Origin of the sequence: Blastomonas ursincola, from assembly GCF_013607875.1 — a bacterium.
Taxonomy (GTDB): Bacteria; Pseudomonadota; Alphaproteobacteria; order Sphingomonadales; family Sphingomonadaceae; genus Blastomonas; species Blastomonas ursincola.
The window spans coordinates 451,678-507,547 of sequence record NZ_VDES01000001.1 but is presented as its reverse complement, the minus strand read 5'-3'; the positions used below and the strand labels follow the sequence as shown (position 1 = coordinate 507,547).

54 protein-coding genes, 1 tRNA gene and 1 pseudogene (2 of these 56 running past the window's edge) are annotated in these 55,870 nt (G+C 64.7%); 33 read left to right on the top strand and 23 right to left on the bottom strand.

Features of this window, described 5'->3' with window-relative positions:
* The 4 genes and pseudogenes from FG486_RS02430 to FG486_RS18385 form a co-directional block, all read left to right on the top strand.
* Nucleotides 1-3, top strand: partial view of a hypothetical protein gene (locus FG486_RS02430; RefSeq protein ID WP_181266299.1) — the final stretch only. It extends 279 nt beyond the left edge of the window; 3 of the gene's 282 nt are visible here — the last part of the coding sequence; its start codon lies off the left edge, out of view; it ends in the stop codon at nt 1-3.
* Complete coding sequence (locus FG486_RS02425) at nt 3-533, top strand: hypothetical protein (RefSeq protein ID WP_181266298.1); 531 nt, start codon at nt 3-5, stop codon at nt 531-533. The genes FG486_RS02430 and FG486_RS02425 overlap by 1 nt, the downstream gene beginning before the upstream one ends.
* A 2-nt stretch (nt 534-535) precedes the next feature.
* Nucleotides 536-1,234, top strand: a complete 699-nt coding sequence (locus tag FG486_RS02420) for a DNA methyltransferase (RefSeq protein ID WP_181266297.1) — start codon at nt 536-538, stop codon at nt 1,232-1,234.
* A 72-nt stretch (nt 1,235-1,306) separates the two neighbouring features.
* A pseudogene (locus tag FG486_RS18385) lies at nt 1,307-2,380 on the top strand (recombinase family protein); the annotation flags it as partial.
* 81 nt (nt 2,381-2,461) lie between these two features.
* Here FG486_RS18385 and FG486_RS18090 read toward each other — a convergent pair.
* Both FG486_RS18090 and FG486_RS02400 read right to left on the bottom strand, forming a co-directional pair.
* Entirely contained in the window at nt 2,462-2,737 is a 276-nt protein-coding gene (locus tag FG486_RS18090) for a hypothetical protein (protein ID WP_241695561.1), read from the bottom strand.
* Nucleotides 2,738-2,912: 175 nt separating this feature from the next.
* Nucleotides 2,913-2,989: transfer RNA gene (locus FG486_RS02400), tRNA-Met, on the bottom strand.
* A gap of 196 nt (nt 2,990-3,185) precedes the next feature.
* Between FG486_RS02400 and FG486_RS02395 the strand changes: the two genes are divergently transcribed.
* From FG486_RS02395 to FG486_RS02380, 4 genes are all read left to right on the top strand, one after another.
* Entirely contained in the window at nt 3,186-4,421 is a 1,236-nt protein-coding gene (locus FG486_RS02395; protein WP_181266295.1) for an FAD-dependent oxidoreductase, read from the top strand.
* A gap of 196 nt (nt 4,422-4,617) precedes the next feature.
* Nucleotides 4,618-5,739: an efflux RND transporter periplasmic adaptor subunit gene (locus FG486_RS02390; RefSeq protein WP_181266834.1), complete on the top strand. Its 1,122-nt coding sequence runs from the start codon at nt 4,618-4,620 to the stop codon at nt 5,737-5,739.
* A gap of 9 nt (nt 5,740-5,748) precedes the next feature.
* The gene (locus tag FG486_RS02385) at nt 5,749-8,955 is read left to right on the top strand and encodes a multidrug efflux RND transporter permease subunit (protein ID WP_181266294.1); all 3,207 of its coding nucleotides are present in this window, start codon (nt 5,749-5,751) and stop codon (nt 8,953-8,955) included.
* On the top strand, nt 8,952-10,406 hold the full coding sequence (locus tag FG486_RS02380; RefSeq protein ID WP_066274397.1) for an efflux transporter outer membrane subunit: 1,455 nt from the start codon (nt 8,952-8,954) through the stop codon (nt 10,404-10,406). The genes FG486_RS02385 and FG486_RS02380 overlap by 4 nt, the downstream gene beginning before the upstream one ends.
* Before the next feature lie 70 nt (nt 10,407-10,476).
* Here FG486_RS02380 and FG486_RS02375 read toward each other — a convergent pair whose 3' ends face one another.
* A complete protein-coding gene (locus FG486_RS02375) occupies nt 10,477-12,510 on the bottom strand; it encodes a DEAD/DEAH box helicase (protein ID WP_181266293.1) in 2,034 nt (677 codons plus the stop codon).
* A gap of 200 nt (nt 12,511-12,710) precedes the next feature.
* On the opposite strand from FG486_RS02375, the gene FG486_RS02370 reads away from it, so the two are divergent.
* Complete coding sequence (locus tag FG486_RS02370; protein ID WP_181266292.1) at nt 12,711-13,097, top strand: tudor domain-containing protein; 387 nt, start codon at nt 12,711-12,713, stop codon at nt 13,095-13,097.
* A 20-nt stretch (nt 13,098-13,117) separates the two neighbouring features.
* On the opposite strand, the gene FG486_RS02365 is transcribed toward FG486_RS02370, so the two are convergent.
* The 4 genes from FG486_RS02365 to radC all read right to left on the bottom strand — a co-directional run bounded on the left by FG486_RS02365 (nt 13,118) and on the right by radC (nt 17,246).
* Complete coding sequence (locus FG486_RS02365) at nt 13,118-14,650, bottom strand: methyl-accepting chemotaxis protein (RefSeq protein ID WP_181266291.1); 1,533 nt, start codon at nt 14,648-14,650, stop codon at nt 13,118-13,120.
* Between the two features lie 7 nt (nt 14,651-14,657).
* Nucleotides 14,658-14,930: a hypothetical protein gene (locus tag FG486_RS02360; RefSeq protein ID WP_066274387.1), complete on the bottom strand. Its 273-nt coding sequence runs from the start codon at nt 14,928-14,930 to the stop codon at nt 14,658-14,660.
* Nucleotides 14,931-15,149: 219 nt separating this feature from the next.
* On the bottom strand, nt 15,150-16,331 hold the full coding sequence (locus FG486_RS02355; protein ID WP_181266290.1) for a BaiN/RdsA family NAD(P)/FAD-dependent oxidoreductase: 1,182 nt from the start codon (nt 16,329-16,331) through the stop codon (nt 15,150-15,152).
* 186 nt (nt 16,332-16,517) lie between these two features.
* Nucleotides 16,518-17,246, bottom strand: a complete 729-nt coding sequence (gene radC / locus FG486_RS02350; protein ID WP_060977030.1) for a RadC family protein — start codon at nt 17,244-17,246, stop codon at nt 16,518-16,520.
* Between the two features lie 104 nt (nt 17,247-17,350).
* Here radC and FG486_RS02345 point away from each other — a divergent pair, with 104 nt between their 5' ends.
* The 13 genes from FG486_RS02345 (at nt 17,351) to leuB (ending at nt 29,000) form a co-directional block, all read left to right on the top strand.
* A complete protein-coding gene (locus FG486_RS02345) occupies nt 17,351-20,551 on the top strand; it encodes an intermembrane phospholipid transport protein YdbH family protein (protein WP_181266289.1) in 3,201 nt (1,066 codons plus the stop codon).
* A complete protein-coding gene (locus FG486_RS02340; RefSeq protein WP_060977032.1) occupies nt 20,548-20,763 on the top strand; it encodes a YnbE family lipoprotein in 216 nt (71 codons plus the stop codon). Before FG486_RS02345 ends, FG486_RS02340 begins: the two co-directional genes overlap by 4 nt.
* Complete coding sequence (locus FG486_RS02335; RefSeq protein ID WP_066274377.1) at nt 20,763-21,143, top strand: YdbL family probable chaperone protein; 381 nt, start codon at nt 20,763-20,765, stop codon at nt 21,141-21,143. The genes FG486_RS02340 and FG486_RS02335 overlap by 1 nt, the downstream gene beginning before the upstream one ends.
* A gap of 204 nt (nt 21,144-21,347) precedes the next feature.
* Nucleotides 21,348-21,707 (top strand): AtpZ/AtpI family protein, encoded by a 360-nt coding sequence (locus tag FG486_RS02330; protein WP_181266288.1) that lies wholly within the window; start codon nt 21,348-21,350, stop codon nt 21,705-21,707.
* A gap of 17 nt (nt 21,708-21,724) precedes the next feature.
* On the top strand, nt 21,725-22,510 hold the full coding sequence (locus FG486_RS02325; RefSeq protein ID WP_060977035.1) for a F0F1 ATP synthase subunit A: 786 nt from the start codon (nt 21,725-21,727) through the stop codon (nt 22,508-22,510).
* Between the two features lie 55 nt (nt 22,511-22,565).
* Nucleotides 22,566-22,793, top strand: a complete 228-nt coding sequence (locus FG486_RS02320; RefSeq protein ID WP_023839593.1) for a F0F1 ATP synthase subunit C — start codon at nt 22,566-22,568, stop codon at nt 22,791-22,793.
* Between the two features lie 75 nt (nt 22,794-22,868).
* Nucleotides 22,869-23,363, top strand: a complete 495-nt coding sequence (locus tag FG486_RS02315; protein WP_181266287.1) for a F0F1 ATP synthase subunit B family protein — start codon at nt 22,869-22,871, stop codon at nt 23,361-23,363.
* Complete coding sequence (locus FG486_RS02310; RefSeq protein WP_181266286.1) at nt 23,356-23,907, top strand: F0F1 ATP synthase subunit B family protein; 552 nt, start codon at nt 23,356-23,358, stop codon at nt 23,905-23,907. The genes FG486_RS02315 and FG486_RS02310 overlap by 8 nt, the downstream gene beginning before the upstream one ends.
* A 231-nt stretch (nt 23,908-24,138) precedes the next feature.
* Nucleotides 24,139-26,082: an excinuclease ABC subunit UvrC gene (gene uvrC, locus FG486_RS02305; RefSeq protein WP_181266285.1), complete on the top strand. Its 1,944-nt coding sequence runs from the start codon at nt 24,139-24,141 to the stop codon at nt 26,080-26,082.
* A 38-nt stretch (nt 26,083-26,120) separates the two neighbouring features.
* On the top strand, nt 26,121-26,843 hold the full coding sequence (locus tag FG486_RS02300) for a hypothetical protein (RefSeq protein WP_181266284.1): 723 nt from the start codon (nt 26,121-26,123) through the stop codon (nt 26,841-26,843).
* A gap of 114 nt (nt 26,844-26,957) precedes the next feature.
* Nucleotides 26,958-27,119: a hypothetical protein gene (locus tag FG486_RS02295; protein ID WP_181266283.1), complete on the top strand. Its 162-nt coding sequence runs from the start codon at nt 26,958-26,960 to the stop codon at nt 27,117-27,119.
* Nucleotides 27,120-27,127: 8 nt separating this feature from the next.
* Nucleotides 27,128-27,862, top strand: coding sequence for a DNA repair protein RecO (gene recO, locus FG486_RS02290; RefSeq protein WP_066274364.1), 735 nt, complete (start codon nt 27,128-27,130; stop codon nt 27,860-27,862).
* A gap of 79 nt (nt 27,863-27,941) precedes the next feature.
* A complete protein-coding gene (gene leuB, locus FG486_RS02285) occupies nt 27,942-29,000 on the top strand; it encodes a 3-isopropylmalate dehydrogenase (RefSeq protein WP_181266282.1) in 1,059 nt (352 codons plus the stop codon).
* On the opposite strand, the gene purD is transcribed toward leuB, so the two are convergent.
* Complete coding sequence (gene purD, locus FG486_RS02280; protein ID WP_181266281.1) at nt 28,997-30,265, bottom strand: phosphoribosylamine--glycine ligase; 1,269 nt, start codon at nt 30,263-30,265, stop codon at nt 28,997-28,999. The genes leuB and purD overlap by 4 nt on opposite strands.
* Between purD and xseA the strand changes: the two genes are divergently transcribed.
* The 4 genes from xseA (at nt 30,264) to FG486_RS02260 (ending at nt 36,318) form a co-directional block, all read left to right on the top strand.
* Complete coding sequence (gene xseA / locus FG486_RS02275) at nt 30,264-31,736, top strand: exodeoxyribonuclease VII large subunit (RefSeq protein WP_181266280.1); 1,473 nt, start codon at nt 30,264-30,266, stop codon at nt 31,734-31,736. The two genes, purD and xseA, sit on opposite strands and share 2 nt — an antisense overlap.
* A 98-nt stretch (nt 31,737-31,834) precedes the next feature.
* Nucleotides 31,835-32,038, top strand: coding sequence for a DUF2093 domain-containing protein (locus FG486_RS02270; RefSeq protein WP_181266279.1), 204 nt, complete (start codon nt 31,835-31,837; stop codon nt 32,036-32,038).
* A gap of 4 nt (nt 32,039-32,042) precedes the next feature.
* Nucleotides 32,043-32,981, top strand: coding sequence for a M23 family metallopeptidase (locus FG486_RS02265; protein WP_422125040.1), 939 nt, complete (start codon nt 32,043-32,045; stop codon nt 32,979-32,981).
* A gap of 229 nt (nt 32,982-33,210) precedes the next feature.
* On the top strand, nt 33,211-36,318 hold the full coding sequence (locus FG486_RS02260) for a TonB-dependent receptor domain-containing protein (protein WP_181266278.1): 3,108 nt from the start codon (nt 33,211-33,213) through the stop codon (nt 36,316-36,318).
* A 111-nt stretch (nt 36,319-36,429) separates the two neighbouring features.
* Here the strand turns inward: FG486_RS02260 and FG486_RS02255 are convergent, their stop codons facing one another.
* Nucleotides 36,430-36,972 carry a hypothetical protein gene (locus FG486_RS02255; protein ID WP_181266277.1) on the bottom strand — a complete coding sequence of 181 codons (543 nt, stop codon included), beginning with the start codon at nt 36,970-36,972 and terminating at the stop codon, nt 36,430-36,432.
* A 314-nt stretch (nt 36,973-37,286) separates the two neighbouring features.
* Between FG486_RS02255 and FG486_RS02250 the strand changes: the two genes are divergently transcribed.
* The 3 genes from FG486_RS02250 (at nt 37,287) to FG486_RS02240 (ending at nt 43,721) form a co-directional block, all read left to right on the top strand.
* Nucleotides 37,287-40,298: a TonB-dependent receptor domain-containing protein gene (locus tag FG486_RS02250; protein WP_181266276.1), complete on the top strand. Its 3,012-nt coding sequence runs from the start codon at nt 37,287-37,289 to the stop codon at nt 40,296-40,298.
* A gap of 166 nt (nt 40,299-40,464) precedes the next feature.
* The gene (locus FG486_RS02245) at nt 40,465-42,633 is read left to right on the top strand and encodes a TonB-dependent receptor (protein ID WP_241695560.1); all 2,169 of its coding nucleotides are present in this window, start codon (nt 40,465-40,467) and stop codon (nt 42,631-42,633) included.
* Nucleotides 42,633-43,721 carry a PepSY-associated TM helix domain-containing protein gene (locus FG486_RS02240; protein WP_181266275.1) on the top strand — a complete coding sequence of 363 codons (1,089 nt, stop codon included), beginning with the start codon at nt 42,633-42,635 and terminating at the stop codon, nt 43,719-43,721. The genes FG486_RS02245 and FG486_RS02240 overlap by 1 nt, the downstream gene beginning before the upstream one ends.
* Nucleotides 43,722-43,724: 3 nt before the next feature.
* On the opposite strand, the gene ruvB is transcribed toward FG486_RS02240, so the two are convergent.
* The 9 genes from ruvB to FG486_RS02195 all read right to left on the bottom strand — a co-directional run bounded on the left by ruvB (nt 43,725) and on the right by FG486_RS02195 (nt 48,473).
* Nucleotides 43,725-44,747, bottom strand: coding sequence for a Holliday junction branch migration DNA helicase RuvB (ruvB, locus tag FG486_RS02235; RefSeq protein WP_181266274.1), 1,023 nt, complete (start codon nt 44,745-44,747; stop codon nt 43,725-43,727).
* Complete coding sequence (locus tag FG486_RS02230) at nt 44,744-44,962, bottom strand: type II toxin-antitoxin system HicA family toxin (RefSeq protein WP_181266273.1); 219 nt, start codon at nt 44,960-44,962, stop codon at nt 44,744-44,746. Before FG486_RS02230 ends, ruvB begins: the two co-directional genes overlap by 4 nt.
* A complete protein-coding gene (locus FG486_RS02225) occupies nt 44,955-45,161 on the bottom strand; it encodes a type II toxin-antitoxin system HicB family antitoxin (protein ID WP_181266272.1) in 207 nt (68 codons plus the stop codon). Before FG486_RS02225 ends, FG486_RS02230 begins: the two co-directional genes overlap by 8 nt.
* Nucleotides 45,162-45,190: 29 nt before the next feature.
* The gene (gene ruvA, locus FG486_RS02220) at nt 45,191-45,790 is read right to left on the bottom strand and encodes a Holliday junction branch migration protein RuvA (RefSeq protein WP_066274335.1); all 600 of its coding nucleotides are present in this window, start codon (nt 45,788-45,790) and stop codon (nt 45,191-45,193) included.
* Nucleotides 45,791-45,939: 149 nt separating this feature from the next.
* Nucleotides 45,940-46,419: a crossover junction endodeoxyribonuclease RuvC gene (ruvC, locus tag FG486_RS02215; protein WP_181266271.1), complete on the bottom strand. Its 480-nt coding sequence runs from the start codon at nt 46,417-46,419 to the stop codon at nt 45,940-45,942.
* Between the two features lie 102 nt (nt 46,420-46,521).
* Complete coding sequence (locus tag FG486_RS02210) at nt 46,522-47,265, bottom strand: YebC/PmpR family DNA-binding transcriptional regulator (protein ID WP_060977054.1); 744 nt, start codon at nt 47,263-47,265, stop codon at nt 46,522-46,524.
* A 69-nt stretch (nt 47,266-47,334) separates the two neighbouring features.
* Nucleotides 47,335-47,829: an arsinothricin resistance N-acetyltransferase ArsN1 family B gene (locus FG486_RS02205; RefSeq protein WP_181266270.1), complete on the bottom strand. Its 495-nt coding sequence runs from the start codon at nt 47,827-47,829 to the stop codon at nt 47,335-47,337.
* Between the two features lie 7 nt (nt 47,830-47,836).
* Nucleotides 47,837-48,079 (bottom strand): DUF2312 domain-containing protein, encoded by a 243-nt coding sequence (locus tag FG486_RS02200; protein WP_060977056.1) that lies wholly within the window; start codon nt 48,077-48,079, stop codon nt 47,837-47,839.
* A 70-nt stretch (nt 48,080-48,149) separates the two neighbouring features.
* On the bottom strand, nt 48,150-48,473 hold the full coding sequence (locus tag FG486_RS02195; RefSeq protein ID WP_181266269.1) for a DUF1244 domain-containing protein: 324 nt from the start codon (nt 48,471-48,473) through the stop codon (nt 48,150-48,152).
* Nucleotides 48,474-48,586: 113 nt separating this feature from the next.
* On the opposite strand from FG486_RS02195, the gene pyk reads away from it, so the two are divergent.
* Nucleotides 48,587-50,044 carry a pyruvate kinase gene (gene pyk / locus FG486_RS02190; RefSeq protein WP_181266268.1) on the top strand — a complete coding sequence of 486 codons (1,458 nt, stop codon included), beginning with the start codon at nt 48,587-48,589 and terminating at the stop codon, nt 50,042-50,044.
* Between the two features lie 4 nt (nt 50,045-50,048).
* Here pyk and FG486_RS02185 read toward each other — a convergent pair whose 3' ends face one another.
* The 4 genes from FG486_RS02185 to ykgO form a co-directional block, all read right to left on the bottom strand.
* On the bottom strand, nt 50,049-50,447 hold the full coding sequence (locus FG486_RS02185; RefSeq protein WP_181266267.1) for a type II toxin-antitoxin system VapC family toxin: 399 nt from the start codon (nt 50,445-50,447) through the stop codon (nt 50,049-50,051).
* Complete coding sequence (locus FG486_RS02180; protein WP_181266266.1) at nt 50,444-50,701, bottom strand: type II toxin-antitoxin system Phd/YefM family antitoxin; 258 nt, start codon at nt 50,699-50,701, stop codon at nt 50,444-50,446. Before FG486_RS02180 ends, FG486_RS02185 begins: the two co-directional genes overlap by 4 nt.
* Nucleotides 50,702-50,729: 28 nt before the next feature.
* Nucleotides 50,730-51,353: an HAD family hydrolase gene (locus tag FG486_RS02175; RefSeq protein WP_181266265.1), complete on the bottom strand. Its 624-nt coding sequence runs from the start codon at nt 51,351-51,353 to the stop codon at nt 50,730-50,732.
* A 103-nt stretch (nt 51,354-51,456) separates the two neighbouring features.
* Nucleotides 51,457-51,582 (bottom strand): type B 50S ribosomal protein L36, encoded by a 126-nt coding sequence (gene ykgO / locus FG486_RS02170; protein WP_003046794.1) that lies wholly within the window; start codon nt 51,580-51,582, stop codon nt 51,457-51,459.
* 249 nt (nt 51,583-51,831) lie between these two features.
* On the opposite strand from ykgO, the gene FG486_RS02165 reads away from it, so the two are divergent.
* The 3 genes from FG486_RS02165 (at nt 51,832) to FG486_RS02155 (ending at nt 54,114) form a co-directional block, all read left to right on the top strand.
* Nucleotides 51,832-52,458 carry a DUF4136 domain-containing protein gene (locus tag FG486_RS02165; protein ID WP_181266264.1) on the top strand — a complete coding sequence of 209 codons (627 nt, stop codon included), beginning with the start codon at nt 51,832-51,834 and terminating at the stop codon, nt 52,456-52,458.
* Nucleotides 52,455-53,615, top strand: a complete 1,161-nt coding sequence (locus tag FG486_RS02160; RefSeq protein ID WP_181266263.1) for a M14 family metallopeptidase — start codon at nt 52,455-52,457, stop codon at nt 53,613-53,615. The genes FG486_RS02165 and FG486_RS02160 overlap by 4 nt, the downstream gene beginning before the upstream one ends.
* Before the next feature lie 70 nt (nt 53,616-53,685).
* Nucleotides 53,686-54,114 (top strand): hypothetical protein, encoded by a 429-nt coding sequence (locus FG486_RS02155; RefSeq protein ID WP_181266262.1) that lies wholly within the window; start codon nt 53,686-53,688, stop codon nt 54,112-54,114.
* Between the two features lie 7 nt (nt 54,115-54,121).
* Here FG486_RS02155 and FG486_RS02150 read toward each other — a convergent pair whose 3' ends face one another.
* Nucleotides 54,122-55,870 carry the 3' portion of an SLC13 family permease gene (locus FG486_RS02150; RefSeq protein ID WP_181266261.1) on the bottom strand. The gene runs 36 nt beyond the window's last position, so 1,749 of the gene's 1,785 nt are visible here — the last part of the coding sequence; its start codon lies beyond the right edge, outside the window; its stop codon occupies nt 54,122-54,124.

The following is a 55,870-nucleotide window of genomic DNA, read 5'->3' as shown; positions in this document are numbered from 1 at the left end:
TGATGAGCATGCGTTTTGGGAAGGTCATTGCTGCTGGTTTGCCTGACCGCCCCTTCATCTCGCGCGAGCTCGACCGCCGCATCGCCAGCGCCGAGGCCGCGATCGCCGCCGGCAGGATCGACCCGGAAACCGCCGAGGCAAACATTGCCCCCTGGGCGGCGGCAGAGGCCTGGCTGGCAGGGCACCCGGTGCCCGGCACCAGTCCGCGCAACGGCGACACCCGCGCCGCGGATATCTGCCCCATCGATCGCACGGTAGAAGCGGTCACCCGCGCGCGCGATGCGATCGAGACGGAGATCCTGCGCAAGGGCAGGGAAGACCTGGCCGAGCACTGGCGCCAGCTGTCCAAGGCAGTGCACCAGCTCGAACGGCAGCGGGATGGCATGGCCGCGTGGCAGGCGATGGCAGCCGGTCAACCCGCAAAGCCGCCGATCGGCAAGCCAGCCCTGCCGCCCATGGCCCCCAGCAAGCTCGCCGACATGTTCGACGCCAATGGCGATCCCATCCCCCTGCCGTCGCAGCAGGCTGCCTGACGATGAGCGCTATCCGTGATATGGTGCAGATCGGCCCGCACCGCCTCTACCTGGGCGATGCCTATGCCATCCGGCCCATCCTGGGCTGGATGGATGCCGACGTCATGGATCCGCCCTACAAGTTCAAGGCCAAGGGTGCCGGGAACATGCGCAAAGCGCGCGTCGCGACCCGCATGATCGTCGAACAGCAGCTCGACCAAGGCTTTGATCACCGCATCATCAACCCGCTGCTCTGCGGTGCGGCCGTCGTGTTCTGCCACAATGACCAGATCCCGGAAGTTGCAGCGCACCTGAAGGGGAATTTCCGTCGCTTCATCCTGGGCGGGTGGTCGAAGAACAACCCGATGCCGGTGGCCAACAAGCACTATCTCTACGACACCGAATACTATTTTCACGCATGGTCGCGCGGCTTTGAACCGCAGGGAAGCCTTGCCGAGAAGCGGCGCTTTGTCAGTGCCTCGGTCGCACCAGCAAAGAAGTTCAACCATGGCACGGTGAAGCCCGAACCGGTCATGGACAAGATCATGACCAACATCGCAGGCCGCACGGTCTGCGACCCCTTCATGGGCACAGGGTCGACCGGCGTGGCAGCGATCAAGGCCGGGCTGATCTTCACCGGGATCGAGCACAACCCCGACCATTTCGCAACGGCAGTGACTCGAGTCACCCAAGCCTATGAGGCCGCGCTCGCGAAAGCCTGATGCGCCGGTCACCCCCAATCGAGATCCGCGATATCACCATTGCGCTTGCCGAGGCACTGGCACAGCGCGACCATGCGCGCGAAACGGAGGAAGCGATTCGTGCGGACAGCCATCTATGCGCGCTACAGCAGCCAGCTTCAGAATGCCCGGTCGATCGAGGATCAGGTCAGGGTCTGCCAAGAGCACGCCGAGCGTGAAGGCTGGACGATAACGGCGGTCTTCACCGATTTCGCTATTTCCGGGGCGGTGCGCGACCGTCCAGGCCTCAACGGACTGGTTGAGCATATCAAGGCGGGCAAGGCCGACCAGGTGCTGACAGAGGCGCTCGATCGCCTCTCTCGCCACCAGGGCGACATGAGCTGGCTGCACGATCACATCATCCATGCCGGCGCGCGCATCTTCAGCCTCTCCGAGGGCGAGATCAACGAACTGCAGATCGGCTTCAAGGGCACCATGGCCGCGCTGTTCCGGAAGGACATGGCGGACAAGATCAGGCGCGGGCAGAGCGGCCGCGTCGCGGCAGGCCGGATCCCCGGCAATCTGGCCTATGGCTATCGCAAGGTGCATCGTCTCGATGCACGCGGCGAGCCGGAGCTTGGCCTACGCGAGATCGACCCCGATCAGGCCGAGATCATCAGGCGAATCGTCAGCGAATATCTGGAAGGCGATTCGGCGCGCACGATCGCACGCCGGTTGAACGCTGAAGGCGTGCCGTCGCCTACAGGTCGCAAATGGTCGGTATCCATGATCAACGGCGACGTGCGCCGACAGAACGGAATTCTCCGCAACGAAATCTATGGCGGAATTCTGGTCTACAATCGCACACATATGGTGCGTGACCCGGATACCCGTCGCCGCGTGTCGCGGCCCAACCCGCCGGAAAAGTGGCAGCGGACGCCGGTGCCCGAGCTCCAGATCATTCCGACGGAGCAATGGGAACGACTGCAGCTGGCGCTCGGCGCGCGCGCGCAGGTCGCGAAGGAAGTCAACCGCAGGCCCAAGCGCTTGCTCTCGGGGATGATCCGCTGCGGCGTCTGCAAGGGTTCGGTGGTGATTGTCGCCAACGGCCATTGGGGCTGCGCCAATACGCGCAGCACCGGCACCTGCACCAACCGTCGCCAGATCAGCAACGCGGTGCTCGAGCGCAAGGTGCTAGGCGGTCTGGAGGAGCACTTGCTCCACCCCGATGAGATCGCCGCTGCGGTGAAGCACTATCACCGCCGCCGGTCAGAGCTGCAGAAGCGCGACCGCCAGGCCGAGAGCGCCCAGCGCAAGAAGGTCGATCAGCTGAACGCCAAGATCGATCGCCTGGTGACGGTCATCGCCGACGATGGCGGAAAAATCCCCGAGCTGCTCGCCGCGCTCCATGCCGCCCGGGCCGAGCGAGAGCAGCTGCTCGCCCAGATTGGCGAACGCAAGGCCGAAAACACGATCATCCTGCACCCCGCGATCGTCGACAGCTACCGCGAGGCGGTGAAGAACATCACCGCCACCCTCGCTCATGACGCCGCCGCCGAGCGCACAGGGCGCAACATCCTGCGCAGTCTGATTGATTATGTTGTGCTCACCCCCGCGCCTGGCCGCACGGGTCTGGAGGTCGAATTGGTGGGCCGATTGCAGAACATCATGGCTCTGGCGGAAGGGGTGCCCCCAAAGGGGGGAGATTATACGTTAACGGTGGTAGCGGAGGAGGGACTTGAACCCCCGACCTACGGATTATGATTCCGCCGCTCTAACCAGCTGAGCTACTCCGCCATCCCGGCAGGCACGGGCCATTGGCCGGTGCAGGTCGCGCCCTATAATTGGCCGATGCGCCGCGGTCAAACCAAATTGCACTTTGTCTGCGCCAAGAATTGCCTGCGTCGCTTGCGGGCTTGTTTTCCGCGACCGCAACCGGCAGATGGCTGGCGATGCCGTAAGGGCAGGGGCCGGATCTTGAGGAGGGAGTGCCGTGCAGGACAGCTATGACATCGCGATCGTGGGGGCAGGCCATGCCGGAGCCCAGGCCGCGATCTGCCTGCGCCAGATGGGCTTTGAGGGCACGATCGGTCTGATCGGCGACGAATCCTTCCCTCCCTATGAGCGGCCGCCGCTCTCCAAGGAATATCTGGCGGGCGACAAGCCGTTCGACCGCATCCTGCTGCGCCCCGAAGCCTTCTGGACCGAGCGGAGAATTGACCTGCAGCTCGGCAAGCGCGTCACCGCGGTCGATCCGGTGGCGCACAGCCTGACGCTGAGCGGCGGTGCGAGCGTGGGCTATGGCAAGCTGATCTGGGCCACCGGCGGCACCCCGCGCATGCTCGATTGCCAGGGCAGCAATGCGCGCAACGTGTTCGCCGTGCGCACCCGCGCCGATGTCGACAAGATCATGGCGCGCATGGAGACGACCCAGAGCGTTGCCATCATCGGCGGGGGTTATATCGGGCTGGAAGCGGCCGCGGTGATGCGCAAGCTCGGCAAGCAGGTGACGCTGATCGAGGCGCTCGATCGGGTGCTGTCGCGCGTCGCCGGCCCCGCGCTGTCGGCGTTTTTCGAGGAAGAGCACCGCGCGCACGGTGTCGATCTGCGCACCGGCTATACCGTCGATCATATCGAAACCGATGATTCGGGTCATGCCGTTGCGGTGCAATGCGGCAATGGCGAGCGGATTGCGGCGGACATGATCATCGTCGGCATCGGCATTATCGCGCAGACGGGACCGCTGATCAGCGCCGGAGCGGCCGGTGGCAACGGCGTCGATGTCGATGAATTCTGCCGCACCAGCCTGCCGCATGTCTATGCGATCGGCGATTGCGCCGCGCATGCCAATGCATTTGCGAACGATCGGGTCATTCGGCTGGAGTCGGTGCAGAATGCCAATGACCAGGCGAAGGTTGCTGCAGCGCACATCCTCGATCAGGCGCAGGCCTATAACGCGATTCCCTGGTTCTGGTCGAACCAGTATGACCTCCGGCTGCAGACCGTGGGCCTTTCGGTCGATTACGATCAGGAGCTGGTGCGCGGCGATCCGGCGAGCCGCAGCTTCTCGGTCGTGTATCTGCGCGGCGGCAAGGTCATCGCGCTCGATTGCGTCAATGCCACCAAGGATTATGTGCAAGGCCGCAAGGCCATTCTCGACGCGATCCCGCTCGATCTTGAACAACTCGCCGATGCCAGCGTGCCGATCAAGGAGGTTGGCCACGCCTGAGCCTGTGTTTTTAGCGAAATCCGGCAAAAAATGTGCGAACCAGGAAACAATCTTGCCCTATCATGGGTTAACCAGCTAGATACGAAGTAACCATCGTATACGGTGTCCCCCAGGTTTCTGCGAGTTAGCCATTCCGCTTTCCGTTCGCCCCACACGAACGTTTCTTGCGCGCTATGCCGTTACCGGCCTGGCGGCGCTGGCGCTCGCCGGTTGTTCTGCGGGCGATGAGGGCAAGGGGCGGCAGCGCCCGACGCCAGAGGTCGGCTTTGTTGTCGCGAAAACCAGTTCGGTGCCGGTCGCGGTCGAGCTTGCAGGCCGCATCGCCGCGTTCGAGATGTCCGAGGTGCGTCCGCAGGTCACCGGCCTGATCCGGCGGCGTTTCTTCACCGAAGGCGCCTATGTCCGCGCCGGGCAGACGCTGTATGAGATCGACCAGCGGCTCTATCGCGCGGCGACCGCCGAGGCCAGCGCCAACCTCAACAGCGCTATCGCCAATGCCGAGGCCACGCGCATCCGTGCCGAGCGTCTGAAGCCACTGGCCGAAGCGCAGGCGGTCGCGATGCAGGACTATGTCGATGCGCAGGCCGCCGCGCGCCAGGCCGCCGCCGCGGTGCAGCAGGGCCGGGCGCAGGTGCAGACCGCCAATGTGAACCTGCAGTTCACCCGCGTGCCTGCGCCGATCAGCGGTCGCATCGGTCGTTCGCTCTTGACCGTGGGTGCGCTGGTCACGGGCAACCAGGCCGAGCCGCTGGCGGTGATCCAGGGCGTCGATCCGGTGTTCGTCGATATCCAGCAGTCGAGCGCCGATCTGCTCGCGCTGCGCCGCTCGCTGGCGCAGGGTGGGGCAGTGCCTGCGAGCGCCGAGGTGTCGCTGATCCTCGAGGATGGCAGCGAATATGGGCCGCGCGGGGTCGTGCAATTCTCCGAAGTGATGGTCAACGCCGCCACCGGAACGGTCACACTGCGCGCCCGCTTTGCCAATCCGCAGGGGCTGCTGCTGCCGGGGATGTTCGTGCGCGCGCGCTTCGACCAGGCGATCAACACCAACGCCATCCTGGTGCCGCAGGCCGCGGTCACCCACAATGCGCGCGGCGAGGCCAGCGTGTTTGTTGTCGATACCGGCAACAAGGCAACCGAGCGCAAGGTCAAGGCCGAGCGCGCGGTCGGCAATGACTGGGTCGTGACCCAGGGTCTCAAGCCCGGCGACAAGGTGATCGTGCAGGGTCTGGGCAAGGTGAAGCCCGGCGCGCCCGTCCGTCCCGTCCCCGCCAGCAAGCCGCAGGTGATCGCGGCACCCCGACCCGACAAGAAAAGCTGAGGCGCGGCGATGTCGCGCATCTTCATCGAACGGCCGATCTTTGCCTGGGTGCTGGCGATCATCACGATGCTCGCCGGGATCGGCGCGATCTATCTGCTCCCGGTCGAGCAATATCCCGATGTTGCCCCGCCACAGGTCAATATACGTGCGACCTTTCCCGGCGCTTCGGCCGAGACGCTGGAAAACAGCGTCACCCAGATCATCGAGCAGCAGCTGACCGGCATCGACGGGCTGCTGTATTTCAACTCGAGCTCGACCTCGCGCGGGCAGGTGACGATCAGCGCGACGTTCGAAAAGGGCACCGATCCCGATATCGCGCAGGTCCAGGTACAGAACCAGGTGCAGCAGGCGCTCGCCCGGTTGCCGCAACAGGTGCAGCAGCAGGGGTTGCGCGTCACCAAGTCCAACCCGGACTTCCTGTTCATCGTCGGCGTCTACGACGAGACCGACCGCAGCACCAATATCGACGTTTCCGACTTTCTCGTCTCCAACTTGCAGGACACGCTGTCGCGCATCGAAGGCGTGGGCGAGACCAACGTGTTCGGCTCGCAATATGCGATGCGCATCTGGCTCGATCCGGACCGGCTCGCGTCGGTCGGGCTGATGCCTGGCGACATCATCACTGCGATCCGCAACCAGAATACCGAGGTCGCGGCAGGCGAGGTCGGTGGCCTTCCCCAACCCGAGAGCAACCGGCTGAACGCGACCGTGACCTCGCAATCGCGGCTGCGCACCGTTGACGAGTTCAAGGCGATCATCCTCAAGTCGGAGCAGACCGGCGCGATCGTCACGCTGGGCGATGTCGCTCGGGTCGAGCTGGGCGCGGAAAACTATTCGGCGTCGAGCCGCATCAACGGTCATCCGGGCGCGGGCCTTGCGATTTCGCTGGCGCCCGGTGCCGACGCGCTCGCCACCGCAGATCTGGTCAAACAGGCGGTTGCGGACGCCAAGGCGAGCTTCCCCCCCGGTTACAATGTCGCCTATGCCAATGATTCGACGGCCTTTATCCGCCTTTCGATCGAGGAGGTGGTGCAGACGCTGATCGAGGCGGTGATCCTGGTCGTCATCGTCATGTTCGTGTTCCTGCAAAGCTGGCGTGCGACACTGATCCCGACCATCGCGGTGCCGGTGGTGCTGCTCGGAACCTTCGCGATCTTCTATCTCGCCGATTTCTCGATCAACACGCTGACCCTGTTCGGGCTGGTGCTGGCGATCGGCCTGCTGGTCGACGACGCGATCGTCGTGGTGGAAAATGTCGAGCGCCTGCTCGAGGAAAATCCCGAGATGACGCCCAAGGAAGCGACGATCAAGTCGATGGGCGAGATCCAGGTCGCGCTGGTCGCCATCGCCGTGGTGCTGTCCGCCGTGTTCCTGCCGATGGCGTTTTTCGGCGGGTCGACCGGGGTGATCTATCGCCAGTTTTCGATCACCATCGTTTCGGCCATGGTGCTGTCTGCGCTCGTCGCATTGATCCTCAGCCCCGCACTCACCGCGACGCTGCTCAAGCAGAAAAGGCATGACGGCACCGATCCGGAGAGCCGCATGCACCGCTTCTGGCCGTGGGGCGCGGAAAAGCTGGAACGCGCGCAGCACTGGTTCAACCATGGCTTTGCGCGCGGGACCGATCGCTATGTCGCCGCGGTCGAAAAGGTGGTCGATCGCAAATGGCTGTTCCTGGCGATCTACGCGATCGTGCTGGTGCTGCTGGTGGCGCTGTTCGTGCGGCTGCCCACCGGCTTCCTGCCGATCGAGGACCAGGGCGCGGCGCGGCTGCAATTCCGTCTTCCCGCTGGTGCCACGCAGGGCCGCACGCGCGAGGTGCAACTGGCGATCGAGAAATATATGCTGAACGACGAGCGCAAGAACATTGCGGTGATGTTCAGCGTCGCCGGCGGCGGGCAGGGCGCGGCGGGGCAGAATACCGGCCAGGGCTTCGTCAATTTCGTCGACTGGTCCGAGCGTACCGGCAAGGACGACAGTGCAGATGCGATTACCGAGCGCGCCAACAAGGCGTTTTCGGCTTTTCGCGACGCGCAGGTCAACGTGCTGGTGCCTGCGGCGATCCGCGGCCTGGGCCAGACCAACGGCTTCAGCCTGCAATTGCAGAACACCAGCGGCATGAGCCGGGAAGAGTTCGCAGAAGCGCGCGACAAGCTGCTGGAATTGGCCGAGAACGATCCCGTCCTGGCAGGGGTTCGGCTCGGCGAGCTGCCCGATGTGCAGACGCTGCAGGTCGATATCGACCAGCCCAAGCTGGCGTCACTGGGGCTGAACCAGAACGACGTGAACACCACCTTGTCCGCTGCCTGGGGCGGACAATATGTCAACGATTTCATCGACCGCGGACGGGTCAAGCGCGTGTTCGTGCAGGCCGATGCGCCCTATCGCGCGACGCCCGACGATATCGGCCGATGGTTCGTGCGCGGCAGTGACGGCCAGATGGCGCCGTTCAGCGCCTTTGCCCGCACCCGCTGGTCGACCACCCCGACGACGCTGTCGCGCTTCCAGGGCTATCCCAGCTTCCAGTACGAGGGCCAGGCGGCTCCGGGGCAGAGCTCGGGCGCGGCGATGGACCGCATTGAGGAACTCGCCAAGCAGATTCCGGGCGTGAGCGTTGCCTGGTCGGGCCTGTCGTTCCAGGAGCGGCTGTCCTCGGGCCAGGCTCCCTTGCTCTATTCGCTGTCGCTGCTCGTCGTCTTCCTGTGCCTTGCTGCGCTTTATGAGAGCTGGACGATTCCCGTCGCGGTGATGCTGGTAATCCCGCTCGGGCTTGTCGGAGCAATCTTCGCGGTGACGCTGCGCGGGCTGGAAAACGACGTGTACCTCCAGATCGGCCTGCTCACGACGATGGGGCTTGCGGCGAAGAACGCCATTCTGGTGATCGAATTTGCCGAACAGGCGGAAAAGCGCGGCGCGCGGGTGATCGATGCGGCGCTCGAAGCGGCGCGCCTGCGTCTCCGCCCGATCCTGATGACCAGCCTTGCCTTCATCTTCGGCGTGCTGCCGCTGGCCTTGTCGAGCGGGGCAGGCGCAAACAGCCGCATCGCCATCGGCACCTCGGTGATCGGCGGCATGCTGACCGCGACGGTGCTGGCGATCTTCTTCATCCCGCTGTTCTTCGTGCTCGTCCGCCGGACGACGCGCGACACGCTGAAGAAGCTGCATATCGGCGAGCCGAAGCCCGCCGGAATCAGCTCGGGTGAGGGCACTGCATGAAACGTGCTGGTCCCCTGATCGCGCTGGCGCTGCTCGCGGGCTGTTCGATGGCACCCAAATATGTCCAGCCGGACCTGCCGGTACCCGCCTCCTGGCCGGCGGGCGATGCCTATCTCGCGCAAAGCGAAGCCGCGCTGCCGGTGATGAGCTATCGCGAGGTCTTTGCCGATCCGCGGCTGGTGCAGGTGATCGAGCGGGCGCTGGCCAACAATCGCAACCTGCGGGTGGCAGCTGCGAATATCGAGGCGGCGCGCGCGCAGTTCCGCATCCAGCGCGCGGCGCAGCTGCCGCAGATCAGCGCGCAGGCCAACCGTACGCAGTTCGATAATGGCACCGCCAATCAGAACCGCAATCAGGATATCGATATCGGCAACAACCCGTCGGCGAGCCGCTCGACCGCGGGCACGCGCTATACCGCCGATCTCAGCACCACCGCGTTCGAACTCGACCTGTTCGGGCGGTTGCAGTCGCTGTCGGATGCGTCGCTCAACCGCTATTTCGGCACCGAAGCGGCGGCGCGCGCGACCCGGCTGACGCTCATCGGCGATATTGCCGATGCCTGGCTGACCTATGCCGCCGACAGGTCGCTGCTCAAGCTCGCCGAGGACACCGCCGCCAACGCACGCGAGCGGGTGAAGCTGACCCGGCTGCGGCTCGATGGTGGCATCGCCCCGCGCACCGATTTGCGCCAGGCCGAGCAGATCCTCGCGACGGCCGAGGCCGATATCGCGCAGCAGCGCACGGCATTGGCGCAGGACATCAATGCGCTGCAACTGCTGGTGGGCGCGCCACTCGACGAGGCGCTGCTGCCGCAATCGATCGCCGATGCAGGCGACGCGGTGCGGGTGCTGCCCGCCGGGCTCGATTCGACCATATTGCTGCGTCGCCCCGATGTGCTGCAGGCCGAATATGAACTGCGCGCCGCCAACGCGGAGATCGGTGCAGCGCGCGCCGCGCTGTTCCCGCGCATCACGCTGACCGGGCTGGCGGGCCTGGCGAGCAACGCGCTCTCCACCCTGTTTACCGGTGCGGCGTTCAACTATTCTGTGGGTGAGACGGTGCGCTATTCGATCTTCGCCGGGGGGGCGGCGCGCGCAGGCGTCGCGCAGACCCAGGCGCAGCGCGATGCGGCGCTGGCGGGCTATGAAGGCGCGATCCAGGCGGCATTCCGTGATGTTGCCGATGCGCTGGCGCGGCGCGGCACGATTTCCGAGCAGTTGCGCGCCAACCGCTCGTTCGTCGATGCGGCGGAGGACAGCTTCCGCCTGACCGACATGCGCTATCGCGGCGGGCTCGACAGCTTTCTCACCAGCCTCGATGCGCAACGCTCACTTTATCAGGCGCAGCGCACGCTGCTGACGACGCAGCTGGTCGAGGCGAGCAATCGCGTGACGCTCTACCGCGCGCTGGGCGGCGAGACGGTGGAGCGTCCCGACGTCTCAAGGCCCTGATGTCGCGCGCGCCCCCTGCCTGAGAGGGAGGGGCGCAGGTCGGCAGAGCCCGCTAACCCTGTAGAATCCCTCAGCCCTTGGGGCGCTTGGCAAAGGGCTTTGCGCCTGGCTTGCCCGCCGGACGCGGTTTGCCATCGAAGCGGGGCTTGCCGCCAGGGCCGCCGGCGCGTGGCGCATCGCTGCGCGGACCGCGTGCAGGACGATCGGCATAGGAGGCGCGATCGGCCTGGGTCTTCTTGTCGCCAAAGGTCTTGCGGTCACCAAAGGGCTTCTTGTCCCCGAACGGCTTCTTGTCGCCGAAAGGCTTGCGATCGCCCGCAGGCTTGCGGTCGCCATAGGGCTTGCGCTCGCCATCCTCGCGCGGCGGGCGGCGGTCGCCATCGGTGCGCGCTTCGTAGCGCGGCCTCAGCGGCGCATTGCTGCGACCCGTTTTGCCCGATCCCGATCCGCCACGGCGATCGCCACGCGGCGGCGGACCCGAGCGCGGGCGATAGGCGGGAGGACCATCGGCGGCGGTGATCATCACGCTGCCCTCGTCGCCATCCTCGCCGCCCGAGGTGCGCTTGACCGCCTCGGCGAAGCGATCCGCAACCGCACGCGGGATTTCGAAATGGGTGCTTTCATCGCCCAGGCGGATCGCGCCGATCTCGCCGCGGGTGATGTGCCCCCGGCGGCAGAGCAGCGGCAGCAGCCAGCGCGGATCGGCATTCTGGCGGCGGCCGATGTTCATCTCGAACCAGATCGTGTCCTCGAAGCCGGGGCGGGGGCCACGCTCGCGCTGCGGCGGCGGGGCCGAGGCATCGAGCAACTCTTCGGGCGCGGGCATCTGTGCCCGGTGCGCCTGGACCAGCATCACGGCGAGGTCCTCGGCGCTGCGTTCTGCCAGCAGCGCCTGGGCGAGTTCGCGGTCGGCCTCCTCGGCCTCGACGGGCGCACGGAGCCGCTCGAGCAGGCGCTCGCGATCGGCCTGGCGGATGTCTTCGGCCGAAGGCGGATTGATCCATTGCGCGGGGATGTTCGCGCCGCGCAGCATCTGTTCGAGGCGACGACGGCGCGGATAGGGCACGATCATCAGCGCGGTGCCCTTCTTGCCCGCACGGCCCGTGCGGCCCGAACGATGCTTGAGCGTATCAGCATCGCGCGGCAGCTCGACATGGATGACCAGCGACAGGCCGGGCAGATCGATGCCGCGTGCGGCGACGTCGGTCGCCACGCAGACGCGCGCGCGCCGGTCGCGCAGGGCCTGCAACGCCTGGTTGCGCTCGTTCTGGCTGTGCTCGCCCGACAGCGCGACGGCGGAGAAGCCGCGCTCGATCAGGCTCGAATGCAGATGGCGGACATTGTCGCGCGTCGCGCAGAACAGGATTGCGGTCTCTGCCTCGTACAGGCGCAGCAGGTTGACCACGGCATTTTCGGTGTCCGATGGCGCGACTGTGCAGGCGATATAGTCGATATCGCCATGGCCGCGCTCTTCACTGACCGTCGAGATACGGTGCGCATCGTGCTGATAACGCTTGGCCAGAGCCACGATCGGCTTGGGCATGGTGGCCGAGAATAGCAGCGTCCGGCGACCTTCGGGCGTTGCGTCGAGAATTTCTTCGAGGTCTTCGCGAAAACCCATGTCGAGCATCTCGTCGGCCTCGTCGAGCACCGCGACCTTGAGCGCCGAGAGATCGAGTGCGCCGCGCTCGAGGTGATCGCGCAGGCGCCCAGGCGTGCCGACGACGATCTGCGCGCCATAGCCGAGGTTGCGCCGCTCGCGCGAGGCGTCCATGCCGCCGACACAAGTCGCGATGCGCGCACCGGCAGGGCCATAGAGCCACATGAACTCGCGGCTGACTTGCAGCGCCAGTTCGCGCGTCGGCGCGATGATCAGCGCCAGCGGCGCCGTGCCCTGGCGAACGCGGCCATCCTCGCCGATCAGCTCTGGCGCCATCGAAAGCCCGAAGGCGACGGTCTTGCCCGATCCGGTCTGCGCCGAGACGATCAGGTCGCGGCCCTGCGCTTCGGATTCCAGCACGGCCTGCTGGACGGGGGTGAGCGTGTCATAGCCGTGCGCATCAAGCGCGTCCGACAGAACGGCGGGAACGGTATCAAAAGGCATGGGATTTCAATTCGTGTGATGATGCGAAGGTTCCGCATCATCGGCGAAACCGCGCGCGAGGCCCAAAATCCGGCTTCGCTGCAAGGCTGCGCCCCTAGCGGATTTGCGGCGCGGGCACAATCATATTCGCCCGAGACCCGAGCCGCTCATTTGTATTGCCTCCGATTTGGGTGTATCGTTCTGCCACAAGGAGAGGTGGTATGGGGATCAAGGGGGCATTAGCTGTTGCAGCGGCGTTCATGGGGGCGCTGGTCCTGCCGGGCGTGGCGCAGGCGCAGGAAGTGGGCGATTGGGTGCTTTCGCCATGGCGCGGCAGCAGCGTTCTCTATCCGGGCGTGATTGAATCGCGGACCGGCACTCTAGTTACCATCCGCTTCGACGATGGCGATGTCGAGACGCGGCCGGCCAGCACGGTCCGGCGGTTCGACTGGCAGCCCGGCAGCCGGATTGCCTGTCTGTGGAGCGACAACAAATGGTATGCTGCGACCATCCGCTCGATCGCAGCGGACGGCTTCACGATGCAAATCCGCTACGATGACGATGGCACGATCGAGAACACCAACACCGGACGCTGCCGCACCCGCTGATTGGGCCTAACAGGTCGCCATCAGGCCGCGCGCGCCAGCGCTGGCGCCGCGTGATACGAGCCGGTTTGCTGCAGCCGGAAGCGGCTGATTTCCTGCGCCAGGGTGCGCGACTGTTCGGCGAGCGACCGGGCGGCGGCGCTGGTTTCCTCGACCATCGCGGCATTCTGCTGGGTGATGCCGTCGAGCGCGCCCACGGTGCCGTTGACCTCGCGCAGCCTGGCCGCCTGGCTTTCCACCGATCCGGCAATGGTCGCCACGAATTCGCTGATCTGCAGGATGCGCGTGGTGATCCGCTCGAGCGTCTCGCTGGTTTCGCTGACCACCGACACGCCCAGCGCAATCTGCTCGTTCGACGCGCCGATCTTGGTCTTGATGTCCTGCGCGGCATCGGCCGAGCGCTGTGCAAGCGCGCGCACCTCGGATGCCACTACGGCAAAGCCCTTGCCCGCCTCGCCGACGCGTGCTGCCTCGACGCCGGCATTGAGCGCGAGCAGGTTGGTCTGGAACGACAGCCCTTCGATGACTTCGATGATCTGGTCGATCTCGCGCGCCGAATGCTCGATATTGGTCATCGCCACGCGAGCGCGCTCGACGATACCGGCCGATTTTTCTGCCTCGCCCTGCGCTGCGTCGAGGACATGCCGCGCCTCGACCGCGCGATTGGCGGTGTCTGAAATGGAGTCGCTGACCGTGCGGATGGTCGCCACGGTGTCGTGCAGCGTGGCGCTCTGCCGTTCTGTGCGATCGGCCATGTCGTTCGACGCATGGCTGACATCGCCCGCGCTCTCGTCGATGCGCGTCGCCACGCCCGAAATCTTCTCGAGCGACTGGCGCATTCCCTCGAGCGCATCGTGATAATCGGCGCGAAGCTGTTCATATTCTTCCGGGAAGGCCTGGTCGATCCGCGCGGTCAGGTCGTTGCGCGCCATCGCCTTGAGCCCCTGGCCGAGCGCGCCGATGACCTGATTCTGCTTGGCGGCGATGGCGTCGCGGGTGCTGGCGGCTTCCTGCTCCAGCCGTTCGGCCTCGCGCCTGGCTTCGGCCTGCCGCTCGATCATCTGTTCCAGCTGCAGCGAGATCTGTATGAGCACCGCTGCCTCGATCAGCACAATGACGGCATGCAGCAGGACGCGCGGCAAGTCGGCGCCATCGGGAAAGACCCAAGCGGGGATCAGCAGGTTCGCGCCCAGATGATGCACCGCGATCACGGCCGTGCCGGCGACGATCGCGCGCCAGTCGCACATCACCACCAATGTGGCCAGCAGTGCGAAGAACACCATATGGACGTCCATCTGCAGGCTGGATCCGGCTGCCTGATAGAGCATGATCGCGGGATAGACGGGCATGGTGCCGCCGAGAATGATGCGTGCGGTGCTGTCGGCACGGCCGCTGCGCACGATCACGCTCGGAATGAGGGTGACGGCGACTGCGATAGCAACCGGAGCCCAGCCACTGGCGGTGTACAGGCTGATGCCGGCGATCACGGCCACACACAGCCATGCGATGACGATCAGCGCGAAGGCGCCATTCTTGCGAATACCTGTCAGTTCCATGCGACGCTCAACTCTTCCTGGGTGTAGAGGACAAACTGCCGCAGAAAATTGCGGGTGCCTTGATGACAAGGCCGTTATGATGCCAGGCGGCTTCCGTGACCTGCTTGCGCTTGCCATAGACCAGGATCGAACCGGGCAGGGGGCCTGTGCCGATCAAGGCGGCCCCGTTACCCGATGCCCAGCTTATCGTCTGGCCCATGCCTTCACCGTCCAGCGGAATGACCATCATCGGCCCTTCCTCGGGTGGCGCCAGCATGGCAGCCAGCAGCGCGAGCGTCACCACCGCCCCCTGAACGAGCACGGCAAGGCTGATCCCGCTATCAGCTGGCCGTGCAGGGCCTTGTAAGGGAGGCAAAGACGCCGACATCGCCGATACCCATCGGCCGAATTGGTAAATTTTCGCTTATGCAAAGCGATCGCACAAAGAAATATCCATTATGGATGTTTGTGCAATCGGTTGAAGAGCGGGCAGATGGGGTAAGTTACCACCAAATTGGGTTTAAATTGCCGCTGCTGTGGCATGCCCGCTCGCCCATGCCCATTGGAAGTTATAGCCGCCCAGCCAGCCGGTGACATCGACCGCTTCGCCAATCGCATAGAGGCCCGGCACCTTGCGTGCCTCCATGGTCTGCGAAGACAGACCGTCGGTGCTGATGCCGCCCGCGGTAACTTCGGCCTTGGCATAGCCCTCGGTACCGTTGGGGTGGAAGGTCCAGCTGGAGAGCCGCCTCTCTGCTTCGCCCAGCACCCGGTCGGGTGTATCCGCGAGCCGCGCATCGCCGCCGATTCGGTCGCTCAGCGTCGCGGCTAGCCGGTCGGGCAGCATGGCGCCGAGCGTGCTGCGCAGCGTCGCCCGGGGTTGCTGGCGCTTGGCCTGGGTCAACCAGCCGGGGGCGGCATCGGGCAGGAAATTGATCGCTACCGGATCGCCATGCCGCCAATAGCTCGACACCTGCAGGATCGCAGGGCCCGACAGCCCCTTGTGCGTGAACAGCGCCGCCTCGCGGAACAGCGCCTTGCCCGCGCGCGCGACGACGTCGGTCGCGACGCCCGAGAGCGATCGGAACAGCGTCTCGTCTCCTCCCAGCGTCAGCGGCACCAAGGCCGGGCGCGGCTCGACAACCTTTAGGCCGAACTGCCGCGCGAGATCATAGGCAAAGCCCGTCGCGCCCATTTTCGGGATCGAGGGCCCGCCGGTGGCGATGACCAGGGCGGGGGCCTCGACGCTGCGATCGCCCCAGCTAACGCGATAGCGCCCATCGGCATGCTCGACCGCGCGGATGGCATGGCCGAGCGCGATGGTCACTCCGCCCTTGTCGCATTCATCGAGCAGCATCGCCACGATCTGCTTGGCCGAACCGTCGCAGAACAGCTGGCCCAGCGTCTTTTCATGCCAGGCGATGCCGTGCGCATCGACCAGATTGATGAAATCCTGCGGGCTGTAGCGGCCCAGTGCCGATTTGGCGAAATGCGGGTTGGCGCTGAGATAGCGGTCGGCCTGGGTGTGGATATTGGTGAAGTTGCAGCGTCCGCCGCCCGAGATCAGGATCTTCTTCCCCGGCGCATCGGCATGGTCGATCACCAGCACCCGCTTGCCCCGCTGCCCGGCGATCGCCGCGCAGAACAGCCCGGCTGCGCCAGCGCCGAGGATGATCGCGTCAAAGGGGGAGGGGGAGAGCATGGCGCGGGTCTATGGCGCGAGGGTTGCGCTTAGTCGAGGCAAAATCCTCCCCGAGCTCGTCTCGGGGAGGGGGACCGCGGCGCGCAGCGGCGCGGTGGAGGGGGAAAGCGGAATGCACTGCAATTGCCCCTCCGTCAACGCTGCGCACTGCCACCTCCCCGAGACAAGCTCGGGGAGGATTTTGGTTCAAATCAGCCCCATCGACCGCATGCTGCTGTGCCCATCCAGCCCGATAATGATATGGTCATGCACGCCGATGCCCAGCCTTTTGCCCGCCTCGATGATCTCGCGGGTGATCTGGATGTCCTGCTTGCTCGGCTGCGGATTGCCGCTGGGGTGGTTGTGCACCAGGATCAGCGACACCGCGCCGAGATCGAGCGCGCGCTTGATAACCTGGCGGGTGTAGATCGCCGCCTGATCGACCGAACCTTCGGACATCACGTCGTCGCTGATCAGCATGTTCTTGGCGTTGAGGAACAGCACGCGCACCCGCTCGCGCGTCAGATGCGCCATGTCGAGCCGCAGATAGTCGAGCAAGGCCTGCCAGCTCGACAGGATGGGCTGGCGGCGGACGGGCTCGCTCACCAGCCGGCGCGCCGCCACCTGTACGATCTTCAGCGCTGCGGCGCTGGTCTCGCCCATGCCGGGCACTGCGCGCAGCGAGTCGCCATCAGCGGTGAGCACGCCAGCGAGCGAGCCGAAATGGTCGATCAGCTGCTTGGCGAGCGGCTTGGTGTCGCGGCGCGGAATCGCCAGCGTCAGCAGATATTCCACGATTTCATGATCATGCAGCCCGGTTCCGTCGGTGTTCAGCAACCGCTCCCTAAGCCGGGCGCGATGGCCTGCGCCGTGATGCCCGCCCGCCGGAAGGTCCGGCAGCTCGGCATCGGCCAGCAGGGGCAGTGAAGAGGACATGGTTTGAAGTTAATCTTTCGCCCCGGCACGGGCAAACGCTTTGTCGGAACGGCTTTGCCGCTGCGTCGTTGCAACGCGATGCTTTGCAAGCCATTCAGGTGAGGATGAGCGATCCCGATACCCAGGCCGAGGCAATTCCGCCCGAGCGGCAGGTCCGTGCGTGGCGGCGAATGGCCTGGCCGCTGCGCGTGGCGCTGTACGGCGTCGCATTGCTGGGCGTGGCGGGGCTGGTCGCCTGGACCCAGCGCGAGGATATCGCGCGCAACCTCATCGGAAACGAGCTCGAGGCGCGCGGCATAGAGGCGCGCTACGATATCGAATCGATCGGCGTCGGGCGGCAGACGGTGCGCAACCTCGTGCTCGGCGATCCGAAGCGCCCCGATGCGACGATCGCGCGGCTCAGCGTCGATGTCAGCGGCGGGCTGTTCGGGCTGCGCATCGACCAGGTAATCGTCGAGGGATTGCGCGGCTATGGTCGGCTGGACAAGGGGCGCGTCAGCTTCGGCAGCCTCGACAAGCTGCTCTATACCGACAGCAAGGAGCCTTTCCGGCTGCCCCGGCTCGACCTGACGCTGCGCGACGCGCGCGTACGGATCGAGAGCCCTTATGGCACGATCGGGGTCAAGGCCGATGGGCAGGGCAATCTGCGCGACGGCTTCAAGGGACAGCTCGCTGCGATCGGCGCGCGGCTCGCCCATCAGGGCTGCGCACTCGACCGGCCCAGCCTGTTCGGAACGGTCAGCATCGCCGATGAACGCCCTGCCTTTCGCGGACCAATTCGTTTTTCGGGGCTGGCTTGCGATCGGGGTGGTGTCGCCGTCGGTCAATCCTCGATCGCGCTCAGAGCGGAGGCCAATGCGGCGCTCGACCGGGTTGAAGGCGCGCTGATCCCTGCGGTCGGCGCGATCCGGGCCGATGGTTTTGCGGCGGATGGGCTGGGCGGACGGTTGAGCTTTATGATCAAAGGCCAGCAGGTCGACGGTGAGGTCGATCTCGCGCTGGCCGATCCTGCCACTGCCGGAATTGGTTTCCGGCGGTTCGACGCCAGGGGCAGGGCGGTGGTGCGCTTAGGCGAGGCTTCGCCCGATCTGCGCTTCGAGGGCGATCTGCGCGGCGAGAGTCTGGCGGTCGCGCGCGAGCGGCTGACCGGGCTCGATACGGCGGTGAAGGCGAGCGCGAATCTCCCCATCGCGCCGCTGGTGCAGCGCATGGTGAGCGCTGCACGGCGGGCACTGCCGGGATCGGATCTGGCGATGACGGTCGATGCGCGCGCGTGCGGCGCCGACACCGCGCTCGCCATCCCGCGCCTGTCGCTGTCGGGTGCGCGCGGCGAACGGCTGGTCGGCGGCAACAGCCTCAGCGTCCGGCGCTTGGGCGAGGAATGGCAGCTCGCGGGCAATCTTGCGACCGGCGGGGCAGGGCTGCCCGTCGCGCAGCTGCGCATCGTCCCGCGCGGGCAGGGAGCCTATGCGCTCAAGCTGGCGATGGACGCGTATAGCGCGGGCAATGCCTCGCTGGCGCTGCCGCAGTTCGAGGCATTGTGGAACGGACGCGGCGGCCTGAGCTTTGCTGGCGCGGCGCGACTGTCGGGGCCATTGCCCGGCGGCCGGGTCGAGGGGCTGGCGCTGCCGCTCCAGGGGCGCTGGAGCCAGGCAGCAGGTCTTGTGATGTATGACGGGTGCCAGACCGTACGTGTGGAACGCTTGCGCGTCTCGAATTTCGTGAGCGGGCGGCAGGCGCTCACCCTATGCCCCGATCGCGGCGGACCGATCGTCCGGACGGGGGCGCGCGGCCTGCAGATGGCGGCGCGGCTTTCAGGGCCGACGCGGCTGCAGGGCAAGCTGGGATCGTCCGACCTGGCGCTGGCAGCAGGCGCGGTGCGGTTCGACTTTCCGGGTAGCGCGCGGCTGTCTGACGTCGATCTGCTGATCGGCCCGGCGCAATCGGGCACGCATATCACCGCGGGCGATTTCAGCGTCGATCTCGGCGGAACGCTCGGTGGGGCCTATTCCGATGCCGAGGCGACCATCGGCGCAGTCCCGCTGGTACTGACCAGAGGCAGCGGGCGTTGGTCTTTCGCGAATTCTGTACTCGATGTGCAGGGCGACGAATGGCTGCTGCGCGACCGTCAGGCGCCCGCGCGGTTCCAGCCGCTGATCACCGACGACATGCGGCTGACGCTCGCCGATGGCCGGATTGCGGTGACCGGCATTCTCGACGAACCGCAGACCTTGCGTCCCGTAGTGCGCGTCGCCATCGCGCATGACCTCGCCAGCGTGACCGGCCATGCCGATCTGTTCGTCGACGCGCTGACCTTCGATGACCGCCTTCAGCCTGAAATGGTCAGCAACATCGCGCTCGGCCTCATCGCCAATACGCGCGGGATGGTGACCGGGCAGGGTCGGATTGACTGGTCGTCCACCGGCGTCACGTCGAGCACCGGCCGCTTCCGCACCGATTCGCTCGATTTCGCCGCCGCGTTCGGCCCGGTAACAGGGCTGGCGGGTGAGATCGTGTTTACCGATCTTCTCGGCTTCGAGACCGGACCGGGCCAGGTCGTGCGGCTGGCGCAGGTCAATCCCGGCTTCGCGGTCTATAGCGGGCTGATTCGCTATCAGATTCTGCCTGGCTTCAAGATGCGCGTGGAGGGCGGCGAATGGCCCTTTGCGGGAGGACGGCTGCTGCTCGATCCGGGGATGGTCGATCTGGTCAGCGAGGAGCCGCGGCGGCTGGTTTTCCGCGTCGACCGCGTCGATGCGGCGCAGTTTCTCGCCGGATTCGATTTTGAGAATATCAACGCCACCGGCCAGTTTACAGGTGTGATCCCGATCGTGTTCGACAAGGATGGCGGGCATGTGCGTGGCGGCCGGCTCGAGGTGATCGGCGATGGCGGTACGCTCGCCTATGTCGGCGAGCTGACCTATGAAGACCTCGGCACGATGGCCAATTTCGCCTTTAACGCCCTGAGATCGCTGCGTTACCGTTATCTCGTCGTCGAGATGGATGGCGATCTGGCGGGCGAGGTCATCACCAAGATTCGCTTTGACGGGCTCAGCCAGGGCGAGGGGGCCTCACGCAATTTCCTCACCCGCCAGGTCGAGAAGCTGCCGTTGCAATTCAACGTCACGATTTCAGCACCCTTCCTGCAGCTGATCACATCGGCGCGGTCGCTTTACGACACGCAGTATATCACCGATCCCGGCGTGCTCGGGCTGCTGCCCGGTCAGGTGAACAATCCGGGGCCCAATTCGACAACGCCGGCAAAACCGGGCATTCAGCCACCAGAAAGCGAGGATCGTCCATGAAGGGCATGAACAGGATGGCGATTTTGAGGAACCCGTGGGGGCAGATGACGGTGATGGCAGTGGCCACCGCGTTGCTGGGCGGCTGTGTGACGGTGACGGCACCTGACAAGCCGATCGTCATCAACCTCAACATCAACATCAAACAGGAAGTCGTCTATCGGCTCGATGGCAAGGCCAAAGAGGTGATCGACGAGAATGCGGAGATTTTCTGATGAACAGGGCGATTTTCAAGGCTGGCCTGCTCGGCGCACTGGCGCTGGGGCTCGCCATGCCCGCAATGGCACAGCGCGACCCGGCCTATGAAGCCGCGCGCGAGAATGGCAGCATCGGCGAGAAGCCGGACGGTTATCTGGGCATTGTCAGCGGCGGCGATGCACAGCTGCAGAAGCTGGTCAGTGACATCAATCTCAAGCGCAAGCAGGTCTATACCGAGCGCGCTTCGGCCGAAGGTTCGACCGTCGAGCAGTTCGCTTTTACCGCGGGCTGCAACACCATATCGCGCACCAGACCGGGGGAAAAATACCAGGCGCCCGATGGCAGCTGGAAGACTCGGGACGCCGGTCCGCCGGTGCGCGATGCGCGCTGCCCCTGAGCCGCACCGCCGAATTAACCCAGATCAAGCCCGGATTTCGTCGGAAATCCGGGCTCTTTTGTGCAGCTTCTCGCACCGCAGCATGACCATTGACTTGGGCAGCAGCCCTTTCTAAACGGGCCGCGCCTTGGCGGGTCCGCTCGCTGCCGGTTGCGTGCTTTTTGAACATCGTAGGCCCAGGCCCGATAACAGGGAGTAAAGCACATGGCAGAGAACGAACCCGGGCAAGACCCTGTCGGCGGCGACGCGCGGATCGGTCACATCGGTGATCGCCTTCGCGATATCACGCAGCGGGAGCAGGCCGAAGCGAGCGGCAAGGGAAGCGGGGTCGATGCGAATTATCGACTTGGCAACCGGGTGCTCGCCGATCTGCTGGGGGGAATTGCAGGTGGTTTGCTGTTCGGCTGGCTGTTCGATCGCTGGCTGGGCACATCGCCCTGGCTCCTGATCACGTTCCTCGCTCTGGGGATCATCGTGGCCTTCAGGAACATCATCCGGGTTTCCAACGCATATTCGGCGGGGCTGAAAAATCAGCAGTCTCCGCAGGATAAGCCTGAAGATTAAGACGAAGAGGTAAGGTTGTGGCAGCCGAGTCAGGCAAAATCGACCCGATGCACCAGTTCGAGATCGCGCCCATCTTCAATGGTGGGTTCGAGCTTGCTGGACAGACCATCACCTTCACCAACAGCGCCCTGTGGATGCTGTTGACGCTGGTCGCGGTCTGGGTGTTCATGCAGGGCGGCATGAAGCGCGAGCTGGTGCCCGGCCGCTGGCAGCTGATGGTTGAAGGCTTTACCGGCTTTATCGACGACATGATGACCGCCAATATCGGCGCCGAAGGCCGCAAATATGCGCCTTACGTCTTCTCGCTGTTCATGTTCATCCTGTTCGCCAACATCCTCGGCCTGATCCCGATCGGCGTGGTCGGCGGACATCCCTTCACCGTGACCAGCCATCTGACGATCACCGGTGTGCTCGCCATCGTCAGTTTCTCGATCGTGCTGATCGTCGGCTTTGCCCGTCACGGCTTCCACTTCTTCTCGCTGTTCGTTCCGCACGGCACGCCGCTCCCGATGATCCCGTTCATCTTCGTGGTCGAGCTGCTGTCGTTCCTGGTGCGTCCGTTCAGCCTGGGTCTGCGACTGTTCGTCGCCATGACCGCAGGACACATCCTGCTCAAGGTGCTGGCCGGCTTCGTGATCAACTCTACCAATGCCGGTATCGGCTACGGCCTGCTGGTCGGCCTGCCCAGCCTGACGCTGATGGTCGGTATCAGCGCGCTCGAAATCCTGGTCGCCGTCGTCCAGGCCTATGTCTTCGCGCTGCTCACCTCGCTCTACATCAACGACGCGGTGAACCTGCACTGAGCCTTCCTTTTCGCTAGAATTTTCCATCCAATCGAGTTTCTTAAGGAGTATTACAATGGACGCAGAAGCTGCAAAACTGGTCGGTGCTGGCCTGGCTGCAATCGGTGCCGGCATGGCCGCCATCGGCGTGGGTAACGTGTTCGGTTCGTTCCTGGAAAGCGCTCTGCGCAACCCGGCAGCTGCCGACGGCCAGCAGGGCCGCCTGTTCATCGGCTTCGCCGCTGCCGAACTTCTCGGCCTGCTGGCGTTCGTCGTGGCGATGATCCTGATCTTCGTTGCCTGATTTGTGTCGGATCGGGGCCGGTCACAGCACCGGCCCCGTCCACACCCAAGATTCTGATCCACGGATAGCTTCGATATGCCCCAGATAGACCAGATCATGACCACTTACGGGTCCCAGCTTTTCTGGCTGGTGATCACGTTCGGGCTGATTTACTTCGTGATCGGGCGTTCGATGTTTCCCAAGATCCAGGGCACGGTCGATCAGCGCAAGGCGAAGATCGCCGGCGACATCGCCGCTGCCAAGGCCGCCCATGCCCGCGCCGACGAGATCGAGGAAGAATATCGCCTCGCCCATGCCCGGGCCCGTGACGCGGCGCTTGCCGTGACCGCGGAAGCCAAGGCCAAGGGGGCGCGTGAAGCCGAAGCCAAGGTGCGTGAAGCCGATGCCGGCATCGCACTGCATCTGGCCGATGCCGAAGAGGCGATCGCGGCCCAGCAGGCCGCGGCGCTGACCGAGATCGAGGCAGTAGCTGTCGAGGCCGCCCAGGATATCGTCGCCCGGCTGACCCCGGCAAAGATCACCAAGCCGCAGGTCAACCGTGCGGTCAAGGGAGCGCTGGCCGATGCTTGATATCGCCATTCTTGCCGCTGCGGCGGGCGAACACGCCGATCCCTCGGTCGGCGGCGTCCATCTGCTCAACGCCACCTTCTTCGTCTCTGCGGCGATGCTGGTGCTGATCGGCATCATCCTGTGGAAGAAGGTGCCCGCCATGGTCGCAGCGTCGCTCGACGCCAAGATCGCCGGGATCAAGGCCGAGCTGGACGAGGCGCAGGCGCTTCGCGCCGAGGCCGAGAAGCTGCGTGCCGAGTACGAAGCGAAGCTGGCGGCGGCTTCCAAGGAAGCGGCCGACATGAACGCCCGCGCCGAGGCCGAAGCCGAAGCCGTGCTCGCCAAGGCACGTACCGACGCGGAAAACCTGATCGCGCGCCGCCAGAAGATGGCGACCGACAAGATCGCCGCTGCCGAACGCGCTGCGGTGGCCGAGATTCGCGAGAAGGTCGCCCGCGCCGCCACCGGCGCGGCTGCGAAGCTGATCGCCGAGAACCACGGCGCGGAGGCCGACCAGGCGCTGGTCGACCGCACCGTGGCAGAGCTGGGGACGCGGCTGAATTGATGTGCCTGTGCCTTCTCCCTTGAAGGGAGAAGGATACGTAGCCTTGTCGGCGCAGCCGATTAGGCGCAGTTGGATGAGGGTGAGGCAGAGGCACGGTAGCGCCGCTTCCCCCTCTCCCAGCTCCGACTAGGCAGCAAGCTCCCAAGTCTGCGCAACCCTCTCCCTCGGCGGGGAGAGGGGAATGGTTCCACCCCATTGACCTCCAGACCCCGCCACGCCACATGCACGCCTATGGCAGGTCGTCCCGCTCATCCCAATGACAGCAACCCGCGCGCGCCCGACCGCTTTCTCGAGGAAGCGGCGACCTACAGCGTGCGCGGCGCCGATGCGCCCGATTTCGACACCGGCATCGCCGCGATCCGCAACACGCTGAAAACGCTGCCGACGCGACCCGGCGTCTATCGCATGCTCGATGCGCGCGGCGACGTGCTCTATGTCGGCAAGGCGCGCGCGCTCAAGAACCGCGTCACCAACTATACCCAGGTCGACAAGCTGCCGCGCCGGTTGCAGCGCATGGTCTCGCTCACCCGGTCGATGATGATCGTCACGACCAACAGCGAGGCCGAGGCGCTGCTGCTCGAGGCGCAGCTGATCAAGCGCTACCGCCCCGCGTACAATGTGCTGCTGCGCGACGACAAGAGCTTCCCCTATATCCTGCTGCGCGAGGATCACGACTTTCCGCGCATGTCCAAATATCGCGGCGCGCAAAAATACAAGGGCCAGTATTTCGGGCCGTTCGCCAGCGCCGGATCGGTGACCAGCACGCTCAACTCGCTGCAGAAGCTGTTCCTGCTGCGCTCGTGTTCGGACAGTTTCTTCGCCAACCGCTCGCGCCCGTGCCTGCTCTATCAGATCAAGCGCTGTTCCGCGCCGTGCGTCGACCGGATCAGCAAGCAGGATTATGCCGCGCTGGTCGCCGATGCGCGCGCCTTCCTCACCGGCAAGTCGACCGAGGTACAGGCCAAGCTCGGCGCAAAGATGGAAGCGGCGGCCGAGGCGCTCGATTTCGAGAGCGCGGCGGCCTATCGCGACCGATTGAAGGCGCTGACCTTCATCCAGGGCAGCCAGGCGGTGAACGCGCAGGGCATTGCCGATGCGGACGTGTTCGCGATGGCGAGCCAGGGCGGCACTGTCTGCATCCAGGCCTTCTTCATCCGCGCCGGGCAGAACTGGGGCCATCGCAGCTTCTTCCCTGCGCATGTCCAGGACATGGATGAAGCGGAAATCCTCACCAGCTTCCTGATGCAATTCTATCAGGACATGCCCGCGCCCAAGCTGATCCTGACCGACCGGCAGCCGTTCGAATGCGATCTGATGCTGGAGGCGCTGTCCGCCAACCGAACGGGCAAGCTGGAACTGCTCGTCCCCCAGCGCGGCGAGCGCAAGCGGCTGATCGACCAGGCGCAGCGCAACGCGACCGAGGCGCTGCAGCGCCGCGTTGCCGAGAGCGCCAGCACCGCCAAGCACCTCACCGAAATGGCCGAACTGTTCGGGCTCGATGGCCCACCCGACCGGATCGAGGTCTATGACAACAGCCATATCCAGGGCACCAATGCGCTGGGCGCGATGGTCGTCGCGGGGCCCGAGGGCTTTCGCAAGGCGGCCTATCGCAAGTTCAACATCAAGCGCGCCGAGACCGTGCCGGGCGACGATTATGCGATGATGCGCGAGGTGTTCGAACGCCGCTTCGCCCGCGCGCAGAGCGAGGACCCCGATCGCAGCAGCGGCGACTGGCCCGATCTGGTGCTGGTGGATGGCGGCAAGGGCCAGCTCGGCGCGGCGATGGAGGCGCTGGCGACGCTCGGGATCGACGATGTTCCGCTGGTCGGTGTCGCCAAGGGGCCTGAGCGCAATGCCGGGCGCGAAACCTTCTTCCTGCCCGATGGCCGCGAATTCACCCTGCCGGTGAACAGCCCGGTGCTCTTCTACCTCCAACGGCTGCGCGACGAGGCGCACCGCTTCGCCATCGGCGCGCATCGCGGCAAGCGCAAGAAGGCGATGACCACCAGCCCACTCGACGAGGTGCCCGGCATCGGCCCGGCGCGCAAGCGCGCGCTGCTGATGCATTTCGGCACCGCCCGCGCGGTGCGCAGCGCCAGCCTGGAAGACCTGCAAAAGGCCCCCGGCGTCTCCAAGGCAATGGCGCAGAGCATCTATGACTTCTTCCGGGGATGATGTAACGATCAAGTTCAATTTCTGGCGGGTGATGTTTTATGGGACTGGATGTGGTTGTTGGCTGGCTCGCTCAATCCCGCCAAGAGCTTTCGGATGAAGAATTCCAGCCAATTTTTGAACCTTTTCTGGCCCTGAATGAAGTTCTTGCTGAAGCAGGCCAACCCCCGCATTACGAACCTCTGGAAATTGCGGATGGCGATGTATTCGAAGCGCAGATGTGGGGTTATAACGGTCTGCACATGGTTCGGCGGCTCGCGGCGCATTGGGTGATTGAAGGTGCACTGCCGCCTCCAGTGCCCCATGCCGATATCGATCAGTTGCCCCTGCTGGACCAGCTTTATGCGCAGCATGATGCGTATTTCGCTGCGACCGAGAAGCGCGGGCTGCTCTCGCGTTTCGTAAAGCCAAGGGCGGTTCCGCCGTTTGCTCATTTGCTTCTGCATTCCGACTGTGAGGGTTTTTATCTTCCCCGGAGAACTGAGGAGGTCATTTTCGATCTCAGCGAGCCGCAACGCGAGGGGGTTGGATGCATGGTGGGTTCTGCGCCCATGTTGTGGGAAGAGTGCCATTTGCTGGCGTCGCTCATTGATCTTCCTGAAGGGCTGACAACGCAAGACGAGCAGCTTTGGCAGTTTGCGGATAATCCTGCGCTAGAAGGGCCGCTCTGGCAGCAATACGGGGTGGAAGCCTATTGCCTGACGGTCTTGATGCGCGCTGCCGAGGCCTCGGCAAGGTCAGGTGCGGCCGTGGCATTCGTCTAGATCATTGCATCCATTTTCGAGCCGATTGTTCACGCGGACCTGTATTCTTGTGGGCGGAACGCCTACTTTCGCTTTCGTTGCAGGATTGCCTCGATAGGCAGGAATGAGGTGCGAGTGGCGGCGAAAGATCTCGATACGGTACGTGTCGTTCTCAATTTGCCCCGGCCAATGAAGCGCCGACTTGATCTGGCTGCTGAAAGGCGGGGCGTTTCCGTCAAGGCGCTCATCAAGGTATGGGTCGGCGACAAGCTGGATCGGATTCCTGATCTGGATTAGGTGGTGGCATGCCCGTCATCCGCACCCCCGCCATAATCTGCACCGTGCGGCGGCATGGGGAGCATGGGGCGGTGGTGCGGTTGTTCACGCCCGATCATGGGCTGCAATCGGGCTATGTGCGGGGAGGGCGGTCGACGGCCCTGCGTCCGGTGCTGATGCCCGCGAATCTCGTCACGGCGGAGCTGCGCAGCCGGGTGAACGATCAGCTTGCCGGGCTGACGGTCGAGCTCGCCGAGAGCCGCGCGCCCTTTTACAGCGAACCGCTTGCCGCAGCGGCGTTCGAATGGGTGACCCTGCTCACCGCGACGGTCGCGCCCGAGGATCAGCCGTTTCCTCGGCTTTATGCGGCGCTGGCGGCCTTGCTCGATCTGGTCTGCGCCGCCCCCTCGGCGCGCTGGTGGCTGCGCGCGATGGTGCGGTACGAGGCACTGCTGCTCGCCGAACTGGGCTTCGGGCTCGATCTGGAGCGTTGCGCGGTGACCGGCGAGCGCGCGGACCTCGCCTATGTCAGTCCGCGCACCGGGCGTGCGGTGTCGGTGCACGCCGCCGGGGTCTATGCCGAAAAGCTGCTGGTGCTGCCCGCATTCCTGACCGGCGAGGAAGAACCCGATTGGGAGCAGCTGATGCAGGGTTTTGCGCTGACCGGCCATTTCATCGAGCGCCAGTTCTTCACCGATCGGCGCGCCGACGCGCTCGCGGCGCGCGCGATGCTCATTGATCGGGTGCGGCGCATGGCGGGTTGACCTCATCCCAAGCAAAACAATGTTGCGGAAATGCGCTGCCGGACGCTATGCGCGCCTCCACAACAGACAGGATGACCCCATGAAAATTGCCATTCTCCCCGGTGACGGCATCGGCCCCGAAATCATGGCCGAGGCGGTGCGCGTGCTGCGCGCGCTTGATCTGCCGGGAGTGGAATTGCACGACGGGCTGGTGGGCGCTGCCGCCTGGCGCGTGCATGGCCATCCGCTGCCGCCCGAGACGCTGGCGCTGATGCACGCATGCGATGCGATCCTGTTCGGCGCGGTGGGCGATCCGGCGTGCGACGGGCTGGAGCGGCATCTGCGCCCCGAACAGGCGGTGCTGGGCATGCGCAAGGAGCTCGGACTTTTCGCCAACCTGCGTCCGGCCAAGGTGTTTCCGGGGCTGGAAGCGCACAGCTCGCTGCGGCCCGAAGTGGCGGGCGCTATCGATCTGATGATCGTGCGCGAGCTCAACGGCGATGTCTATTTCGGTGAAAAGGGCATGCGCACCACCAGTGACGGGCAGCGCGAGGGCTATGACATCATGTCGTACAACGAGAGCGAGGTGCGCCGCATCGCGCATGTCGCGTTCCGCACCGCCCTGGGCCGTTCGGGTCGGCTGTGCTCGGTCGACAAGGCCAATGTGCTCGAAACCTCGCAGCTCTGGCGCGACGTGATGATCGAGGTGGCGGCGGACTATCCCGATGTCACGCTCGAGCACATGTATGTCGACAATGCCGCGATGCAGCTCGTCCGCGCGCCGGGCAAGTTCGACACCATCGTCACCGGCAACCTGTTCGGCGACATCCTGTCTGATCAGGCCAGCATGTGCGTCGGCTCGATCGGCCTGCTTGCCTCGGCCTCTTTGGGCGCGGAGCAGACCGCGTTCGGCACCAAGGGCGCGTATGAGCCGATCCACGGCAGCGCGCCCGACATTGCAGGCAAGGGGCTCGCCAATCCGGTCGCGATGATCCTGTCCGCCGCGATGATGCTGCGCCACAGCTTCGGCCTGGAAGCCGAGGCCGCGCGGATCGAGGCGGCGGTGGCGAGCGCGCTCAACGCGGGCGCGCGTGGCGCGGATCTCGGCGGCAATATGGGCACCGTCGCGATCGGCAACGCGGTGCTGGCGGCGCTTTAGTTCCGCTCGCGCGCGACTTCGCGCCAGCCGATGTCGCGGCGGCAGAAGCCGGCGGGGAAGGTGATCGCATCGACAGCGGCATAGGCGGCACGCTGCGCTTCAGTCACGCTGCCGCCCGTCGCGGTGACGTTGAGCACGCGGCCGCCGTTGGCGACGAGGGCACCGTCCTTCAGCGCGGTGCCCGCGTGGAATACCTTGGCGTGGCCGACATCGCCCAGCGAAATCGCGCCGCCCTTTTCCGGGGTGCCGGGATAGCCCCTGGCGGCCATGACGACGGTCAGGGCGTAACCGTCAGACAGCCGGGGAGGGGGGCAGTTCGCCAGCTCGCCCTTGGCCGTCGCGAGCAGCAGTTCGGCGAGATCGCTCTGCAGCCGGGTCATCAGCACCTGGCATTCGGGGTCGCCGAAGCGGCAATTATATTCGATCAGCTTCGGCCCCTCGCTGGTGAGCATCAGCCCTGCGAACAGTACGCCCGAATAGGGCATGCCCTCGGCCGCGAGCGTCGCGACGGTGGGTGCGATGATGCGCTCCATCACCTGCGCTTCCAGCTCCGGCGTCAGCACCGGCGCGGGGCTGTACGCGCCCATGCCGCCGGTGTTCGGCCCGGTATCGCCTTCACCCACCCGTTTATGGTCCTGCGCCGATCCGAAGGCGACGATGGCGCTGCCGTCGGTGATCGCAAAGAAGCTCGCTTCCTCGCCGGTCATGAATTCCTCGATGACCACCTCGGCCCCGGCCTCGCCGAAGGCTCCGGCGAACATATGGCCGATAGCGTCCTCGGCCTCTTCGGCGGTTTCGGCGATGATCACGCCCTTGCCGGCGGCCAGCCCGTCCGCCTTGATGACGACGGGCAGGTCGAACCCGGCGAGCGCGGCCTGCGCCTCGGCGCGGTGGCTGGCGCGGACATAGCGCGCGGTGGGGATGCCGGCGCGGTCGCACAAAGCCTTGGTGAAGCCCTTGGATCCCTCGAGCTGCGCCGCTTTGGCCGAAGGTCCGAATACAGGCACTCCGGCGGCGCGCAGGCTGTCGGCCAGGCCATCGACCAGCGGCGCTTCGGGGCCGATCACCACCAGGCCAATGGCCGTTTCGGCGCAGAATGCCGCCACCGCGGCATGATCGGTCACATCGAGCGCGACGCAGCTGGCATGCTCGGCTATCCCCGGATTTCCCGGCGCGGCGAAGATGCTTTCCACCTGCGGGGATTGCGCCAGTTTCCAGCACAGGGCATGTTCGCGTCCACCGCTTCCCACCAGCAGGATATTCATGCCCGACCCCTTTACAGATGATATGTCTTCACGTTCGGGCGGGCTGTTAGCCCAGATGCCCCCCGGCGACAACGCCCCGCCGCTGTCGGTTTCGGAAATCTCCGGGCAGTTGAAGCGCATGGTCGAGGACCGGTTTGCGCATGTGCGGATTCGTGGCGAGATTTCGGGCTTCAAGCGCGCGGCATCGGGCCATTGCTATCTGGCGCTGAAGGACGACAAGGCGGTCATCGACGGCATCATCTGGAAGGGCACGGCGCAGCGGCTGCCCTTCCGGCCCGAGGACGGGCTGGACGTCATCGCCACCGGCAAGCTCACCACCTTTCCCGGGCGCTCCAAATACCAGATCACGATAGAATCGCTCGAGCTGGCGGGCGAGGGCGCGCTGATGCAGCTGTTCGAGAAGCTGAAGGCGCGGCTCGCCGATGAAGGGCTGTTCGATCCCGAACGCAAGCGCTCGCTCCCCTTCCTGCCGCGCACGATCGGCGTGGTGACGTCGCCGACCGGATCGGTGATCCGCGACATATTGCACCGGCTCGCCGATCGCTTCCCCAGCCACGTGCTGGTCTGGCCGGTGCTGGTGCAGGGCGAGGGGGCGGCAGGCCAGGTCGCGGCCGCCGTGCGCGGCTTTGGCGCAATGTCCGAGGGAGAGCGGCCAGACCTGCTGATCGTGGCGCGCGGTGGCGGTTCGATCGAGGATCTCTGGGCGTTCAACGAGGAGCCGGTGGTCCGCGCGATTGCCGAGAGCGTCATCCCGGTCATCTCCGCCGTGGGGCACGAGACCGACACGACGCTCGCCGATTTCGCCGCCGATCGCCGCGCGCCGACGCCGACCGCTGCGGCGGAAATGGCGGTGCCGGTGCGGTCCGAACTGCTCGCCAGCGTCGCCGAATTCGGCCTGCGCGCCAGCCGTGCGGTGAACCGCAGCCATGCGCTGGCACGCGAACGGCTGGAGGCGAGGGCGCAGCGCCTGCCGCGCCTGGCCGACCTGCTCAGCCCGCAGCAGCAGCGCGCCGATGATCTGGGCGAGCGGCTGCGCGCCGCGCTCGGCCTGCAGCTTGCGCATGCGCGCGGTGCGCTGGCGCGGACCTCGGGCGCGTTGCGGCCTGCCGTGCTCGACACCCGTGTCGCCCATGCGCGCGATCGCCTGGCGCGGCTGACGCTCGACCCGGCGGTGCTCGATCGCATCACCCGGCGGGCGGGCGAACGGCTCGCCGGGCTGGAGCGCGTACTGGCGCAGCTCGATCCCGATGCGCCGTTGCAGCGCGGCTATGCCCGGGTCACCGCCAGCGATGGCCGCACATTGATCGACAAGGCAGTGGCTGCGTGCGAACCCCGGCTGACGCTGCATTTCCGCGATGGGACGCTCGATGTCGCGCCAGCGGATGGTCCGCCTCCGCCGCCGGTTTCTCCGACCCCCGCAGCCAAGACGAAGCCCAGGCCCGCCGAGCCGCGCCAGGCGAGTTTCCTGTAGATTTGCGCTGGCGCACCGGATCGCTTATCTTTGCTGGCAACACCGCAGCCAGCCATCGGTAAAGCTGCCATACAGCCTTTCTGGAGCATGATGACCCCATGTTGATGTCCAACCGCGATCGCGTCGCCCGTGTCCACTATATGCCCAACGGCTTCCGCCTGCTCAGCGCCGGCGACCATGTGCTGTGCGCCGAGACCGGGCAGAAGATCGACCTGGAAGAGCTGCGTTACTGGAGCGTCGAGCGGCAGGAGGCCTATGCCAGCTGCGAGATTTCGGTGCGCGCGGCGCTCGGCAGGGGCTGACCGCGTGCGGGGGGCGCTGACGTTCGCCGGCTCGATCTTGCTGGCGGCGACTGCCCCGCTGCTGGCGCAATCCCAGCCATCACCTGCGCCGACACATTCGACGGCCCCGCCACAGTCGGCCGCGCCAGCGCCGAGCGGCCCGGATTTTCTCACCCGGCCCTTTGGCGCAATCCGGCCCTTGCCGAGCGGCATCAGGCTGAGTGGTTCGCCGGTGCAGGGTGCCCTGTTGCGCGGCACCGCGCCCCGGGGCGTGACCGCGCTCGATCTCGACGGCGTCCAGGTGCCGGTCGCGCCCGATGGTGCGTTCCTGCTCGGTTTCAACCGCGACGCGCCGCCACTCGGCGTGCTGACCGTGACGCTCGCCGATGGCCAGACGATGCAGGAGCCGCTAACCGTGGCCCCGCGCGAATGGCGGCGCGAATTCGTCGCAGTGGCAGCGCGCGGTGGTGTTCTGAGCGAAGCATTCATGGCGCGGCGCAAGCCCGAGCTAGAGATGATCGAGGCGGCGCGCGCCCGGCAATCGGACAGCGCAGGCTGGCGTCAGCAGTTCATCTGGCCCGCCACGGGCCGCGTTTCGGGCATATTCGGATCGCAGCGCATCTACGCAGGTGAACCGGGCAGTTTCCATAGTGGCGTCGATGTCGCAGGTGCCGTCGGTACGCCGGTCGTCGCGCCTGCGGACGGCGTGGTCATCCTCGCCGCGCCGACGCCTTTCTCGCTCGAGGGCAACCTGCTGATGATCGACCATGGCATGGGGCTGAACAGCGCGTTCCTGCATCTGTCGGCGATCGATGTGAAGCTGGGCGATACGGTGCGCCAGGGGCAACAGATCGGGCGAATCGGAGCAACGGGCCGGGCCACCGGACCGCACTTGCATTGGAGCATGAAGTGGAACGACGCCCGGATCGACCCGCAACTTCTGGTGGGTCCCATGGCGCAATGAAATAATATTATTTCGCAACGATTCCTGACCAGCCGGTAAATGTGGCGTTCATGTTACAGGTTCGCGTAAAACTGGCCCTATAAACCCCCCTCGCGCTTTACATCCAGCGGAACCGGCAGTTAGCTGACGCCAAGGTCTGGGGAGACCGACGGGTGTCATTTCGCTGCGTGTCGGCCCCTGAGCGCCTTAGTTTTGCGCATTGCACATAACCGCACAGGGGTTGCATCACATGAGAATTTCTTCACGCCTGTTTGCCGGGGTCGCTCCGGTCGTTCTGGGGATGGCACTGACCGCTGCCCCCGCATTTGCCCAAGAACAGGATGCCCAGGACCAGGAAGCGGCTTCGGATGAAGTCGACGCTTCCGCCATCGTCGTCACCGGTTCGCGCATCGAACGTCCCAATGTGGACTCGCCCTCGCCGATTACCTCGATCACCATTGCTGATCTTGCGGCGGGCGGCCAGGTGACCCTGGGCGACGCGCTCAATGATCTCCCGGCACTGCGTTCGACCTTTTCCCAGTCGAACTCGACCCGCTTCATCGGCACCGCCGGTCTGAACCTGCTCGACCTTCGCGGCCTGGGCACCAACCGTACGCTGGTAGTGGTCAACGGGCGCCGTCACATCACGTCGCAGCCGGGCACGCCGACCAGCGTCGACGTCAACACCATTCCGACCGATCTGGTCGAACGCGTCGATATCGGTACGGGCGGCAACGCTGCCGTTTACGGTGCTGACGCAGTGGCCGGTGTGGTCAACTTCATCATGAAGCGCGACTTCGAAGGTTTCCGCCTCCGCGCCCAGGGTGGCATCTCGAGCGAGAGCGACCGTGGTTCCTATTTCGTTTCGGCGACTGCGGGTGAAAACTTTGCCGAGGGCCGCGGTAACGTTGCGGTGAACGTCGAATACGGTTTCGCCAACGATGTCTATTACACCGACCGCGACTCCGTCTATGGCGCATTCACGGGCCGTAGCCAGTTCCAGCTGACCGAGAACACCATCGGCGAACCGGCAGCCGGCAACGGCATTCCGGACAACACCTTCCTGCGCGGTATCCGCAACAACAACATTTCGGAAGGCGGTCTGTATACTTCGACCTGCCCTACTCCTGCTTCAGCTGCCAATGCCGCCCGCCGTGCACTGAACTGCAACGGCCTGCTCAGCAATACCGGCCAGCCGCTCGGTTTCACCTTTGTGTTCCTGCCCGATGGCACGCTGGCGCGCAACGAAGTCGCACGGGACTTCCGCACCGTTGGATCGGCCAACGCACAGGGTGGTCTGGGTTCGACGCTGCGCCTGACCGGCCAGCTCAATCCGGAGATTGAGCGCATCGCGGTCAACACGCTGGCCAGCTATGAGTTCAGCGAAGCGTTCCGGGCGTTCCTCGAAGCGAAATATGTCCGCATCAATGCGATCCAGGAAGGTCAGCCGACCTTCTTCAACAACACCTTCAGCATCAACAACGCCTTCCTGACGACCCAGGCGCGCAACACGCTTGTCCAGTCGCTGGCGCCGGGTGCAACGACCTTCACCGCCCAGCGCTTCAACGTCGACTTTGGCGGCCGCGGCGAAGACCACCAGCGCGAAACCTTCCGCATCGTCGGTGGTTTCGAGGGCACGTTCAACGACGACTGGAAGTATGAAGTCGCCCTGAACTACGGTCGCTTCGAATCGTTCTACCGTACCGAGGGCAACGTGCATGTCGCGCGGTACAACAACGCGATCAATGCGGTGCGCAATGCCGCAGGCCAGATCGTCTGCGGCATCAACGCTGATGCTACGGCAGCCAATGACGATCCGTCGTGCGTGCCCGTCAACCTGTTCGGAAACGGACAGCCGACCCAGGCGGCTCTCAACTATTTCGTCGTCGATTCGACGCGCGTACAGAGCGCCGAGCAGATCAACGCCACGGCCTATGTCGCAGGCGACCTCTCGCAGCTGTTCGAACTGCCCGGTGGTCCGGTCAGCTTTGCGATCGGTGGCGAGTATCGTGATGAAACCGCCTTCTCGGCATTTGATGCGCTGACCCGCTCGGGCGCGACGTTCCTGAACGCCATCCCTGTGTTCGATCCGCCGCGGCTCAAGAGCTACGAAGCGTTCGGCGAAATCCGTATCCCGATCCTTTCGGAAGTGCCGTTCTTCCACGAACTGTCGCTTGAGGGCGCAGGCCGTATCGCCGATTACAATATCGGCAACTCGGGGACCGTCTACACCTACAATGTAGGCGGCGTCTGGGCCCCGGTCCGGGATCTGCGTTTCCGCGCCAGCTATGCACGCTCGGTGCGTATTCCCACCCAGAACGACCTGTTCGCAGCACCGAGCCAGACCTTCCTGAACGGCCTGGTCGACCCTTGCGGTCAGAACAACATCAACAATAACCCCAACCGCGTCCGCAACTGCGCTGCAGCCGGCGTCCCGGTGACGGAAGTTGTCAATGGCGTCACCATTCCGTTCACGAACATCCCGGCGTCGGGTATTCGCGGTCTGAATGGTTCCAACCCGAACCTGTCGGAAGAGCGTTCGGACAGCATCACCATCGGCGTGGTTGCGCAGCCGCGTTTCATCCCGGGGCTGACGGTGTCGGTCGACTACTATGACATCACCATCGACAACGTGATCTTCTCGCTCGCGCCGCAGACAATCATCAATCAGTGCTATGACGCCCCGGGCGGCATCAACAACCCGTTCTGCGCAGCGGTCTTCCGTCGTCCCGACGGCACGTTCCGCGGCCAGCAGAATCGGAATGTCGGCGGCGGCACCGTCAACTACGACGTTGGTCCCAACGATGCGTCATTCCTCTCGGGGCCGTTCAACTTCGCAAAGCAGATTGCCGAGGGCGTTGATGCCGATATCAGCTACACGGCAGTCGATGGAGACATTCGCCTGAACCTCCGCGCGGTCGTGACCTATGTCATCCGCCGCGATAACTTCACCGACATCAATCGTCCTGAATTTATCGACCAGCAGCTGCTGGAGCTGGGCGATCCGCGTTGGGCAGCGAACTTCAATGTCGACATGGACTTCGGCAAGTTCGATATCGGCTATCGCATGCAGTTCATCGACAAGATGGCAATCACCGCCCAGATCGAAGCCGTTCGCTCGGTTCAGGGTCGTCCGCCGGAAAATCCGGATGCCTTCCCCCGCGACTTCTATCCGCGCGTGGTGTACCACAATATCCGCGCCGGTCTGGACGTGGATGATAGGTTCCGTATCTACGGCGGCATCGACAACATCACCGATCGCCAGCCGCCTCTGGGCCTGGATGGCACCGGCGCCGGTTCGGGCATCTACAACAATATCGGCCGCTTCTTCTATGTCGGAGCGGAAGCCAAGTTCTGATGGCTTTTGGCCTGCGCGATTGCCCGCATGGGCGATCGCGCAGACCGGAACGAAAAAGGCCGCGCCTCTCGGGAGGCGCGGCCTTTTTCGTTCCGGATGATGTCGGTCAGGTCACTCCACCCGCTTGGCGCGCACAGCGCGCTTCTTGCCGACGCGCAGGAAATAGCCGCCCATCACGCCGGCCTTGATCTCGACCTGATCGCCGACTTCGGGATTGTAGGTCATCGCCTCGGTGGTCTGCCAGACCGCCCCTTCGGGTATGCCGATGTTCCAGCGGCCGCCTTGCGCCTTGCCCAGGCTCTTGATGGTGGTGACGAGGGTCTTGTCTTCCTCGCTGTCATTGTCATTGCCGCCAAAGATCGAAAGATCGGGAAGGCGGAAACCGAACAGCGAGCGCTTGGTCTTCTGGACCTCCTTTTCCTCGACCACCACGATCTGCTTGGAATCGACGGCCGCCGAGAGCCTGGCCGAGGCACTGTCGAAACAGGCAAGGCGCTGGCTGTTGTCCGCGATGCCGCGACAGGCGTTGAGCGCTTCGAACAGTTCCGGGCTGGGGGGAGGGGGCGACTTCTTGCGATCCTGCGAGGCTGCGGGCGTGGCCAAAAGGCTGGCAACCATGATCGTGCCGGTGATGAACTTGCTTCCCTGCCTCATTTCCTGCTCTTTCGACTGTTGATCGGGCCGCAACGCATAAACCACCCGGCGCCCATGTGGGAAACGGTTTTGGCAGCGGGGCGGAATCTGCCACCGATGTCAGGGCGCGGCGCTATGGCAATGCGATGCGGCAGCGGCATGAAGGACGTGTGACTTTTATGCTACATTCGGCGGAAAAGCGTTGAATTTCCGCCATCCAAGGTTGCGCAGCTTTCGTGCTTTGCCCTACACCAGCGCAATGGTGGGCCATAGAGACCCTCCAGAACTGGGTTTAGCCATGCCTGCGCGGCGGGGCGATCAAGGGGAAATACCACATGAAGACGCAATTTAAGCTGAGCTTGCTTGGCACCAGCCTCCTCGTCGGTGCAGCATCGCTCGCAACGCCTGCCTTCGCGCAGGATCAGGAGCAGGATCAGGCTGCTTCGGGCGATTCGACCATCGTCGTGACCGGCTCGCTCATCTCGAACCCGAACATCGAGCGCGCTGCGCCGGTGAACGTGACTTCGGCCGACGAAATCGACCTGCTGCAGTCGAACGTCGCTGAAGAAATCCTTCGCGAAATCCCGGGTATCGTCCCCTCGATCGGTTCTGCCGTGAACAACGGCAACGGCGGTAACTCGTTCGTCAACCTGCGCGGTCTGGGGTCGAACCGCAACGTGGTCCTTCTGGACGGCACGCGCGTTGTTCCCGCTGAACTCCAGGGTCGTTTCGACCTTAACAACATTCCGCTGGCGCTGATCGAGCGCGTCGAAGTGCTGACCGGTGGTTCGTCGACCACCTATGGTGCCGACGCTATCTCGGGTGTCATCAACTTCATCACGCGTCAGGATTTCGCTGGTCTCGAAGCGACCGCTGCGTCGCAGATCACCGAGCAGGGCGATGGTCACACCGTCCGCTTCGACGTGACGACCGGTGCCAATTTCGATGATGGCCGCGGTAACGTTGTGCTGAGCGTTGGCTATCAGACCGCCGACCCCGTGTATCAGGGCGATCGTCAGATTGGCCGCAACACGATCGGTTCGGTCAGCGGTGCTGGCGCTGGTTCGGGTACTTCGGTCCCTTCGCGTCTGACCGTGACCGGGCTCGGTACGCTGCAGATCGATCCCACGGGCAACACCCTGGTTCCGACCTATGCGCCGTTCAACTTCTCGCCTGACAACATTTTCCAGACTCCGTTCGAGCGCTTCAACATCTTCGGTGCGGCCAAGTACGAAGTGTCGGATGGTATTGAAGTCTATACCCGCGGTCTGTTCTCGAAGAACACGGTCGACACCATCATCGCACCCTCGGGCGCGTTCGGTATCGGCGTGACCATCCCGCTGAGCAACCCGTTCCTGCCGGCTGGTATCCGCAACCAGTTCTGTAACAACTTCGACTTCAATGCTGCAGTTGATGGTATCCAGTCGCTGACCGCTGCGCAGTGCGCTGCTGCTGCAACCGCTGTCAATCCGACTGACCCCAACTATCGCACCGTGACCACCGCGCTGTTCCGCCGCGCTGTGGAAGCAGGTCCGCGTATCTCGAACTATCAGAACACCGTGTTCGATTATAAGCTGGGCATTCGCGGCGGTATTACCGACACGATCGATTTCGACGTGTTCGGCAGCTACGGCCAGTCGGACCAGGTCCAGACCATCAAGGGTTACACGCTCAACTCGCGTGTGCGTGACTCGCTGCTGGCGACCAACACTGCCACCTGTTTGAGCGGCAACGCTGCTTGCGTTCCTGCCAACTTCTTCAGTCCGCAGGTCGGTGGTCTCACCCCCGCCATGGTCGCTTACCTGGTCGGTGAATCGACCGTGCAGACCAAGACCACGCTGGCTCAGGCACGTGCGACGATCAGCGGTGACTTCGGTGTTGCCAGCCCCTGGGCGACCGACCCGATTTCGTTCGCCGTCGGTGGCGAATATCGCAAGTATACCGCGCAGATCTCGTCGGATACCCTGGCGCAGTCGGGTGATCTCGGCGGTGCCGGTGGCGCGCAGCCGAACGTCGATGGCGGCTTCGACGTTTATGAAGCGATCGGTGAAATCATCGTTCCGATCGTGCAGGGCAAGTCGTTCTTCGAAGACCTCACGCTGGAAGCCGGTATCCGTTATTCGGATTATGGCATCGATGCCGTTGGCGCATCGGGCTACAGCACCACGACCTGGAAGGTCGGCGGCAGCTGGACTCCGGTGACCGGTGCAAAGGTGTGCGGTTTCTATGCTCGTGCAGTTCGTGCTCCGAACATCGCTGAACTGTTCTCGCCGCAGAATACCGGCCTGACCAGCCTGACGCGCGATCCCTGCGCTTCGATCAACGACAATGGCGTCCGCATCAATGCTGGTCCGACCGGTGCAGTGCGGGACGCGTGTCTTGCTCAGGGCGCGACGCTCGCCAACATCAACTCGATCAACCTGCCGATCGCAGGCCAGGCGAACGCCACCACCGGTGGTAACCTGGCGCTGAACCCGGAAACGTCGAACAGCTATACTGTCGGCCTGGTGCTCGAGCCCGCGTTCATCCCCGGCTTCACGATGACGGTTGACTATTTCAACATCAAGGTCACCGGCGCCATCACGACGCCGTCGCCCGATGACGCACTCGACGCCTGCTTCAATGCGCCGAGCGCAACGAACCCGGCTTGTACTGTCATCCGTCGTGATCCGATCACCGGTGGTTTGAACGGTGACCCGGCCACCACGCCTGGTCTGTTCACGGCGCTGTCGAACCTTGGCCGCCTGGCAACCGACGGTGTCGACCTGACCATGAACTATCGTCGTGACATCGGATTTGCCGATCTGTCGCTGGCGTTCGTCGGTACCTGGACCAACAAGCGCACCTTCCAGTCGACCCCCACGGATATCGTCCGTGACTGCGTCGGCACCTACAGCGTGAACTGCGATCAGGGCATTCAGCCCGAGTTCCAGTGGACCGTCCGTACCACCCTCGGCTTCGAAGGTGTCGACGTCTCGCTGCTGTGGCGCTACCTGGATGGCTCGACGTTCGAAAACTTCAATCCTGCTCGGGAATGCGGCAACCAGCCGCGTCCTGCCGGTGCAACTCCTTCGCCGAACCTGTTCTGCGGTGCGGCGCCTATCGGTTTCACCAGCCAGGAAGATTTCAACACCATTCCGGCCTACAACTATTTCGACATCACGACCCGCTTCGATCTGCTCGAAAACCTGACGGTGACGCTCACCGTTCAGAACATTTTCGACAAGAAGCCTCCGATCGTGGGTTCGGATGCTGGTCCGGTTGCGTTCAACTCGGGTAACACCTTCCCGTCGACCTACGACGCACTTGGCCGTCGTTTCGGCGTGCAGGCCCGCCTGCGCTTCTGATCCCATCCGGGTTCAGTACCATACAAATGGGGGTAGGTCGCAAGACCTGCCCCTTTTTGCTTGTGGGTCTCGCCAGGGCAGGCTTTGGCCCGGAAGCAGGCTAATGCAAATTGGTTGCAATAGCGTCTGAGCGTTGATACAGGCTCCCCCAGAAAAGGGGTGAGCGATGAAATTTTCTCGAGTGATTCCGGCGTTGTTGGCGACCATGACATCGGTTCCGGCGCTGGCGCAGGACAATGCTGCGGCTGCCGATGCCACCACTGAGGCGCCGCGGGACGAATCCGAGATCGTCGTGACCGCTGCGCGCACGGTTCTGCCGCCCAGCGCCTTGCCTTTGACAATCGATATCATCGACAAGCAGGCGCTCGATCAGCAGATCATCTTGTCCGGGTCAGTGACCGATGCGGTCGCAACGCTGACACCCTCGTTCTCGCCGACGCGCGGAAAGCTCTCGGGGGCGGGGGAAACTCTGCGCGGGCGTTCGCCGCTCTATGCGATCAACGGCATTCCCCAGTCGACGCCGCTGCGCGACGGTAGCCGCGACGGCTTCACCATCGACGGCTTCTTCATCGAGCAGGTCGAGCTGATCTACGGCTCCAACGCGCTGCAGGGCATCGGCGGCACCGGCGGCATCGTCAATCAGGTCACCGTCGGCGCGCCGAAACAGGAAGGGCTTTCGGGCCGCGTGCTGTTGCAGGGCACGGCGGACAATGATTTCCGCTCGGATGGCTTCGGTGGCAAGGCCGCCGGCCTGGTCCAGTACAAGGCCGACCGCTTCGATGCGACGGTGGGCGCAGCCTATGAGCGGCGCGGCGTGTTCTATGATGCGCGCGGCCGCAATGTGGGCATAAACCTGACCCAGGGCGAAACCCAGACGTCCGACGCCATTTCGCTTTTCGGTCGCTTCGGTTACGCCCTGTCGTCCACCGCGCGGCTCGACCTTATGGCCAGCCGTTACGAGCTCAAGGGCGATGGAGACTATGTCGCCGTCGCAGGCAACCGCCTGACCGGTCTGCCGACCAGCGCGGTCAAGGGCACGCCGCCGGGCAAGCCTGCGGCCAACCGCACCGAGAGCCTTGCGCTGTCGCTGACCGACACTGATCTCGGCGGCGGCAATTTCGTCAGCCAGATCTTCTTCAACCGCACCCGCGACACCTTTGGTGGCGAGCTCGGCCCGATCGCGACCTTCCAGGATGTGCGCATCGCGCCCATCGGTACATTGTTCGACCAGTCGCAGAACCGTTCGCGCAAGCTGGGGGGCAAGATCGGTTATGAACGCGCGATCCCCGGTTTCGAGGATCTGACCGCGATCGTCGGTTTTGACGCCTTGTTCGACAAGACCGAGCAGCGGCTGATCGCCACCGACCGCATCTGGGTGCCGCCCACCGACTTCCGCAGCCTCGCACCCTTTGCCCAGGCGAACCTCAAACTGTTCGATGGCCTGGTCCGGCTTGCGGGCGGCGCGCGCTGGGAAAATGTCGAGATCAAGATCGACGACTATACCACCATCGCCACCACCACGACCCCGCGTGGCGGAGTGCTGGTCAACGGCGGCAGCCCCAAGTTCGACGATGTGCTGTTCAACGGCGGCGTCATTATCGAACCGGCGCAGGGCATCCGGCTCTATGCCAGCTATGCGGAGGGCTTTACCGTGCCCGATGTCGGCCGCATCACCCGCGCCATCGGCACGCCTGGCGTTGATCTCGACAACTTCCTCGACATCAGCCCGATCATCTCGAACAACCGCGAGATCGGGGCCGAGGTGAAGCGCGGCCCGATCGATGCGAGCGTCACCTATTTCTGGTCGTCGAGCACGCGCGGCCAGTTGCTCGTGGCGCGGCCAGACGGCATTTTCGATGTCCAGCGCCAGCGGATCGAGATCGAGGGCCTCGAGCTGAACCTCGGCGTGCAGCTGCCGATCGACGGGCTTCGCGTATCGGCAGGCTATGCGCATATCCTGGGCCGCACCGATACCAATGGCGACGACCGGGTCGATACCGATCTCGATGGCACCAACATCTCGCCCGATCGCCTCAACCTCGCTGCCAGTTTCGACCGGGGCAGGGTATCGGCGCGGGTGCAGACCCAGGTCTATTTCTCGCGCACCTTCAACGGCCTGGTGCGTGACCCACGCAACGACTTTGGCGGCTATACGCTGACCGACGCCTATCTGGGCTATGATGTCGGCCCGGGGCGCATCATCCTCAGCGCGCAGAACATCTTCAACCGCCAGTATATCGACTATAACAGCGATGTACGGCTGCCGACGGACAATCTGTCCTTCTTTGCCGGGCGCGGGCGGACGATGACGCTCGCCTGGGACATGCGCTTCTGATGAAGACGCTCGATCTGCTGCACCGCTGGACGGGCGGGCTGGTCGGCCTGGTGCTGCTGGTGCTGGGGCTCAGCGGGACGATCCTGATCCACCGCGATGCATGGGTCATGCTGCCGCATGCCAGCGACGAGCAGGTCCAGGATACGCCCGCGATCATCGCGGCGACCGAGCAGATGATGGCCGATCCGGCGGCGCGGCCGAGCGCGATCAGCTTCGCCACCGACGGTTTCGGGCTCAACCGGCTGTCTTTCGGTAGAGAGGCGGGGGCCTATGCCGACCAGGCGGGCAACATCGTCACGCACTGGGACGATGCATGGGAGCGGCCCGAGCTCTTCCTGTTCGATCTGCACCATCATCTGCTCGCGGGCGAAACTGGCGAGATCGTCGCTGCGTCTGCCGGGCTTTGCGGGCTGTTCTTCGTGATCAGCGGTGCGATCCTCTGGTGGCGCACGCGCTCCACCTTCCGCTTCCGGCTTCTCCCGGCGCGCCTGTCGCGGCCTGCGATCCTGTGGCACCATCGCGATCTCGGCATCGTGTTTGCGCCGCTGCTCGCGCTTGTGATATTTACCGGCACCACGATGGTCTTTCGTCCTGTGACCGCTTTGGTGCTGGGGCCATCGGCACCCGCGACGATCGAGCGGTCGTTCAAGGGTCCGGAGGCGAAGCTCGGCGCGCTCGCCGAAAAACCCGATTGGGCGCGGATGATCCGGACGGCGCGCGAGCGTTTCCCCGATGCGGAAATCCGCATTCTCAGCCTGCCGAAAGAGGCGGGCAAGCCGATCACCTTGCGCATGAAACAGCCCGAGGAATGGTTGCCCAATGGCCGCACGACCCTCTGGTTCGCGCCCGACACGGGACGCCTGATCGAAGCGCGCGATGCCTTGAAGCTGCCGGGGGCTGCGCAGGCGTTCAACACCTTCTACCCGCTGCATGCGGCCAAGGTGGGCGGGCTGGCCTATAGGCTGGTCATGACGCTGGTCGGGCTGGCGCTGAGCCTGCTGGGATCGCTCGCGGTGTGGAGCTTCTGGTTCCGCCGCAATCGTACCGCGCGGCGCGTCGCCACGGGGCAGACGGTTCCCGCCGAATAAGGCTTACAGGTCGAACAGCCCTTCCTGCGATCCTTCGGGCGGGTTGAGGCCCAGATGCTTCCACCCGCGCGCATTGAGGCAACGGCCGCGTGCGGTGCGCGCGATCAGGCCGAGCTGGATCAGATAGGGCTCGATCACATCCTCGATCGTGTCGCGCGGTTCGGACAGCCCTGCCGCCAACGTCTCCACCCCCACCGGGCCACCGCGATAGATGTCCGCGATCATCATGAGGTACCGCCGGTCCATCGCGTCCAGTCCCAGGCTGTCGACCTCCAGCCGGGTGAGCGCGGCATCCGCCGCAGCGGCGTTGACCGTCGCATGCCCTGCGACATTAGCGAAATCGCGCACGCGGCGCAGCAGCCGCCCCGCCACGCGCGGGGTGCCGCGCGCGCGCCGGGCGATCTCGGTCGCGCCGTCCCTGGCGATCGACAGGCCCAGCAACCGGGCCGCACGGCTGACCACCAGTTCGAGCTCTTCGACCGTGTAGAAGTTGAGCCGCACCGGAATGCCGAAGCGATCACGCAACGGCGTGGTCAGCAGCCCCTGGCGCGTGGTCGCGCCGATCAGGGTGAAGGCGGGCAGGTCGATGCGCACGCTGCGCGCGCTCGGACCTTCGCCGATGATGAGATCGAGCGCGCGGTCTTCCATCGCGGGGTAGAGCACCTCCTCGACCACCGGATTGAGCCGGTGGATCTCGTCGATGAACAGCACATCGCCTTCCTCGAGATTGGTGAGCAAGGCGGCCAGATCGCCCGACTTGGCGATGACCGGGCCGGATGTTGCGCGAAAGCCGACGCCCATTTCGCGCGCGATGATCTGCGCCAGCGTGGTCTTGCCCAGCCCCGGCGGGCCGAACAGCAGCACATGATCGAGCGCCTCCGACCGGCTCCGCGCCGCCTCGATGAACACGCCCAGATTGTCGCGCGCCGCCGCCTGGCCGATGAACTCGCCCAGGGTCTTCGGACGCAGCGCCGCATCCTGGTCTTCAGGGATGCGGTCGGGAGTGAGGAGGCGGTCTGTGGTCACTTGATAGCCTTGATAAATTCATCGTGCGACAATTCGGCCTGGCGGATGATGCCTGCCAGCGTGCCGGTCTTCACTTCCTTGTGGAGCGGTACGACGGTCCCTTGGCTTCCACGTCTCATGACGACGTGGCTGCCCCGCTGCCTTATGGGCTCAAACCCGAGCCGCTCCAGAGCCTTGACGATATCCTGACCGGACAGAACCGGCAGCTTAGGCATGTTCCTGCACGGCGAAGGTCGTGATCAGAGGTGCGCCTGTCAGCTTCATCGGAAACTCTTCCAAATAGATTTCCACCGCCTCGCGCAGATTGGCAATGGCTTCATCCAGAGTATCTCCCTGGCTGGTGGTACCCGTTTCCGGATTGAAGGCAACAAAGCCACCTTCTTCGGCATGTGTCAGAACGGCGGTCACCTGCATGGCTTGGTCCTTGTTAAGCTGCGCGCATCCTAGCGCGCCGCCTTCTTCAGCGCCAGCCGTACCAGCGCGTCCAGGCTCGCTCCTTCGCCCAGCTCGCCCTCTGCCTCGGCCACCGCGCGGGCGGCTTCAGCGGGTTTGAAACCCAGGTTTTGCAGCGCGGAGACCGCGTCGGCGGCGTGGCTGCCGACCGGGACGGGGGCGCCCATGCCGCCGGGGCCGAGCGCGATCACGCCCATCTTGTCCTTCAGCTCGTTGCAGATGCGCACCGCCAGCTTGGGGCCGACGCCCTGCGCGCGCGCGATCATCGCCTTGTCACCCTGCGCCACCGCGCGTGCCAGTTCCTCGGGGTTCAGCGCGGAGAGGATGGCGAGCGCCACCTTCGATCCCACGCCCTGCACGCTCGTGAGCAGGCGGAAACCATCGCGCTCGCTGGCCGAGGCAAAGCCGATCAGCCGCATGTCGGTCTCGCTCACCTGCATCTCGGTGTGCAACACCACCTTGTCGCCACGCGCGCCGAGGTTGGAGAGCGTGCGCGACGAGGCGAACACCAGATAGCCGACGCCGCCCACGTCGATTACCGCGTGGTCATGCGCGGTGCTGTCCAACAGTCCGGTAAGCTTGGCGATCATCTCAGCAGAACCGCATTCCAGTTTCCGTCATGCTGAACTCGTTTCAGCATCCATCGCGCCCCGGCAGCCAAAGCCGTGTGGGGCGAAATGGACCCTGAAACAAGTTCAGGGTGACGGCAAGGGGGATGGCCGACAGTTATGGCAGAGTATCAGCGGGGATGCCCCGCCAGATGCGCATGGGTGATTGCGACCGCAAGCGCATCGGCAGCGTCCGGCCCTGCAATCTGCACGCCGGGAAGCAGCCGCTGCACCATAGCGTCGATCTGCACCTTCTCGGCCGCGCCGGTGCCGACGATCGCCTTCTTGATCAGCCGCGGCGCATATTCGCCGACGCCCAGGCCCGCGCGCGCGAGGCTCAGCAACAGGCCCCCGCGCGCCTGGACAAGCTTGAGCGTCGTCTGCGGGTTCTTGTTAACGTATATTTCCTCGATCGCCGCCGCATCGGGCCGGTAATCGGTGACGATCGCGGCGACCGCGGTATCGAGCTCGAGCAGCCGCGAGGGCAGGGGGGCCTTGGCGTTGGTCCTGATCTGTCCGTTCGCGATATGGCTGAGGCGATTGCCCTGATATCGGATGACCCCCCATCCGGTGGTGCCGAGCCCGGGATCGATGCCGAGGATGATGGTCATGGGGCTCACCGAAATCCCGTTTGTCCCGAGCGAAGTCGAGGGACGTGTGCGCTACGTCCCTCGACTTCGCTCGGGACAAACGGAACAGGGGTCGCTTCTGAACTACCCCAGCTTCTCCATCACCGCGTCCGACACTTCGTAATTGCCCCAGACGGTCTGGACGTCGTCGTCATCGTCGAGCGCGTCGATCAGCTTGAACAGCGACTGGGCATCAGCTTCCGCGACATCGACCTTGACTTGCGGACGCCAGGCCAGCTTGACGCTCTCGGCTTCGCCCAGGGTCTTTTCCAGCGCGCCGGCGACGGCGTGCAGGTCTTCCATGCTGGTCCAGATGTCGTGGCCGTCTTCGGTCGATTCGATGTCCTCTGCACCGGCTTCCATCGCGGCTTCGAGCACCTTTTCCTCGTCGCCAGCGCTCGCTGGATAGGTGATCAGGCCCATGCGGTCGAAGCCGTGGCTCACCGCGCCCGATGCGCCCAGGTTGCCGCCGTTCTTGCTGAAGGCGGTGCGGACGTTGGTCGCGGTGCGGTTGCGGTTATCGGTCAGCGCCTCGACGATCAGCGCGATGCCACCGGGGCCATAGCCCTCGTAGCGGATTTCCTCGTAATCCTCGCCACCCGCGGCAGACGCCTTGTCGATCGCGCGCTGGATATTGTCCTTGGGCATCGACTGGGCCTTGGCGGCGTTGACCGCCAGACGCAGGCGCGGGTTCATGTCCGGATCGGGCAGGCCCATCTTGGCCGCGACGGTGATTTCGCGGCTGAGCTTGGAGAACATGGCCGAGCGCTTCTTGTCCTGCGCGCCCTTGCGATGCATGATGTTCTTGAATTTACTATGGCCTGCCATGGCGGGTTTCTGCCTGTCTCTTCGGGTGGAAACTGTGTCTGGTGCGCGCCCTTACACCAGCGGGGGCGATCAAAGCAACCGCTGCCACCAGCCAACATCGCGCCAGCCGCCCAGCTTCCACCCGACCTCGCGATAGGTGCCGACGGGGACCATGCCCATCGCCTCGTGCAGTGCGATGCTGGCCGGGTTGGGCAGGGCGATTCCGGCGAACACGGCGTGGATCGATCGCGCGCGCAGCCGATCGAACAATGCGGTATAGAGCGCGCGGCCCACGCCTTGCCCCCGGGCATGATCGGCGATGTAGATCGCGATATCGGCCGAGGTCGCATAAGCGGCGCGGGTGCGGTGCGGGCTGGCATAGGCATAGCCCAGAATGGCGTCGCCCCGTTCGGCCACCAGCCAGGCGTGCGACTGGCCGTAATCGGCAATCCGCCGCGCCATTTCGGTGGCATCGGGCGCTTCAGTCTCGAAGCTCACCCAGCTGTTTTCAACATAAGGTGCGTAGATGGCGGCGAGCGCGGCTCCGTCGTCGGGGTGACCGTCGCGGATCTCGAACGCCGCCATCGCGCGATCAGCCGAGGCCCAGGGCGGCCTTGTAGGTGTCCAGGATCGCTTCCATTTCCTGGCGATCGTGCGGCTCCATCTTCCGCAGGCGGACGATCTGGCGCATGATCTTGGCGTCATAGCCCTGCGACTTGGCCTCGTTATAGGTATCGCGGATGTCGTCTGCGACGCCCTTGCGCTCTTCCTCAAGGCGCTCGATGCGTTCGATGAAAAGGCGCAGCTGGTCGTCGGCGGAGATGGTTTCGCTCATCGCAAAGGTCTTTCAGCAAGGGTTGGGAGCACCGGGCGAATCCCGGCGCGGAATCAATCGGAGCGCCCCCTTAATGGGAGGGCGCGTTCTTCGCCACGCTTTCCTTCATCCGGGCGAGTTGCTCCTCGGTTGCCTCGCCCTGATAGCGCGATTTCCAGGTGGCAAAGTCCATGCCGTAGATCAGCGCACGCGCGGCATCGCGGTCGGGCGCACCGCCGGCTTCCATCACCCAGTCGGCCAGGCAGTTGCGGCAGAAACCGGCGAGCCCCATCAGGTCGATATTCGCCGCATCGTGGCGATGGCGCAGATGCGCAACAAGGCGCCGGAACGCAGCGGCAGCAACGTCATCGGGGATATCGACTTCCACAGGCGGGGTGGGGACGGCATCGGTCATGGCATTTTTTCCAGTTCGGTTTTGCGATTGGCGGCGCTCTGCCCTAAGCAGGAGCCGAGTGCGCCGCGAAGACGTGCAAACGTTCGCGGCTTCGACCAGTTCAAGGGAAGATTATGAGCAAGACTATCGCCAAGCGCAGCCGCAAGGTCAAGATTCTGGCGACGCTGGGCCCTGCCAGCAACAGCCCCGAAATGATCGAAAAGCTGTTCCGCGCCGGGGCCGATGCCTTTCGCGTCAACATGAGCCATGGCGAGCATGCGACGCATGCCGCGACGATCAATGCGATCCGCCAGATCGAGACGAAGCTGCAGCGTCCGATCACGATCCTGTGCGATCTGCAGGGCCCCAAGCTGCGCGTCGGCACGTTCGAGGGCGGCAAGGCCTTTCTCAAGCACGGCCAGCATTTCACGCTCGATTCGAACCCTGAGCCCGGCGACGACCAGCGCGCCTATCTGCCGCACAAGGAGATTTTTGCCGCACTCGACAAGGGCCAGCGGTTGCTGATCGACGATGGCAAGATGGTGCTGCGCGTGCTGCGCCCCGGCGAGACAGAAATCCTCTGCTCGGTCGAGGTCGGCGGCTTCATTTCTGATCGCAAGGGCCTGAACGTTCCCGACAGCCTGGTGCCGATGGCCGCGCTGACCGATAAGGACCGGCGCGACCTCGCCTTTGCGCTCGACATGGGCGCGGACTGGATCGCGCTCAGCTTCGTGCAGCGGCCCGATGACGTGGCCGAGGCGCGCAGCCTGATCGGCGGACGCGCGGCGCTGATCGCGAAGATCGAGAAACCTGCTGCGCTGGCCTCGCTCGAAGCGATCATCGAACTGTCCGATGCGGTGATGGTCGCACGCGGCGATCTGGGCGTCGAAATGGCCCCCGAAGAGGTGCCGGTGATGCAGAAGCGCATCGTCGAGACCGCGCGCCGATCGGGCAAGCCGGTGGTCGTCGCGACGCAGATGCTCGAATCGATGATCACCAGCCCGTCGCCGACCCGCGCCGAGGTGTCGGACGTCGCCAATGCGGTCTATGACGGCGCCGATGCGGTGATGCTGTCGGCGGAGACCGCAGCGGGCGAATGGCCAGAGCTCGCGGTCGGCATGATGGACCGGATCGCGACCCAGGTCGAAAGCGACCCCGGTTATGCCGCGCGCGTGCACTTCATCGAGACCTTGCCCGATGCGACCACGGCGGATGCGCTCTCAGCCGCGTGCAGCGAGATTGCCAATACGGTGCGGGTGAGCGCGATCGTGTGCTTCACCCTGTCCGGATCGACCGCACGGCGCGTGGCGCGTGAGCGTCCCTCGGTGCCGGTGATGGTGCTGACTCCCTCGCGCGAGACCGCGCGGCGCGTGGGCCTGCTCTGGGGTGCCTATCCGGTGGTGACGCGCGATATCGGCAGTTTCGAGGAGATGATCGGCAAGGGCAAGCGCATGGCGCTGCGCCATCATTTTGGTGAAGCGGGTGGCCGGATCATTGCGCTGGCAGGCGTTCCGTTCGGCACGCCGGGATCGACCAACGTGCTGCACATCGTCACGCTGACCGGCGAGGAGCTAAAGGGCTACAAGGGCTGAGCGTCTATTGCGGCTGATAGGCCAGCGGATGGCCGAGCAGGGTGCGGTCGCGCGTCAGCAGCCGCGCGCCGCTCTGCTGCGCCTGGACCAGCAGCAGCTCGTCAAACGGGTCCTTGTGCGTGATCGGCACGAGCAGCGGCGTGGCTGCGGTCTGGGCGTCGAGCGACATGGCTTCGAGACCCATCCGATTCAGCGCGCCAAGCACTGGCGTCGGATCGCCTGGCCCCTTGCGCGCGCCGGACACATGAAAGCTGTTCCACTTCAGCCGCAATTCCCAGATGGCCACTGCGGAAACAAGAATCTCGTTTTCGACCGCCGTCAGCGCTGTAAGTTCGTGGCCGGTCAGGGCAGGGCGCTCGACTGCAAGCCAATAGGCGATATGCGTGTCGAGCAGCAGCCTCAATCTTCAAGACCCAGGACGTCGCGACTGAACGTAGGATCGTCGAAATTCTCGGGAAGTCTGATCGCGCTGGAGTCCCAGCCTATTTCGGCCAGATAAGCGTCAGCCGCAGCAAAGTTCAGTGGCCGCTTGGCCATTGCAGATGTCAGCTCGACTACCGCGCGGCCATGGCGCGTAATGACGACCCGCTCGCCTCGCATGGCAGCGGCAATGGCTTCGGAAAATCGGGCCTTGGCTTCGCGGATCGACAATTCCATAGACCGCCAATACCATAATCCGTGACCCTTAAGTAGTCACATTCTCCAGCACGCCGCGCGCAATCAGTTCTGCCTCGAGCGTGGCATGGTCGCGAAAGACATGGCCCTGCAGGCCGCACGAAACGGCGCTTTCGATATTGTCCGCGCGGTCGTCGATGAACAGCGCGCGCGATGGATCGATGTCAAAGCGGTCGATGGCGAGGCGGTAGATCGCGGGATCGGGCTTTACCAGCTTCTCCGCCCCCGACACGACAATGTCGCGAAACAGGTCGAATACCGGCGCGGTGGGGCGGAACATGTCCCAGAACTCGACGCCGAAGTTGGTGATGCCGTAAATCGGATAGCCGAGCAGCGCGAGCTTTTCTGCAAGGTCCAGCATGCCCGGCACCGGTCCCGGGATCGTTTCCAGCCAGCGCGGGACATAATGGCCGATAAGCTCGGCATGGTCGGGGTGCTCGGCAACCAGTTCGGCGACCATCTCGTCGAGCAATCGGCCCGCATCGTGCTGCGAATGCCAATCGATGGTCAGGACATTGGCAAGAAAATGGTCGAGCGCAGCCGGATCGTCGATCAGCTTTGCGTAAAGCGTGCGGATATCCCATTGATAGAGGACATTGCCGACATCGAAGATAATGGCATCAACCGGCTGCATATCGCCCCCTCAGGCACGCAAGCAAAAGGCCCCGGACCATGCCGGAGCCCTTACTCCATTCCAAACCTTGTCCGGCGCGCCAGATGACGGCGCGTCGGGCCGATCAGCCCTGGCGGGCCTTGAAGCGACGGTTGGTCTTGTTGATCACATAGGTGCGGCCGCGACGACGGATCACGCGGTTGTCGCGATGACGATCCTTGAGCGACTTCAGCGAATTGCGAATCTTCATGACGTGGGCCCTTGATTGAAATCGGATTGGGGTCATGGCGTCCGTGGCCAAGCGCAGCTGCGCAATAGCCGGGCCGGAACATCCATGCCGGAAAGCGGCGCGGATACGTGGAGGGGCGCACAGAGTCAAGCATCGGCGCGGCGGCCCATGGCAATTTTTTGGCCGCTTCATTGGCCATTCATGGCGAAACGGGTTAGGCATGCCTCGGGCAGGCTCGCAAGGCCGGGACCGGGAAAGGGCGCAAATATCATGGCTTTTCTTCGCAGATCTAACATGGCGGTGCTGTGCGTTGCATTCGCCATGGCCGCAGGGTTGGGCGGCTGCGTTTCGCCAGCCGGGCCGGTCGAGGCCGTCCGCTTCGTTTCGCCCGATCGCGCCAGCGAACTTGGACGCGGCCCGATTCGTGTGGTCGCTGGCGAGGGGGTGGACAGCAATGCGCTCGAATATCGCAGCTATGCCGCCGCCGTGGAGCGCGAACTCGAGCGGATCGGCTATCAGGTGTTGGCGGTTGGCGCGCGCGATGGTGCCGACATCCAGACCGCAACCGTGCGGGTCGAGCGTGCCGTGCTCTCCCCCGTCGGCGATGACCGCGGTCCGGTCACGGTGGGCGTGGGCGGCGGCACCGGCGGCTTCGGCTCGGGTGTCGGAGTCGGCATAGGCATCAACCTGGGCGGGCGCCCGAAAGGCGAGGTGGTGACCGAGATGTTCGTCAATATCCGCGCGGGCGACGGCACGATCCTGTGGGAAGGCCGCGCCAGCGTCGAAGCGCGCGAAGGCTCGCCGATGGCCGAGACGCAGCTCAATGCGTCGAAACTGGCCCAGGGGTTGTTTACCGGCTTTCCCGGTGAGTCCGGAGCGACTATCAGCGTGCCATGACTCAGGCACTCATCCCCAGCATCACCGCCGCTTTCGATTCCGGAAACATCGTCAACCATGGTCTGACGCAGCTGCCCGATGGCAGCTGGCGCGCCGAACTTGCGATTCGCAAGGACAAGGATTCGGATTTCTTTCAATGGTTTCACTTCCGCGTTGCGGCGCAGCCGGGGACCGATCTGGAACTCGTCATCACGGGGCTCAGAGAATCGGCCTATCCTGATGGCTGGCCCGGCTACCGCGCCTGTGTCAGCGAGGACCGCGACTATTGGGGCCGGGCGGAGACCAGCTATGACGCGGCCGTCGGCGCGCTCACGATCCGCCACCAGATGGGAACGGGCGTTGCCTGGTTCGCCTATTTCGCGCCCTATTCGATGGAACGGCACCACGATCTGGTCGCCGAAATGGCGAGCCGCCCCGGCGTGCAGCATCGCGAGCTGGGCCTCAGCCTCGACGGCCAGCCGATCGATTGCCTCGACATGGGCGAGGGGCCGGTGCAGGTCTGGCTCTATGCGCGCCAGCATCCTGGCGAATCCATGGCCGAATGGTGGATGGAAGGCGCGCTGGAAAAGCTGACCGATCCCGCCGACCCGCATGCGCGGCTGCTGCGCCAGAAATGCACGCTGCATGTCGTGCCGAACATGAACCCAGACGGGTCGCTGCGCGGCCATCTGCGCACCAATGCGGCGGGCGTCAACCTCAACCGCGAATGGCACGAGCCGAGCCCCGAGCGCAGCCCCGAAGTGCTGTGCGTGCGCAATGCCATGGACGCGACCGGCGTGCACTGGGCGATGGACGTGCATGGCGACGAGGCAATCCCGCACGTGTTCATTGCCGGGTTCGAGGGCATCCCGTCCTGGAGCGACGAGCAGGGCGCGCGATATAATCGTTATCGTGATCTGCTGGCCGCGCGCACGCCCGATTTCCAGACTGCCAAGGGCTATCCCAAGGCGGGCGCTGGCCGCGCGAACCTCTCTATGTCGACCAACCAGCTGGCCGAGCGGTTTGGTCCTTCGCATGGCTGCGTGTCGATGACGCTGGAGATGCCGTTCAAGGACAATGACGACCTGCCATGCCCCGATCAGGCCTGGAGCCCCGAACGCTCCAAGCTGCTGGCGCATGACTGCCTGGCAGTGCTGGCGGAGATGATTGCGGGCTGATCGCTGCGCCGTTCATCGCGATGCAAGGGTAACCGGTGCATGTTCCGTGGCGCCACGGAAAGGATTCGCCATGCCCGCTCCCCGCAGCCTGATCGCCGCCGGTCTCATTGCCACCGGCGCTGCGCTGTTCGCGTTCCAGTCGCTCGCCCTTGCCGATGATGCGCCCGCCAAGCCATCGCGCGTACCGCCGGCCGAGGTGGTCGGCCAGCCGGTGAGTTGCATCAATATTGCGCAGATTCGCGGCAGCCAGGTGCGCGACAACCAGACGATCGATTTCATGATGGCGGGCGGCAAGGTCTATCGCAACGAACTGCCGCAGCAGTGCGGAAATCTGGGCTTCGACCGGTCCTTTACCTATTCGACCTCGCTAACCCAGCTGTGCAATGTCGATATCATCACCGTGTTGCAGAATGTCGGCGGCGGCCTCCAGCGCGGAGCCAGTTGCGGCCTCGGCCAGTTCACGCCCGTCAAGCTGATCAAGCAGCCGAAGCGCAGATAAGCGCAGCTCAGCTGAGCGCTATAATCGCGAAACAGGTGGCCAGGCCAACGCCGATCGTCAGCGGAATGCCCGCCTTGAAGAAGTCGGTGAAGCGGTAATTGCCTGCCGCATAGACCAGGGTGTTGGTCTGATAGCCGATGGGCGTTGCAAAGCTGGCGGACGCGGCGAACATGACAGCGATGACCAGCGGGCGCGGGTCGATGCCGAGATCGGTGCCCAGCTTGATCACGATCGGCGTCACCAGGATCGCCACCGCATTGTTGGTGATGATCTCGGTCAGCAACACCGAAACCACATAGACCGCAAACACCACGGCCCAGACCGGCGCCTCGACGAGGAAGGGCGCGAGCGCGTTCACCACCATCTTGACGCTGCCTGCCTCTTCCAGCGCCAGCCCGACGGCGAGCATGCCGAAGATCAGCACCAGCACATTGCCATCGATCGAGCTCCACGCCTCTTCGGCATCGATGCAGCGCGCGATCAGGATGAAGCCGACCGCGAGGATCGCGGCGACCTCGATCGCCAGCACGTTGAGCGCCGACAGGATCACCACTGCTGCCAGCGCGCCGATGGCGAGCGGGGCCTTGTCGCGGCGAAAAGCGCGCGCGCTGGTATTGGTGATGCCGAACAGGTTGGGGTTTTCGTACATCCGCGCGATGTCGGCCTTGGATCCGGTGACCACCAGCTTGTCGGCCGCGTGGATCTTGGCATTGGGCAGGTCCGATCGCGGGAGGTTGCGATAGCGCGTGAGGCCTAGGATGCGGACATTGAGCAGCGACAGGAAGGGAATGTCGTAGAGCCGGTTGCCGATGCTCGGATGGCTGGGTGCGACCATCGCCTCGACCACCACCTCGCCCATCGGACCGACATCGCCCTTGCGCACGATGCCGACCTTGAAGTCCTGGCTCTTGCGCAGCGACATCAGCTCGGGAAGGTCGGTGCGGATCACGACCACGTCGTCAGGCTGCAGAATCTCGCTTGCCAGATTGTGACGGATATAGCGCCCGTCGCGCTTGATCGCGGTGACCTGGATCTTGGCGCGCTTGGCGATCGGCGTCTCGCCCAGGGTCTTGCCGCGCAACGTCGAGGCGTTGCGGATCGTGAGCTCGGTAACGAACACCTCGTCGCTGCCGGTACTGCCCGCTGGCGCGGCCTCGTCCTTGGGCAGCAGCCAGCTGCTGAATGCGGCCAGCATGATCATGCCGGCAACGCCCGCGATCAGGCCATAAGGCGTGATCTCGAAAATCCCGAAAGCGGGCTGGCCGTTGGCCCTGGCGACCGAATCGACGATCAGGTTGGTCGAAGTGCCGATCAGTGTGGTGGTGCCGCCGAGGATACAGATGAAGCTGAGCGGGATGAGCAGCTTCTTGGCCGAATAACCGGTCGCCTGGGCCAGCCGCAGGATGATCGGGATCATCACCACCACCACCGGCGTGTTGTTCATGAAGGCAGAGGCCACATAGACGCCCAGGAACATCTCCGCGACCGCCAGCCGCGGGTGCCGCGAGGCGCGATTGATGATCGCGCCGGCGATCGCATCGATGGTGCCGGTTCGCAGCAGCGCGCCCGAGAGGATGAACATCGCCCCGATGGTGATCGGCGCGCTGTTCGAGAAGACCGAAAACAGCTGCTTGGAATCGATGATGCCGAGGAACAGGAAGGCGCAGGCCCCCAGGATCGCGACCACCGCCGCCGGAAAGCGTTCCAGGATGAACCCGACGAACATCAGGCCCAGAATGGCCAGGCCGATCGGTGC

Excerpts from the sequence above, each read along its gene's own strand:
- xseA (WP_181266280.1), top strand. The coding sequence starts at position 30,264 with ATGCCCGACCCCTTTACAGATGATATGTCTTCACGTTCGGGCGGGCTG.
- FG486_RS02230 (WP_181266273.1), bottom strand. The coding sequence starts at position 44,962 with ATGCCTAAGCTGCCGGTTCTGTCCGGTCAGGATATCGTCAAGGCTCTG.
- FG486_RS02175 (WP_181266265.1), bottom strand. The coding sequence starts at position 51,353 with ATGCAGCCGGTTGATGCCATTATCTTCGATGTCGGCAATGTCCTCTAT.
- leuB (WP_181266282.1), top strand. The coding sequence starts at position 27,942 with ATGAAAATTGCCATTCTCCCCGGTGACGGCATCGGCCCCGAAATCATG.
- ruvA (WP_066274335.1), bottom strand. The coding sequence starts at position 45,790 with ATGATCGCCAAGCTTACCGGACTGTTGGACAGCACCGCGCATGACCAC.
- FG486_RS02365 (WP_181266291.1), bottom strand. The coding sequence starts at position 14,650 with ATGGAACTGACAGGTATTCGCAAGAATGGCGCCTTCGCGCTGATCGTC.
- FG486_RS02195 (WP_181266269.1), bottom strand. The coding sequence starts at position 48,473 with ATGACCGATGCCGTCCCCACCCCGCCTGTGGAAGTCGATATCCCCGAT.
- FG486_RS02270 (WP_181266279.1), top strand. The coding sequence starts at position 31,835 with ATGTTGATGTCCAACCGCGATCGCGTCGCCCGTGTCCACTATATGCCC.
- ruvC (WP_181266271.1), bottom strand. The coding sequence starts at position 46,419 with ATGACCATCATCCTCGGCATCGATCCCGGGCTCGGCACCACCGGATGG.
- FG486_RS02155 (WP_181266262.1), top strand. The coding sequence starts at position 53,686 with ATGCCCGCTCCCCGCAGCCTGATCGCCGCCGGTCTCATTGCCACCGGC.
- FG486_RS02375 (WP_181266293.1), bottom strand. The coding sequence starts at position 12,510 with ATGCCTTTTGATACCGTTCCCGCCGTTCTGTCGGACGCGCTTGATGCG.
- purD (WP_181266281.1), bottom strand. The coding sequence starts at position 30,265 with ATGAATATCCTGCTGGTGGGAAGCGGTGGACGCGAACATGCCCTGTGC.
- FG486_RS02385 (WP_181266294.1), top strand. The coding sequence starts at position 5,749 with ATGTCGCGCATCTTCATCGAACGGCCGATCTTTGCCTGGGTGCTGGCG.
- FG486_RS02355 (WP_181266290.1), bottom strand. The coding sequence starts at position 16,331 with ATGCTCTCCCCCTCCCCCTTTGACGCGATCATCCTCGGCGCTGGCGCA.
- radC (WP_060977030.1), bottom strand. The coding sequence starts at position 17,246 with ATGTCCTCTTCACTGCCCCTGCTGGCCGATGCCGAGCTGCCGGACCTT.
- FG486_RS02315 (WP_181266287.1), top strand. The coding sequence starts at position 22,869 with ATGCCCCAGATAGACCAGATCATGACCACTTACGGGTCCCAGCTTTTC.
- FG486_RS02310 (WP_181266286.1), top strand. The coding sequence starts at position 23,356 with ATGCTTGATATCGCCATTCTTGCCGCTGCGGCGGGCGAACACGCCGAT.
- FG486_RS02320 (WP_023839593.1), top strand. The coding sequence starts at position 22,566 with ATGGACGCAGAAGCTGCAAAACTGGTCGGTGCTGGCCTGGCTGCAATC.
- FG486_RS02165 (WP_181266264.1), top strand. The coding sequence starts at position 51,832 with ATGGCTTTTCTTCGCAGATCTAACATGGCGGTGCTGTGCGTTGCATTC.
- FG486_RS02255 (WP_181266277.1), bottom strand. The coding sequence starts at position 36,972 with ATGAGGCAGGGAAGCAAGTTCATCACCGGCACGATCATGGTTGCCAGC.
- FG486_RS18090 (WP_241695561.1), bottom strand. The coding sequence starts at position 2,737 with ATGAGCGAGGGTGGCGGTGATGTTCTTCACCGCCTCGCGGTAGCTGTC.
- FG486_RS02260 (WP_181266278.1), top strand. The coding sequence starts at position 33,211 with ATGAGAATTTCTTCACGCCTGTTTGCCGGGGTCGCTCCGGTCGTTCTG.
- FG486_RS02180 (WP_181266266.1), bottom strand. The coding sequence starts at position 50,701 with ATGGAATTGTCGATCCGCGAAGCCAAGGCCCGATTTTCCGAAGCCATT.
- FG486_RS02250 (WP_181266276.1), top strand. The coding sequence starts at position 37,287 with ATGAAGACGCAATTTAAGCTGAGCTTGCTTGGCACCAGCCTCCTCGTC.
- FG486_RS02330 (WP_181266288.1), top strand. The coding sequence starts at position 21,348 with ATGGCAGAGAACGAACCCGGGCAAGACCCTGTCGGCGGCGACGCGCGG.
- FG486_RS02370 (WP_181266292.1), top strand. The coding sequence starts at position 12,711 with ATGGGGATCAAGGGGGCATTAGCTGTTGCAGCGGCGTTCATGGGGGCG.
- FG486_RS02335 (WP_066274377.1), top strand. The coding sequence starts at position 20,763 with ATGAACAGGGCGATTTTCAAGGCTGGCCTGCTCGGCGCACTGGCGCTG.
- FG486_RS02340 (WP_060977032.1), top strand. The coding sequence starts at position 20,548 with ATGAAGGGCATGAACAGGATGGCGATTTTGAGGAACCCGTGGGGGCAG.
- FG486_RS02210 (WP_060977054.1), bottom strand. The coding sequence starts at position 47,265 with ATGGCAGGCCATAGTAAATTCAAGAACATCATGCATCGCAAGGGCGCG.
- recO (WP_066274364.1), top strand. The coding sequence starts at position 27,128 with ATGCCCGTCATCCGCACCCCCGCCATAATCTGCACCGTGCGGCGGCAT.
- FG486_RS02200 (WP_060977056.1), bottom strand. The coding sequence starts at position 48,079 with ATGAGCGAAACCATCTCCGCCGACGACCAGCTGCGCCTTTTCATCGAA.
- FG486_RS02225 (WP_181266272.1), bottom strand. The coding sequence starts at position 45,161 with ATGCAGGTGACCGCCGTTCTGACACATGCCGAAGAAGGTGGCTTTGTT.
- FG486_RS02420 (WP_181266297.1), top strand. The coding sequence starts at position 536 with ATGAGCGCTATCCGTGATATGGTGCAGATCGGCCCGCACCGCCTCTAC.
- FG486_RS02345 (WP_181266289.1), top strand. The coding sequence starts at position 17,351 with ATGAGCGATCCCGATACCCAGGCCGAGGCAATTCCGCCCGAGCGGCAG.
- FG486_RS02380 (WP_066274397.1), top strand. The coding sequence starts at position 8,952 with ATGAAACGTGCTGGTCCCCTGATCGCGCTGGCGCTGCTCGCGGGCTGT.
- uvrC (WP_181266285.1), top strand. The coding sequence starts at position 24,139 with ATGGCAGGTCGTCCCGCTCATCCCAATGACAGCAACCCGCGCGCGCCC.
- ykgO (WP_003046794.1), bottom strand. The coding sequence starts at position 51,582 with ATGAAGATTCGCAATTCGCTGAAGTCGCTCAAGGATCGTCATCGCGAC.
- FG486_RS02240 (WP_181266275.1), top strand. The coding sequence starts at position 42,633 with ATGAAGACGCTCGATCTGCTGCACCGCTGGACGGGCGGGCTGGTCGGC.
- FG486_RS02425 (WP_181266298.1), top strand. The coding sequence starts at position 3 with ATGAGCATGCGTTTTGGGAAGGTCATTGCTGCTGGTTTGCCTGACCGC.
- pyk (WP_181266268.1), top strand. The coding sequence starts at position 48,587 with ATGAGCAAGACTATCGCCAAGCGCAGCCGCAAGGTCAAGATTCTGGCG.
- FG486_RS02160 (WP_181266263.1), top strand. The coding sequence starts at position 52,455 with ATGACTCAGGCACTCATCCCCAGCATCACCGCCGCTTTCGATTCCGGA.
- FG486_RS02205 (WP_181266270.1), bottom strand. The coding sequence starts at position 47,829 with ATGGCGGCGTTCGAGATCCGCGACGGTCACCCCGACGACGGAGCCGCG.
- FG486_RS02245 (WP_241695560.1), top strand. The coding sequence starts at position 40,465 with ATGAAATTTTCTCGAGTGATTCCGGCGTTGTTGGCGACCATGACATCG.
- FG486_RS02300 (WP_181266284.1), top strand. The coding sequence starts at position 26,121 with ATGGGACTGGATGTGGTTGTTGGCTGGCTCGCTCAATCCCGCCAAGAG.